Source organism: Ensifer sp. ZNC0028, from assembly GCF_000799055.1.
Lineage (GTDB): Bacteria > Pseudomonadota > Alphaproteobacteria > Rhizobiales > Rhizobiaceae > Ensifer.
Map to the genome: position 1 here is coordinate 1 of NZ_JTLA01000015.1, position 57,186 is coordinate 57,186.

Annotated in this window: 52 protein-coding genes and 1 pseudogene; 19 read left to right on the plus strand and 34 right to left on the minus strand. The window is 62.6% G+C overall.

Annotation, left to right across the window (positions count from 1 at the left end; translation table 11 throughout):
• The coding region (locus L981_RS04020; protein WP_043611948.1) for a type II toxin-antitoxin system VapB family antitoxin at positions 1–79 on the minus strand (79 nt) is incomplete at its 3' end.
• Between the two features lie 93 nt (positions 80–172).
• Between L981_RS04020 and L981_RS04025 the strand changes: the two genes are divergently transcribed.
• Both L981_RS04025 and L981_RS33605 read left to right on the plus strand, forming a co-directional pair.
• Positions 173–376 carry a hypothetical protein gene (locus L981_RS04025; protein ID WP_043611950.1) on the plus strand — a complete coding sequence of 68 codons (204 nt, stop codon included), beginning with the start codon at positions 173–175 and terminating at the stop codon, positions 374–376.
• Between the two features lie 118 nt (positions 377–494).
• Positions 495–2,417: an acyltransferase family protein gene (locus L981_RS33605; RefSeq protein WP_082005879.1), complete on the plus strand. Its 1,923-nt coding sequence runs from the start codon at positions 495–497 to the stop codon at positions 2,415–2,417.
• Between the two features lie 661 nt (positions 2,418–3,078).
• Here L981_RS33605 and L981_RS04035 read toward each other — a convergent pair.
• Positions 3,079–3,543: a hypothetical protein gene (locus tag L981_RS04035; RefSeq protein ID WP_082005880.1), complete on the minus strand. Its 465-nt coding sequence runs from the start codon at positions 3,541–3,543 to the stop codon at positions 3,079–3,081.
• Between the two features lie 343 nt (positions 3,544–3,886).
• Entirely contained in the window at positions 3,887–5,197 is a 1,311-nt protein-coding gene (locus L981_RS04040) for an aspartate aminotransferase family protein (protein WP_156133955.1), read from the minus strand.
• 98 nt (positions 5,198–5,295) lie between these two features.
• Between L981_RS04040 and L981_RS04045 the strand changes: the two genes are divergently transcribed.
• Entirely contained in the window at positions 5,296–6,150 is an 855-nt protein-coding gene (locus tag L981_RS04045; RefSeq protein ID WP_043611956.1) for a LysR family transcriptional regulator, read from the plus strand.
• A 121-nt stretch (positions 6,151–6,271) separates the two neighbouring features.
• Here L981_RS04045 and L981_RS04050 read toward each other — a convergent pair whose 3' ends face one another.
• The 4 genes from L981_RS04050 to L981_RS04065 are packed head-to-tail and all read right to left on the minus strand — an operon-like array spanning position 6,272 to position 8,604.
• Complete coding sequence (locus L981_RS04050) at positions 6,272–6,688, minus strand: DoxX family protein (RefSeq protein ID WP_043611958.1); 417 nt, start codon at positions 6,686–6,688, stop codon at positions 6,272–6,274.
• Between the two features lie 17 nt (positions 6,689–6,705).
• Positions 6,706–7,197 (minus strand): SgcJ/EcaC family oxidoreductase, encoded by a 492-nt coding sequence (locus tag L981_RS04055; protein WP_082005881.1) that lies wholly within the window; start codon positions 7,195–7,197, stop codon positions 6,706–6,708.
• 26 nt (positions 7,198–7,223) lie between these two features.
• Positions 7,224–8,210, minus strand: coding sequence for a zinc-binding dehydrogenase (locus L981_RS04060; protein WP_043611960.1), 987 nt, complete (start codon positions 8,208–8,210; stop codon positions 7,224–7,226).
• A 16-nt stretch (positions 8,211–8,226) separates the two neighbouring features.
• On the minus strand, positions 8,227–8,604 hold the full coding sequence (locus L981_RS04065; protein ID WP_043611962.1) for a nuclear transport factor 2 family protein: 378 nt from the start codon (positions 8,602–8,604) through the stop codon (positions 8,227–8,229).
• A 131-nt stretch (positions 8,605–8,735) separates the two neighbouring features.
• On the opposite strand from L981_RS04065, the gene L981_RS04070 reads away from it, so the two are divergent.
• Complete coding sequence (locus tag L981_RS04070) at positions 8,736–9,623, plus strand: LysR family transcriptional regulator (RefSeq protein WP_371258824.1); 888 nt, start codon at positions 8,736–8,738, stop codon at positions 9,621–9,623.
• 34 nt (positions 9,624–9,657) lie between these two features.
• On the opposite strand, the gene L981_RS04075 is transcribed toward L981_RS04070, so the two are convergent.
• Positions 9,658–10,752, minus strand: a complete 1,095-nt coding sequence (locus tag L981_RS04075; protein WP_043611964.1) for a LacI family DNA-binding transcriptional regulator — start codon at positions 10,750–10,752, stop codon at positions 9,658–9,660.
• 171 nt (positions 10,753–10,923) lie between these two features.
• On the opposite strand from L981_RS04075, the gene L981_RS04080 reads away from it, so the two are divergent.
• The 5 genes from L981_RS04080 (at position 10,924) to L981_RS04100 (ending at position 16,733) form a co-directional block, all read left to right on the plus strand.
• Entirely contained in the window at positions 10,924–11,904 is a 981-nt protein-coding gene (locus tag L981_RS04080; RefSeq protein ID WP_043611966.1) for an ABC transporter substrate-binding protein, read from the plus strand.
• Positions 11,905–12,052: 148 nt separating this feature from the next.
• Complete coding sequence (locus tag L981_RS04085) at positions 12,053–13,555, plus strand: sugar ABC transporter ATP-binding protein (protein ID WP_043611968.1); 1,503 nt, start codon at positions 12,053–12,055, stop codon at positions 13,553–13,555.
• Between the two features lies 1 nt (position 13,556).
• A complete protein-coding gene (locus tag L981_RS04090; RefSeq protein ID WP_043611971.1) occupies positions 13,557–14,567 on the plus strand; it encodes an ABC transporter permease in 1,011 nt (336 codons plus the stop codon).
• A gap of 11 nt (positions 14,568–14,578) precedes the next feature.
• Positions 14,579–15,562 (plus strand): ABC transporter permease, encoded by a 984-nt coding sequence (locus L981_RS04095; RefSeq protein ID WP_043611974.1) that lies wholly within the window; start codon positions 14,579–14,581, stop codon positions 15,560–15,562.
• Between the two features lie 520 nt (positions 15,563–16,082).
• Complete coding sequence (locus tag L981_RS04100; RefSeq protein WP_043611979.1) at positions 16,083–16,733, plus strand: glutathione S-transferase family protein; 651 nt, start codon at positions 16,083–16,085, stop codon at positions 16,731–16,733.
• A gap of 26 nt (positions 16,734–16,759) precedes the next feature.
• Here the strand turns inward: L981_RS04100 and L981_RS04105 are convergent, their stop codons facing one another.
• From L981_RS04105 to L981_RS04125, 5 genes are all read right to left on the minus strand, one after another.
• Positions 16,760–19,912, minus strand: a complete 3,153-nt coding sequence (locus L981_RS04105) for an efflux RND transporter permease subunit (RefSeq protein ID WP_043611982.1) — start codon at positions 19,910–19,912, stop codon at positions 16,760–16,762.
• Between the two features lie 29 nt (positions 19,913–19,941).
• Positions 19,942–21,120, minus strand: a complete 1,179-nt coding sequence (locus L981_RS04110; protein ID WP_043611984.1) for an efflux RND transporter periplasmic adaptor subunit — start codon at positions 21,118–21,120, stop codon at positions 19,942–19,944.
• A gap of 187 nt (positions 21,121–21,307) precedes the next feature.
• A complete protein-coding gene (locus tag L981_RS04115) occupies positions 21,308–21,781 on the minus strand; it encodes an SRPBCC family protein (RefSeq protein WP_043611986.1) in 474 nt (157 codons plus the stop codon).
• The gene (locus L981_RS04120; RefSeq protein WP_052201572.1) at positions 21,774–22,289 is read right to left on the minus strand and encodes an SgcJ/EcaC family oxidoreductase; all 516 of its coding nucleotides are present in this window, start codon (positions 22,287–22,289) and stop codon (positions 21,774–21,776) included. The genes L981_RS04115 and L981_RS04120 overlap by 8 nt, the downstream gene beginning before the upstream one ends.
• Positions 22,289–22,537 (minus strand): hypothetical protein, encoded by a 249-nt coding sequence (locus L981_RS04125; protein ID WP_043611989.1) that lies wholly within the window; start codon positions 22,535–22,537, stop codon positions 22,289–22,291. The genes L981_RS04120 and L981_RS04125 overlap by 1 nt, the downstream gene beginning before the upstream one ends.
• 95 nt (positions 22,538–22,632) lie before the next feature.
• Between L981_RS04125 and L981_RS04130 the strand changes: the two genes are divergently transcribed.
• Entirely contained in the window at positions 22,633–23,571 is a 939-nt protein-coding gene (locus L981_RS04130; RefSeq protein ID WP_052201573.1) for a LysR family transcriptional regulator, read from the plus strand.
• A gap of 226 nt (positions 23,572–23,797) precedes the next feature.
• Entirely contained in the window at positions 23,798–25,237 is a 1,440-nt protein-coding gene (locus L981_RS04135; protein ID WP_043611991.1) for an NAD-dependent succinate-semialdehyde dehydrogenase, read from the plus strand.
• A gap of 103 nt (positions 25,238–25,340) precedes the next feature.
• Here L981_RS04135 and L981_RS04140 read toward each other — a convergent pair.
• Both L981_RS04140 and L981_RS04145 read right to left on the minus strand, forming a co-directional pair.
• Positions 25,341–25,616 (minus strand): annotated as a pseudogene (locus L981_RS04140) (type II toxin-antitoxin system RelE/ParE family toxin); the annotation flags it as partial.
• Complete coding sequence (locus L981_RS04145) at positions 25,616–25,870, minus strand: type II toxin-antitoxin system ParD family antitoxin (protein ID WP_043612157.1); 255 nt, start codon at positions 25,868–25,870, stop codon at positions 25,616–25,618. The gene L981_RS04145 and the pseudogene L981_RS04140, both read right to left, overlap by 1 nt.
• Positions 25,871–26,121: 251 nt before the next feature.
• Between L981_RS04145 and L981_RS04150 the strand changes: the two genes are divergently transcribed.
• Positions 26,122–27,579: an MDR family MFS transporter gene (locus L981_RS04150; protein ID WP_043611993.1), complete on the plus strand. Its 1,458-nt coding sequence runs from the start codon at positions 26,122–26,124 to the stop codon at positions 27,577–27,579.
• A gap of 55 nt (positions 27,580–27,634) precedes the next feature.
• Here L981_RS04150 and L981_RS04155 read toward each other — a convergent pair whose 3' ends face one another.
• From L981_RS04155 to L981_RS04195, 9 genes are all read right to left on the minus strand, one after another.
• Complete coding sequence (locus tag L981_RS04155) at positions 27,635–30,328, minus strand: TonB-dependent receptor (protein ID WP_043611995.1); 2,694 nt, start codon at positions 30,326–30,328, stop codon at positions 27,635–27,637.
• A gap of 124 nt (positions 30,329–30,452) precedes the next feature.
• On the minus strand, positions 30,453–31,451 hold the full coding sequence (locus L981_RS04160; protein ID WP_245281565.1) for a FecR domain-containing protein: 999 nt from the start codon (positions 31,449–31,451) through the stop codon (positions 30,453–30,455).
• The gene (locus L981_RS04165; RefSeq protein WP_245281566.1) at positions 31,444–31,959 is read right to left on the minus strand and encodes a sigma-70 family RNA polymerase sigma factor; all 516 of its coding nucleotides are present in this window, start codon (positions 31,957–31,959) and stop codon (positions 31,444–31,446) included. Before L981_RS04165 ends, L981_RS04160 begins: the two co-directional genes overlap by 8 nt.
• Positions 31,960–32,262: 303 nt before the next feature.
• Positions 32,263–32,802: a papain-like cysteine protease family protein gene (locus L981_RS04170; RefSeq protein WP_043612001.1), complete on the minus strand. Its 540-nt coding sequence runs from the start codon at positions 32,800–32,802 to the stop codon at positions 32,263–32,265.
• Positions 32,803–33,044: 242 nt separating this feature from the next.
• The gene (locus L981_RS04175) at positions 33,045–33,686 is read right to left on the minus strand and encodes a hypothetical protein (RefSeq protein WP_043612003.1); all 642 of its coding nucleotides are present in this window, start codon (positions 33,684–33,686) and stop codon (positions 33,045–33,047) included.
• Between the two features lie 62 nt (positions 33,687–33,748).
• Positions 33,749–34,357 carry a hypothetical protein gene (locus L981_RS04180; RefSeq protein WP_043612005.1) on the minus strand — a complete coding sequence of 203 codons (609 nt, stop codon included), beginning with the start codon at positions 34,355–34,357 and terminating at the stop codon, positions 33,749–33,751.
• Positions 34,358–34,533: 176 nt separating this feature from the next.
• On the minus strand, positions 34,534–35,217 hold the full coding sequence (locus L981_RS04185) for a hypothetical protein (RefSeq protein WP_043612007.1): 684 nt from the start codon (positions 35,215–35,217) through the stop codon (positions 34,534–34,536).
• Between the two features lie 129 nt (positions 35,218–35,346).
• Entirely contained in the window at positions 35,347–35,880 is a 534-nt protein-coding gene (locus L981_RS34365; protein WP_197067093.1) for a helix-turn-helix domain-containing protein, read from the minus strand.
• Between the two features lie 929 nt (positions 35,881–36,809).
• A complete protein-coding gene (locus L981_RS04195) occupies positions 36,810–37,646 on the minus strand; it encodes an oxidoreductase (protein WP_043612009.1) in 837 nt (278 codons plus the stop codon).
• A 116-nt stretch (positions 37,647–37,762) separates the two neighbouring features.
• Between L981_RS04195 and L981_RS04200 the strand changes: the two genes are divergently transcribed.
• The 4 genes from L981_RS04200 to L981_RS04215 all read left to right on the plus strand — a co-directional run bounded on the left by L981_RS04200 (position 37,763) and on the right by L981_RS04215 (position 42,167).
• On the plus strand, positions 37,763–38,665 hold the full coding sequence (locus L981_RS04200; protein WP_043612012.1) for a LysR family transcriptional regulator: 903 nt from the start codon (positions 37,763–37,765) through the stop codon (positions 38,663–38,665).
• A gap of 146 nt (positions 38,666–38,811) precedes the next feature.
• Positions 38,812–40,161 (plus strand): HAMP domain-containing sensor histidine kinase, encoded by a 1,350-nt coding sequence (locus L981_RS04205; RefSeq protein WP_043612013.1) that lies wholly within the window; start codon positions 38,812–38,814, stop codon positions 40,159–40,161.
• A 298-nt stretch (positions 40,162–40,459) separates the two neighbouring features.
• Positions 40,460–41,779 (plus strand): DUF2778 domain-containing protein, encoded by a 1,320-nt coding sequence (locus tag L981_RS04210; protein ID WP_245281567.1) that lies wholly within the window; start codon positions 40,460–40,462, stop codon positions 41,777–41,779.
• A 121-nt stretch (positions 41,780–41,900) separates the two neighbouring features.
• The gene (locus tag L981_RS04215; protein WP_043612018.1) at positions 41,901–42,167 is read left to right on the plus strand and encodes a DUF2277 domain-containing protein; all 267 of its coding nucleotides are present in this window, start codon (positions 41,901–41,903) and stop codon (positions 42,165–42,167) included.
• Between the two features lie 95 nt (positions 42,168–42,262).
• Here the strand turns inward: L981_RS04215 and L981_RS04220 are convergent, their stop codons facing one another.
• The 6 genes from L981_RS04220 to L981_RS04245 all read right to left on the minus strand — a co-directional run bounded on the left by L981_RS04220 (position 42,263) and on the right by L981_RS04245 (position 46,793).
• Positions 42,263–43,282, minus strand: coding sequence for a sulfate/molybdate ABC transporter ATP-binding protein (locus L981_RS04220; protein ID WP_043612020.1), 1,020 nt, complete (start codon positions 43,280–43,282; stop codon positions 42,263–42,265).
• Complete coding sequence (gene cysW, locus L981_RS04225; protein WP_043612023.1) at positions 43,279–44,157, minus strand: sulfate ABC transporter permease subunit CysW; 879 nt, start codon at positions 44,155–44,157, stop codon at positions 43,279–43,281. Before cysW ends, L981_RS04220 begins: the two co-directional genes overlap by 4 nt.
• A gap of 2 nt (positions 44,158–44,159) precedes the next feature.
• Entirely contained in the window at positions 44,160–44,981 is an 822-nt protein-coding gene (gene cysT / locus L981_RS04230) for a sulfate ABC transporter permease subunit CysT (protein ID WP_043612026.1), read from the minus strand.
• Between the two features lie 83 nt (positions 44,982–45,064).
• Positions 45,065–46,051, minus strand: a complete 987-nt coding sequence (gene cysP, locus L981_RS04235) for a thiosulfate ABC transporter substrate-binding protein CysP (protein ID WP_043612028.1) — start codon at positions 46,049–46,051, stop codon at positions 45,065–45,067.
• 176 nt (positions 46,052–46,227) lie between these two features.
• On the minus strand, positions 46,228–46,557 hold the full coding sequence (locus tag L981_RS04240) for a type II toxin-antitoxin system RelE/ParE family toxin (RefSeq protein ID WP_043612031.1): 330 nt from the start codon (positions 46,555–46,557) through the stop codon (positions 46,228–46,230).
• Complete coding sequence (locus L981_RS04245; RefSeq protein WP_043612033.1) at positions 46,554–46,793, minus strand: type II toxin-antitoxin system ParD family antitoxin; 240 nt, start codon at positions 46,791–46,793, stop codon at positions 46,554–46,556. The genes L981_RS04240 and L981_RS04245 overlap by 4 nt, the downstream gene beginning before the upstream one ends.
• An 18-nt stretch (positions 46,794–46,811) precedes the next feature.
• Here L981_RS04245 and L981_RS35745 point away from each other — a divergent pair, with 18 nt between their 5' ends.
• From L981_RS35745 to L981_RS04255, 3 genes are read left to right on the plus strand one after another with little or no spacing between them, the layout of a single operon-like run.
• The gene (locus L981_RS35745) at positions 46,812–46,934 is read left to right on the plus strand and encodes a hypothetical protein (RefSeq protein WP_256364272.1); all 123 of its coding nucleotides are present in this window, start codon (positions 46,812–46,814) and stop codon (positions 46,932–46,934) included.
• A 34-nt stretch (positions 46,935–46,968) separates the two neighbouring features.
• Positions 46,969–47,421, plus strand: coding sequence for a hypothetical protein (locus tag L981_RS04250; RefSeq protein ID WP_043612036.1), 453 nt, complete (start codon positions 46,969–46,971; stop codon positions 47,419–47,421).
• Between the two features lie 31 nt (positions 47,422–47,452).
• Complete coding sequence (locus L981_RS04255) at positions 47,453–47,899, plus strand: MEKHLA domain-containing protein (RefSeq protein ID WP_043612039.1); 447 nt, start codon at positions 47,453–47,455, stop codon at positions 47,897–47,899.
• A gap of 43 nt (positions 47,900–47,942) precedes the next feature.
• Here the strand turns inward: L981_RS04255 and L981_RS04260 are convergent, their stop codons facing one another.
• The 4 genes from L981_RS04260 to L981_RS04275 all read right to left on the minus strand — a co-directional run bounded on the left by L981_RS04260 (position 47,943) and on the right by L981_RS04275 (position 57,141).
• Complete coding sequence (locus tag L981_RS04260) at positions 47,943–49,385, minus strand: TRAP transporter large permease (RefSeq protein ID WP_043612040.1); 1,443 nt, start codon at positions 49,383–49,385, stop codon at positions 47,943–47,945.
• On the minus strand, positions 49,382–49,921 hold the full coding sequence (locus L981_RS04265) for a TRAP transporter small permease (RefSeq protein ID WP_082005883.1): 540 nt from the start codon (positions 49,919–49,921) through the stop codon (positions 49,382–49,384). Before L981_RS04265 ends, L981_RS04260 begins: the two co-directional genes overlap by 4 nt.
• A gap of 51 nt (positions 49,922–49,972) precedes the next feature.
• On the minus strand, positions 49,973–51,028 hold the full coding sequence (locus L981_RS04270) for a TRAP transporter substrate-binding protein (RefSeq protein ID WP_043612044.1): 1,056 nt from the start codon (positions 51,026–51,028) through the stop codon (positions 49,973–49,975).
• 356 nt (positions 51,029–51,384) lie between these two features.
• Complete coding sequence (locus tag L981_RS04275) at positions 51,385–57,141, minus strand: alpha/beta fold hydrolase (protein ID WP_156133957.1); 5,757 nt, start codon at positions 57,139–57,141, stop codon at positions 51,385–51,387.
• Between the last annotated feature and the right edge of the window lie 45 nt (positions 57,142–57,186).

Here is a 57,186-nt window from a genome sequence, read left to right on the forward strand (position 1 = left end):
GTGTGATGCTTTCACCGGTCCGTTCGGCAAGCGTGCGGGCCAGCTGTTCTGTGTCATGGTCTTTGATGCTTAGCGCCATATTTTGTCATCCAAGGTGCCTGACTGTCTATATTCTACCTTTTTAACATAGTCGTTATGCAGGCGCAATGCGAGGCAGCGGCACCATTCTGGAATGGCTGCCGAGGATCTCCTCTCGATCAAGCCAGAAGATGTTCTGGCGCTTGTTGAAGATATTGACGATACGATGTGGAACTCGACATCAACCGCCGAAAGTCCTGCCTCCGAGATGATCCCATGGTGGTCCAACTCTCTCATGGGATACGATACGGCCAGCATGGACCACCTCTGGATGTTCGTGCAGGGGAATTACAAATGATCGGCAGGCCTACGCGCTTCCATTTCATCCACTCCATCTTCTCGCGGCGGTTTGAAACTAGTCAAATGCGTCGCTGAATGCTAATGCCGTTCGGATCAGAGGGGTTGTACCTATACCGATGAAGTATCGAGCAGATGTGGACGGACTGCGAGCGATTGCGGTATCGTTAGTGGTTCTTTATCACTTCCATCTTGGCCCAGTGGTGGGAGGATATATCGGTGTAGACGTATTCTTCGTGATAAGTGGTTATCTCATCACAAATGTGTTGTGGCGAGAAATCTCTGAGGGCGATTTTTCCATCGCCCGCTTTTGCGAACGTCGAGCGCGACGTATCTTTCCGCCGCTGATCCTCGTAGTCGCCGCGACGCTTCTGGCCGCATGGTTCATCCTGTTGCCATCTGACTATGTCTCCCTGAGCAAGCAATCACTCAGCGCTTTGTTCGGGGTTTCTAATTTTTATTTCTGGTCAGAAGCAGACTATTTTGCTCGAACCTCCAATCTTAGTCCGCTTCTGCATACTTGGTCACTGTCAGTCGAAGAACAGTTTTACCTGGCTTGGCCGCTGATTCTGATGGCGGCGTGGCGCGCCGGCAACTCGACATCTATTCGCGCGATCAAAATCACGGTCTCCACGATCATCGTCACAAGTCTAATGTGGTCGATCGTCAAAGTGGTCAGTTCCCCGACAACGGCCTTCTACGTTCCGATATTTAGGGCGTGGGAACTCGCCATAGGAGGCCTGTTGGTTTTTGTCTCTCCCATTCGCGGCCGCTTGCTAAGCGAGGTTGCGCCACTGGTCGGGTTAGTGGTCATCGTGACCACGGCATTACTAATCACGAGTGACAACCTCTTCCCGGGAGCGCTTGCGCTATTGCCGTGTGTTGGTGCCGCTCTGATCGTATGGCCGCGTTTAGAGGGGTCATCTACTGCTCGCCTGCTATCAAGCGCGCCTATGGTATGGGTCGGCAGGTTGTCGTACTCGATATATCTATGGCACTGGCCTTTGCTGGTTCTATATCGTCACGAAAATTATGGTAACTATCCCGACTTGGGAATGTCGCTCGTATTGATCGGAGCAACATCTCTTTTCTCGTTCCTAACTTGGTTACTTGTAGAGCGGACTGCTCGGGACAGGCTGAAAGTCTCCTGGCGACGCCTCGTGTTGATCAGCGCGCCGGCGATTTGCGCAGTTGGCATTGCTGCGATCTCCGTGATAGCTGCGGGAGGCTTCGCGGGTCGTCTCCCAAGCGACGTCGTACTCGACATGGATCAACTTCGAAGCCCAATCAGAGAGACTTGTCATCTTCGGCGACTAACAGAGTTGCCGCGCAACGAGAACTGCATACTAGGGTATCCGGCAACCGTCCCTGACACGATCGTTTGGGGCGACAGCCATGGCGTGGAATTATCAGATGCTTTGGCGGACAGGTTCAAGGGCGATAAGCGCTCGTTAATAACTCTAACGATAAGCGCGTGCCCTCCGGTCGTTGGGTATTCATTAGGTGACCGATCCGGGTGCGCTGAAGGCAATGAGCGCATCATAGACCATATTCTGCATGAACTGCCCTCGGTTCATACCGTAGTCCTCGCTTCCTATCACTTCTTTCATTACCGCCGTGCAGGAGACCAATATGGGTCGGGCTTGACCAAGACCGTCTTGCGACTCGTATCCGGCGGAAAGCGAGTTCTTGTAGTAGGTCCCATTCCCGAATTCTCAGACTCAGTCCCCCTGGTTTTAGCCCGCATGGCATGGCGAGGGATTGATCGAGGCCCCGCTATCGAGAGGGCAGATTGGGACAAACAGGTGACGTCGATATCACCGGTTCTCGATACAATTTCGAAGGTTAGTGGCGCGGAAGTTGTTAATGCCTCCTCAGTGTTCTGCGACCTGCAACTGTGCAGCTTTAGTAAGAGCGGGCGTCCGCTACTATTTGACAGCAACCATCCGTCTATGGACGCCGCTGCCTTGATAGCCGATCGAGTTTACAAGAGCATTCTTCTAGACGGTCAACCGGCCTCCACCATCGCCACTAAACGATAGAGCCATGGCACATCAATGCGCGTGAATTCCTTGCTTTTGTCCATTCGTTTGACAAGACAAGAATATCTCCTTCTAGTTGAGTAACTAGCCATGGCGCACCCTTCAAGTGGTGCACGTTCTTGCTCCAAGTACCGCATTAGCATCGTAAGCGCGTAGAGACCGCCACGTATCATTTGGCCCGCTGATCGGAGATTTTCTGCATGATTCATGCGGAGAATCCTATGAGTGACAGTGTGAATCAGCGGTGCGCGTCCGGCGAAGGCATTTTCGCTTGGTGGAGAGGCCGAGATTATAGGCCGCGTTTCGTCTCGTCTCCCAAAACGCGTTCGACCACATCCGGATCGCATTGTTCATCGACGAGGAACTGGCGATTCCACCATCCCATGTCCGTATGTCGGCGAGGAGTGTTGGCTTTCACGCGGATGGAAATTGTTGTTTGAATGAGCGATCGCGGTGAACGCAATTTAGATCAATACGTTAGAAGGTGTGATCGATCCTTTATCTCTAGTTCCATAATTCAGATTATGCGATTTCAGAGTGTAGCTGGGCGGATTCTATATCCAAGTGCGACAACTGCTCCCGTGGAACCGGTGGCGGACCTACGCGATCCGCCACCACCCAATTCACGCACGCGGCACTCGATCTGTCCCGCCCGCGATGCTCACGTCACGGAAATGAGATTGTCGAGGCCGAGCGACGCGGTCCTTTCCGTCAAGGCCCCACCATAGGCGACCTCGACAGCGCCCGTGATCTCCTCGAAGTTGATGATGTCGCCGCTGCTGTAGTCGCCGAAGACCACCCAGTAGTTGGGGTGGGGAGTAAAGACCGCCGTCACGTTGGGGGCAGCCTGGACCAGAAAGGTTGCCGCACCCGCCATGCCAATCCCGACCGACGTGCGATTGGGAACGACATTCGACAATTGCTCGATCGTCAGTGAACCGAGCGCACCGCTGTTGCTCGGGTTGACGAATGTCGTCGCGCCGTTCGCATCCTCGGTGAGTTGGATCAGGTTCTGGCCGTTGGGATCGGCCGGCTCCACTTGCGTTGCCCTGAAAGTGATGCCCGAATCCAGGGCACCTGTCTCGGACCAGACGAAGTTGAGGTCCGGACGCCAGTGAAAGGTCACACTGCTTCCTGGTGCCGTCGGACGGGTAAACCAGGCGAGCGAAAGCACGCCTTCCGGCGTCGTCTCTGGCGCCCTCTGGAAAACGGCGAAGCTGCCCGCTAGCTGTGAGTTGTTTACGCATGTCAGAGAATATGACGTCATAGGATCTGCCCCCGGCTCCTCGTTTTGCTCCTCAAGAGTGCAGAATAATTAGCAGGCTCCCCTGTAGTTGTCTTCAGGCCCCAAATCTCCAAATCTGGGGTTATCTCACCCCTCCTCCGGCGCGAGGAACGTGATGGCCGCGTCCAACTTCCTGCCAGAGTGCTGGCGGCGGTCACGAGCGCAAGCCGCCTGGCTTTCACGCTCAGCGCGCCCCGGTTGCCGCGCCGATCGAGTCCGACAGGATTTCCAGCCCTCGGTCGATCTCCTCTTCCGACACCGTCAGTGGCGGCGCGATGCGGAACACGCCCCCCATGCCGGGAAGCTTGACGATGTTCATGCTGAGGCCGCGCCGCATTGCCTCCTCCATGATCCTGGCGCCGAGCTCGAATCCGGGCGCCTTCGTTTGCCGATCGACGACCACCTCGAGCCCGAGGAGAAGCCCGCGTCCACGAACGTCGCCGACACATTCGAACCTCTGCTGAAGCCCGAGAAGACCGCTTCGTAGCCGTTCGCCGCGGGCGACCGCCTGGTTGACGAGCCCTTCGCGTTCGACCACATCGAGCACGGTGACGCCAACCGCAGCGGGCAGAGGATCCGAGACATGGGTGGTGTAGAAGAGGAAGCCCCGTTCATGGGCTTTCCGCTCGATCTCTTCGGTCGTCATGACCGCTGCAAGCGGCAGGCCGGCACCGAGCGTCTTCGACAGGGTGAGAATGTCGGGCGTTACGCCGTCGCGCTGGAAGGCGAACATATGTCCGGTGCGGCCGATGCCCGTCTGCGCCTCGTCGAGGATGAGGAGCATGCCCCGTTCCTCGCATTTGCGCTTGAGTGCTGCGAGATAACCGGGCGGTAGTTCGAGGATACCGCCGCTCGATAGGATCGGCTCGGCGATGAAGGCGGCAAGCCCGCCCGTCGACTGCCGGTCGATCAGCGAGAAAGCGTCGTCGAGCTCCGTCTGCCAGTCGTTGCTGCCGTCCTTGTGCGTGAAACGCGGGCGATAGGCGTTCGGCGCCGGTATCACGAACGAACCGGCAGCGGCCGGGCCATAACCCCTCCGGCCGGCGCTGTAGGTCGCCGAGGCCGCAGCACCCGTCATACCGTGCCAGCTCTGCGCGAAGGCGACGACCTCGTGCCCACCGGTCACCAGCTTTGCCATGCGAATGGCTGCTTCGTTCGATTCAGCCCCCGTCGTCAGAAGCTGAACCCGGTCCAGCCCGGGCGCCAGTGCGGCAAGACGGGACGCGAGATCGACGACCGGCCGAGACAGCATGCCACTGAAGAGATGAGCAACCGTCCGCATCTGCCGGTCGACGGTGGCGACAATATCAGGGTGCGTGTGGCCGAGAACGCCGCTCATCTGCCCTGAGGTGAAATCCAGGATCGCCCGACCATCCGCATCATAAACGAAACTTCCCTCGGCTCGCTCCACGATGATGGTTTCGAAGTCGGGGCCATAACGCGTCAGGTGCTTGTTGGCAGACGCCCAGAATTGAGGATCGGAATTGAGCGACATCGGCTGGCTCCTCATTTGATGATCTTCAATGGCTAGCGCCGACCGTAACTTCATGCAAATTGATAGTATTCCGATCAGATATTGGATATTTCGATATCATGCGAAATCTCGATCTTTCCCTGCTGCGCAACTTTACCGTCATTGCCCGTGCGGGTTCGATCAGCGTTGCATCCTTCCAGGTGGGACGGACCCAGTCGACGCTGAGCATGCAGATGCAGCGGCTCGAAGATTTTCTCGAGCTGGCCCTTTTCCACCGCACCGGATCGGGCGTGCGCCTGACGGCGGCCGGTGAAAAGCTGCTGGTGCATGCCGAGCACCTGCTCGCCGGCCACGATGAGATCCTCGCCGACATGGGTGGCTCGGGGCTCAAGGGCTCGGTCACGCTTGGCTGCCCGGAGGATTACTCCATCGCCTTCCTGCCCGCGGTGCTTGAGGGCTTCTTTGAGCGTCATCCGGATGTCGAATTGCGCATGGTCTGTGCGCCGACCACCGAACTGCGACCGCTCCTCCAGCGAAGGCAAATCGACATCGCACTCGTTTCGGTTCCCGACGCGGCAAGTGGCGAGGTCATTCGGAGCGAAAAATTCGTCTGGGTCGGCAAGGGCGCGGAACCTGAGATCCTGAGCCGCACCGCCCTTCCCTTGGCACTGTCCGCCCCGACGACGCTCGACTTCCGAGCCGCCTGCAGCGCCATGGAGGGTATCAGTCGTCGGTACCGCGTCGCATTCGCCAGCAACAGTCTGGCGGGTCTCATCGCGATCGCGCGTTCAGGACATGCCATCAGCGTGTTGACCGAAACCGCCGTCCCTGCCGATCTTCATGTCATCTCGGCAGGCCTTCTACCAGAACTCCCGACGATCGGCATTGCGCTCGAACTTGCGGAGCCACGCCCCTCCTCCGTGGTCACGGCACTCGCCGACCATATCCGAGCGGTCCTTCCGCAGGTTGGGTGAAGCCGGCAGGCGACCCTGGAACGCGTCAGTGCTCAGCGCCGGTTCGATTGCTTGGGCCATGCGCCGGTGGAGAACCTGCCCGGCCGCTGCAGCGCCCGGGCAGATGAAGGTCGACGGGACTTCAGGCAGCGATACGCAGACTGCGCTCGGCTTTCTCGAAGCGGGCATCGAGGCTAAAATCCCCGGCCCCCACACAGGCGAGAAGGAAGAAGCCACCTGCCATCGAGAGGTTCTTGAGGAACATGACCATTTGGATCTGGTCGGCGAAGTTGCTGTGAAACACCATTGCCGTCACGATTGAGAAGGCGGCCAGAAAAAGCGCGACAACGCGGGTTTTGTAGCCGGCCACGATCAGCAGAGCCGCGCCTACCTCAAAGAGGATCGTAGGCCATAGCAATGTTCCCGGTACGCCCATGCTTTCCATGTAGCCGCGCATGCTTTCGGCGGATCCGATCTTGGACAGGCCGGACAGGAAGAAGATCACGACCATCACGGTCCGCGCCGCAGCGATGGCATAGGTTTGCTGTTGCGATGTCATCTCGGTTCGCCTCTCCGCTATTGCTGCGGGGCTGCGTTTGTGGTCGAAAAGATGTAGCGGGCAAAGCGCCATGCCCCATCCTTCTCGCGGTGAAGCAGGAACAGTTCCTGGTTGGCCTCGGACGATGGGGCGGCCCCATTCGCGAGGATTTTCACGGTGCCTTTCGAACGGGTCCGGGCGTAGGCCCAGTCCGCCGAAAGCGCGCGGATCTCGTCGATCTCAAACCGGATATCGAGTTTGATCGCTCCGAAAACCTGTTCATAGGCCCTCTCGACGGCAACGCGACCGACGGCCGGCAGGCTGTGTTGCGGCATGAACACGGCGTCATCGGCGTAGAGCTTCATGACGGCGTCGACATCCGAGGCGTTCAGGGCGTTTTGGTAGCTCTGCAGTTGTCGGGTAATGGCGGCCCTAGCGCCTTCGTCGGACTTCGCCGAACCCGCGGCAACCAGAACCGGCAGCATCGCGAGCGCGAACCGCGCAATTTTTCTGCGAGGAAACGAGGACATGACTTTCTCCTTGAGAGTTCAACCGATCAGAGCTTCACAACAAGCTTCCCGAGCGCTCGGTCGCTTTCCATCAGGCGATGAGCCTCGGCAATGCTGTCGAAGTCGAAGGTCCGAGCCAGCAACGATGGAATGCGGCCCTCGGCGATGCCCTTCGCCAGCCACGGCAGCGGTGTGTCGGACAAAGGCAGGGAGGCCGTGCCGAAAAGCCCGCTCGGAAAGAAGCTAAGCTGCACTGCGCCGGGAAGGTCCTGTATCAGGTGGACGTTCTCAAGTACGGGTGGTCCACCCAGGAGGCCGATCACGCATACGGAGCCAAATGGCTTGAGCGCGTTGATCGTGTCGCGAACGGTGGCCGCCCCGACGATTTCCAGCGCCGCGTCGATGCCCGCCGGGACAAGGGCGCGAACCTGCTCGGCAATCTCGCCGGTGTCGATGACGACGTGATCGGCGCCCATATCGCGCAATCGTTCAGTGTTTTGGCTGGAACGTGTCGTGGCGATCACGGTAAGCCCAAGCGCCTTGGCGTAGACGATCGCCGCCAACCCGACCGAGGCAGTTGCTCCGCGGACAAGGAGGGTCTGCCCCTTCTCGATCGCTAGCGTTTTCGTGAGCGCACCCCAGACCGTCAGATAGGCTTCAGGTAAAGTCGCGAGTTCCTCCCACGGCAGGCTGACCCCGTCGAGATCGACCACGTTGCTTCGCAGGACCACAACCTCCTCGGCATAGCTGCCGGCGCGGCTGAACTGCATCCCGCCCATGGCCGTGGCGACACGCTGACCGGTCCTATAGGTTCCCGACGGATCGTGCATGATCTCGCCGACGGCCCCGATTCCAGGCACCCGTGGGGCGGTTATCGTGCCCATCTTGCCTGCCCGCAGATAGGCTTCGGCGCGATTGAGGCCGAATGCGTGCACGCGGATCCTCACCTCGTCGGCATTGACATCAGCCGGGGGAATGTCGCGCAACTCGAGCACCTCGGGGCCTCCGGCGCGTTCGATGACATAGGCTTTCATGTTGACCTCCTTGGCGTTATGCGCGTGGACGGTTGGTGGAGAACAGGTAGCGGTGGATTTTCCAGTGGCCCTGTTCGGCGCGGAACACGAAGAGTTCGTTGTTGCCCTCCTCGATCGTGACATCTGCGGCGAGAACGTGTGTCGTTCCCGAAGAACTGGTGCGCACCCAGGCCCAATCCTCGGCGATCTCGATTTCATGAATGGTGAAGCGAATATCGAGCTTGATGGCGGCAAATACCTGCCTGTAGCCTTCTCGAACGGCATCACGGCCGACCAGCGCCGGGGCATGCTGAGGCATGAAGACCGGGTTGCTTCCGTAGAGGTCGAGAATGGCGTCGATGTCGTTGCCGTTGAGCGCTGCCTCGTAGGCTTTTATGGCGGTTTCGATTGTCATGGCTAAAGCTCCTTGAGCGTTTGCGACTGGCCTCAGATGAGGATGAGAGCAAGCTAATCCGCTCAACCATGGTGTAGTAGATCGACAGATGGTAAGATGCCTCTCAATTATGAGAGGCCTTTCAGTTGGACTTGAACGCAGCGCAAATGTTTGTCGCCGTCGCGCAGGCTGGTAGCCTCTCAGCCGCCGCGACCCGTCTGGGCATACCTCTGCCGACACTCAGCCGGCGCATCCGCGAACTCGAGCGGGAACTGAAGATACAGCTCCTCGAGCGGTCGGCACGAGGGACCAGGCTCACGGATGCGGGCACGCGGCTCTTCGAGCATGCCTCGCGCGGGATCGAGGCGCTTGCAGAAGCTGAAGAGGCGGTTCGTAGCGACCAGACGCGTTTGAGAGGACGCCTGCGCCTTTCACTGCCGACGGGTTTTGAGCCGTGGTGGGAGCTGTTGGGCGCTTTCCAGCGCCAATACCCGGATGTCCAGGTCAACGTGTACACGACCGACCGTCGTGTGGATCTGGTCCAAGACGGCATCGATGTCGCGCTGCGCGTGGGCGCGATCGTTCATGAAGCGATGGTGGCGAAACGATTGCTGACCTATCGGCATGTCCTGGTTGCCGCACCGGATCTCCTGAAACGTGTCGGAAAGCCGACGACGTACGAGAACCTGCACCACTTCCCCCTGGCCGCCTGGATACGGGATGCAAACAGCCATGCCTCGTGGCGCCTCGGCGAGAACGTATTCGAGCCGCAAGCTATGCTGACGACGAACGACTACCTGCATTTGAGGGCGCGGGCTCTGGCGGCCGAGTTTGTTACCGAGTTGCCACCTTTTTTGGCGGCCGAACCGATCAGGGATGGCCGCCTGGCGGAGGTGTTTGTCGACCACCCCATGCCCGAGCAGCACGTCAGCCTGCTCTATCCGGCGCACAGGCATCCGTCGAGCATCGTGCGCGCCTATCTCGACTTCTGCCAGAAACAGATGACGCGGTTTCTTGGTACGGCCTCACGGCCAGTGTAGATCCAGCACACCTCAGTATGGCACTGGCGATGCCCTATCCAGCATTCCTGGAAGGTCTGGCTGCGGACAGGAGGGCGGTGGTATCCCTCACCACCAGCGGTCCGTCGACCTTGATCGTCATCGGCCGCATGTGCTTGCCGTGGATCGCCATGTCGATCAGGAGTTCAGCCGCCTTCTGGCCCATTTCATAGTTCGGCAGCACCAGGGTCGAGAGCGGCGGGTGGGTGTAGCGCGCCAGTTCCTGGTCGTCATAGCCCATGACCGAGAGATCGGAGGGCACTCGCAGACCCTTCTCCTGGGCTGCCTCCATCACACCAATCGCCATCAGGTCGTTGCCGCAGAAAATGGCGGTCGGTGGGTTGGGCATGGAAAGCAGGTCGAGCCCGGCCTCGTAGCCGCGAAGCGGCAGCCAGTCGCCGTCGCGCACCAGCGTCGCGTCGAAGGCGATGTCGGCGGAGGCAAGCGCCTGCTTGTAACCTTTGAGACGGTCGGCGGCAGCATCCATCCAGCTTTCGCCATTGATGAAACCGATGCGCTTGTGGCCGAGCGCCGTCAGATGCGCCGTGGCAGAAAAACCGCCGGCGACCTCGCCCGGCACGATCGCCACATGCTGGCGCGGCTCGCAGTAGCAATTGAGAAGCACGGTCGGCAGCGGCGCCAGCGCCTCGGGAACCGCAACCTTGCGGGTAAAGATCGTCGCGTAGATGACGCCGGCGATGGAGGGGTCGCGCAAGACCGACCGCAGCACCGCGGCTTCAAGTTCCGGATTGGAGCGGGTGACGTGCGCCGAGACCAGCATGCCCTGCTCGAAGGCATAGTCGCGGATGCCGTCGAGGCTGACCACCGGGTGCGGGCTGGTCGAGATCTCGTCGACGATGAAGGCAATCGTGTCCTTCTCGACCGCCGGGGCGGCTGCAACCGGGCCTCGGGTCGCCGGCAGTCTATAACCGATTTTATGAGCAGCCTCGCGCACTTTCTGCTGCGTTTCGGGCGAGATGCGCGAGCCGGACATCTCGTTCAGCACCAGGGAGACGCTCGACTGGGAGACGCCAGCGATCCTGGCGACATCCGTCATTGTCGGGCGCCCTTCGCCCTTTTTCTCCAGATTCCGCCCGTTTCGCTTGGCCATGCGTGCTCCCTACCCTCCCGCGTGCATTGCACTGCACGCAGGCTTTTGCAAGTGCTCATAATTTTTGGCCTTGACTGCTAATATTATTAGCGCAAGATTTGGAGATGTGAAGCGCAAAAACGCTCACGTCCGGTAGAGGAGCACCGGCCAATCTGGGAGGAGAACCCGATTATGACCATGATTTCCCGTCGCACCTTCATGCTTGCGGCAACGGCCGTCGGCGCGCTCGCCCTTGCGGGTGTCGCGATCGCCGAAGTGCCGAAGCTTGAGCAGAAGGACAAATACAAGGTCGGCTTCGCGCAGACCGAATCCAACAATCCCTGGCGCATCGCCCAGACGAACAGCATGAAGGCCGAAGCCGAAAAGCTCGGCTTCCAGCTCGTCTATACGGATGCCGCCGGCTCCGCCGCCAAGCAGGTTGCTGACGTCAATTCGATGATCGCTCAAGGCGTCGACGTGATCTTTCTCGCACCGCGCGAAGAAAAGCCGCTGATCCCCGCAGTCATGGCCGCGAAGAAGGCGGGCATTCCGGTGATCCTGCTCGACCGCTCGGTCGATCCGTCACTGGCCAAGGCCGGCGAAGACTATCTGACCTTCATCGGCTCGAACTTCGTCGAAGAGGGCAAGCGTGTTGCCGAGTGGCTGGCAAAGAATGCCAACGGCAAGTCGAAGATCATCGAGCTTGAAGGCACGACCGGGTCGTCGCCGGCCAACGACCGCAAGAAGGGCTTCGACGAAGCGATCAAGGCGGCCGGCGGTTTCGAGATCGTCGCCTCGCAGACCGGCGATTTCGCCCGTGACAAGGGCCGTCAGGTGGCAGAAGCCCTGCTCCAGGCCCATCCGGATGCCGACGTGATCTACGCCCACAACGACGAAATGGCGATCGGCGCGATCGCCGCGCTCGAAGCGGCCGGAAAGGTGCCGGGCAAGGACGTGCTGGTGCTGTCGATCGATGGTGGCAAGGAAGCCGTGCAGGCGGTCGTCGACGGCAAGATCGCAGCAGTCGTCGAGTGCAATCCACGCTTCGGGCCGAAGGCCTTCGAGACGATGATGCGCTACGCCAAGGGCGAGAAAATCGATGCGATGATCATCAACGACGACAAGTTCTACGACGCCTCCAACGCGGCAGCAGAACTCGCCAACGCCTATTGATCCAATCTCCCGAGCCTCCACGGCCGGGACGGCGCAACCGTCTCGGCCGTCTTTTTGACGGCAGCATGACCTTCGGCCCGTTCAAGTGTAGGCTGATGACGCCCACCCCCAGATGGGGCGGCGGATGGCGAAGATAGGGAGGAGACCCATGCTTCTGTCCATGCAGGGCATTTCCAAAGCGTTTGCCGGCGTGCCGGCCCTGAAATCGGCCTCGCTCGAGGTCGAGCCGGCGGAGGTCATGGCGCTTGTCGGCCAGAACGGTGCCGGCAAATCGACGCTCATCAAGATCCTGACCGGCGTCTACAGGCGGGACGAAGGCAGCATCGCCTTCGACGGTCGGGATGTCGATTTCTCGATGCCGGCCGAGGCGCAGGCCGCCGGGATCGCGACGATCTACCAGGAAATCAATCTCGCCCCGCAGCGCTCCGTGGCGGAGAACATCTATCTCTCCCGCGAGCCGAAACGATTCGGCATGATCGACCATTCCGCCATGCGGCGCGGTGCCGAAGCGGTGCTCAAAACCTTCAACCTGACGATCGACGTCGACCGTCCTGTTGCGCATTTCGATGCGGCGACGCGGCAGATGGTGGCGATCGCCCGCGCGGTGACGCAGAGCGCCCGCCTCGTCATCATGGACGAGCCGACCTCCTCGCTCGACGAGCGCGAGGTCGCCATCCTCTTCGAAACGATCCGCACGCTGAAACGCTCCGGCGTCGCCGTCATCTTCATCGGCCACCGGCTCGACGAACTCTACGAGATCTGCGACCGTGTGACGATCATGCGCGACGGCCAGACGGTCGCCAAAAGCCCGATGGCGGATATGCCGAAAATGGCACTAGTGCGCCATATGCTCGGCAAGGAACTTGCCGCCTTTCAGGCCATGGCACCGGAGAAGGACGCGCCAGTGCGGCCCGTTCGCCTCGAAGTCGACAAGGCCGGCGCGGGTGTGCGGGTGCGCGACGTCAGCCTTGCCGTGCGGGAGAGCGAAATCTCCGGCCTTGCCGGCCTGCTCGGCTCCGGCCGCACCGAGACGGCGCGTCTGATCTTCGGCGCCGACAGGATGGAACGCGGCACGATCCGCATGCAGGGACAAGACCGCAGCTACCGCGAACCGGCCGACGCGATCGCCGACGGCATCGGCCTCGTGTCCGAAGACCGAAAGATCGACGGCATCGTGCCCGACATGAGCATCCGCGAGAACATGACGCTCGCCTTGCTGCCGAAGCTGAAGAAGGCCGGCATCGTCGACCGCGCACGCCAGGATGAGATCGTCAGCCGCTACATCCGCGCGCTTGGCGTCAAATGCGCCTCCCCCGATCAGCCGATCAAGGAGCTTTCCGGCGGCAACCAGCAAAAGGTGCTGCTCGCCCGATGGCTTGCCACGGACCCGCGGGTGCTGATCGTCGACGAGCCGACGCGCGGCATCGACATCGGCGCCAAATCGGAAATCCTCAAACTCCTGCGCAGTCTCGCCGACGAGGGCTTGAGCGTGCTGATGATCTCGTCGGAACTCGAAGAACTGCTTGCCGCCGCCGACCGCGTGACGGTCTTGAGCGACGGCACTTCCGTCGCGACGCTGTCGCGGAAGGATTTGAGCGAGACCGCGCTGCTTGCCGCCATGGCCCACCAGGAAGCCCAGCAGGAAGAATGACATGACGACGATCGAGACCCCCGCCCCGCAGCCGTCGGGAACGCTTTCGTCCGGCAACAGGCTTTTGACGCTCGCCAGCCGCTACGGCACCTTCGTCGCCTTCCTGGCGCTGATCCTGTTCAACGTTGCCGTCACGCCGAATTTCCTGTCCTTGCAGACGCTGAACGTGAACCTCACCCAGGTTGCGACAATCGTCATCGTCGCGACCGGAATGACGCTTGTGATTGCCACCGGCGGCATCGATCTCTCGGTGGGGTCGCTAATGGCGATCGCCGGCGCACTGGCGCCGATGATCTTCATGGGGCAGTTCTGGCCGGTGGACAACATGGCGCTCGCGGTCACGCTGGCCTTTCTCCTGCCGATCGCCGTCGCGGCCCTGTTCGGTCTGTTCAACGGGTTCCTCGTCACCCGCTTTTCGATCCAGCCGATCATCGCGACACTGGTGCTTTTCATCGCCGGGCGCGGCATCGCCCAGGTGATGACCAACGGCAATCTGCAGGTTTTCAAGAACGAGGGTTTCCAGTTCATCGCACTCGGCCGCATCGCGGGCATTCCGGCCCAGGTGGTGCTAATGATGATCATCGTCGCGGCCGCGTTCGCGATGATCCGCTACACCGTCATCGGCCGGCAGATCATCGCCGTCGGCGGCAACGAAAAGGCCGCGCGCCTGACCGGCATCCCGGTCAAACGGGTCAAGCTCTTCGTCTACATGATAAGCGGCGCGCTTGCCGGGGTCGCCGGTCTCATCGTCGTTGCCCGCAACTCGGCGAGCGACGCGAACCTCGTCGGCCTCGGCATGGAACTCGATGCGATCGCTGCGGTCGCCGTCGGCGGCACGCTTCTGACCGGCGGGCGGGCCAACATCATCGGCATGGTGCTCGGCGCATTCGTCATCCAGCTGGTGCGCTACACGCTGCTCGCCAATGGCGTTCCGGATGCGGCGGCGCTCATCGTCAAGGCCGGGCTGATCGTCACCGCGGTCTTCATCCAGCAGCGCGCCAGCAAACATTAGAGGCAACCCCGATGCAATCGATCCTCCGCCTCTTCCTGGTCAAGAACTCCGGCGACCTTGCCCGCCTCGGCGTCATCCTGGCGCTGGCCGGCCTCATCCTTTTCGGGGCACTGCGCTACGACAACTTCCTGTCGCCCTACAACATCCTGAGTTTCCTGCGCTACAACTCGATGTTCGCGCTGATTGCGCTCGGCATGGCCTTCGTCATCATGACGGGCGGCATCGACCTGTCTGTCGGCGGCACGGCGGCCATGGCAAGCGTCGTGGCGGCTCTGTTCTCCCCCTATCATTGGGCGGCCGGGCTCTTTGGTGGCATGGCGGCCGGCCTTGCCGTCGGCGCGCTCAACGGCTTCATCATCACGAAGATGCGCATCCAGCCCTTCATCGCCACGCTCGCGACAATGCTCGCAGCCTACGGCACCGGCCTTTTGCTGGCCGACAACCAGTCTGTCTCCGTCTCCTATGACACCGGTTTCACGGTAATTGGACAGGACGATTTCCTGGGCTTCCCCATTCCCGCCTGGATCGCCCTTGCTGCCTATGTGCTCGGCTGGCTCGTGCTGCAAAAGCTCCCCGTCGGACGGCATATCCTGGCGATCGGTGACGGCGAGGCGACGGCCGGACTGATGGGCCTGAAGGTGGAGCGTGCGCTTGCCGGCGTCTATCTCGCCTCGGGCACCCTTGCCGGCCTTGCCGGCGTCATCCTCGCCTCGCAGTTCGGCGCCGGCCAGCCGACCGAGGGCGTCGGCTGGGAACTTTTCGCCATCGCTTCGGTCGTCGTCGGCGGTACGCTGTTGACCGGCGGCTCCGGCTCGGTCGGCGCGACGCTTGCCGGCGCGCTGCTTCTTGCCATGGTCTTCAACATCCTGAACTTCGAAAACGGCCTCGGCTGGATCTCGCTTTCCGCCTATTGGCAGTCCGTCATCCGCGGCGCCTTCCTGCTCGTCGTCGTCGTGCTTCAGGCAAAGCTGATGGCACGGCATCGCAGCACTTAAACTGAACGTGGCGAACGTGGCGCGAACATCCACAGGACGAAACGGGGAAACCTACCCCGGATTAGCCCTCGTGGAGCAGGAACAATGCGTGACCGTAACGGCCGCATACGCGCACCAATCGGCCTGCGTATCGCAGCGATTGGCAGACAGTAAAAAAGGCCGGAGCGCACTGGCCCCGGCCTTCTTTTCTTTTTCGCTCTCAAGGCTTCTGCCAGTACATCCATGGTCAAAAGTCGAAAGCGATACGTCATTGCCAGCATCAAATTGAAATGCGCTCGACAATTACGTTTATGAAATATTTATACTTCTCCGCGATCGCCGAAACAAGCTGTCCATTCGGGCTAATCTCAACGAGACGTACGCCTTCTTGCGGGGAGCCACGTGTTTCGCACCCACAGAGGAGATCCTTTATCTGCCACTGTCGCCGTGAATTCCGCCTTCCATCGTTGAAAGGCGGCAGCGCATGTCGGTATCCCCGTTGGCCAATCGTCTTCAGGACAGGCAAATTGTGGAGGACAAGATGACGATCACCATTACCGCCTTTGAAAAATCACCGGATCGCGGCCGAGGTCTCGCGCGCGACATGCGCGTTCGCTGGGCGCTCGAAGAAGTGGGGCAGCCCTATGAGGTTCGCCTCGTTACCTTCAAGACCATGAAGGAGCCGGCCCACATCGCGCTTCAGCCGTTCGGGCAAATCCCCACCTATCAGGAAGGCGACCTTTCCCTGTTCGAGACCGGTGCCATCGTGTTCCATGTGGCGGAGCGCCATACCGGCCTGCTTCCGAATGACGCCAATGCCCGCGCGCGGGCAATCACGTGGATGTTTGCCGCGCTCAACACTGTGGAGCCGCCGATCCTCGAGCGCGAAGCGACCACCTACGTGGAGCGCGACAAGGACTGGTATCAGGAGCGCCTGCTGATGCTCGAAGATCGCATCCGCGTCCGACTGGCCCAATTGTCGCGGCGGCTTGCCGAGGCCGACTGGCTCGACGGCGCCTTCAGTGCCGGCGACCTCATGATGGTGACGGTGCTCCGCAGGTTGGAAAGTTCAGGCTTGCTCGACGAGTATCCCAACCTTTCCGCCTACGTCGCGCGCGGCAAGGCGCGGCCGGCCTACAAGCGCGCCTTCGATGCGCAGCTTGCGGTCTTCACATCGGCATCATCCGCCTGAGGGTAACGTGATCCCGGAACGGGCGGCTAACCGTGCCGCGGCTGATTGTCGACTGCAGTCGGTCGTTCGCCCCGGGTGATCTGCAGCCCCTGGCGAACCAGGCGGGAAACGACCCGCATGAAATCGTCCATGTACAGATAGATGACCGGCGTCACGAAGAGGGTCACAAGCTGCGACACCAGCAAGCCGCCGACGACGGCGACGCCGAGCGGCTGGCGCAGCTCCGCGCTGGCACCGCTGCCGATCGCAATCGGCAGCGTACTCATGATCGCAGCAACCGAGGTCATCATGATCGGGCGGAAGCGCATCACGCAGGCTTTGTGGATGGCGTCAGCTGCCGGCGAACCGGCGCGCTGCAGCGTCAGCGCCACATCGATCATCATGATGGCGTTCTTCTTGACGATGCCGATCAGCATCAGCACGCCGACGATGGCGATGATCGAAAGGTCGAAGCCGCCGAAATAGATCGCAAGCAGCGCCCCGGATATGGCTGATGGCAAACCCGAAAGCACGGTCAGCGGATGGATCAGGCTTTCATAGAGAATGCCGAGCACGAGGTAGATGGTGACGATCGCCGCCAGCACCAGAAGACCCTGGTTGGCGGCAGCATCTTTAAACAGCTGGGTGGTGCCGTAATTGCGGGTTGTCACCTCGGACGGCATGCCGATTTCTGCCTTGAGCCGATCGACCTGCGCAAGGGCGTCACCGAGGGCGACTTTGGCCGGCAGGTTGAAGGAAAGCGTGACCGCCGGCAGTTGGCCGAGCTGGTTGATGGTGAGCGGTCCGGACACGGTCTCGACACGGGCAAAGGCCCCGAGCGGAACAAGGCCGCCATTGGCACTGCCCACACGCAGTTCGTCGAATTTATCGGCCGACCATTGCATCGAGGGATCGAGCTCGAGGATCACCTCGTAGCTGTCGCCCGCCGTATAGATCGTCGAGATCTGCTCGGTACCGAAACTGCCATAGAGCGTGGTGCGCAGCTCGCTCGCGTCGACCCCCAGCGTTGCCGCCTTGTCGAGGTCGACCACCAGGCGCGTTTGTGGCGCGTTGATCTGGAGGTCGCTGTTGACGTCGGTGAAGAAGGCCCGATCCGCGCTCATGGCGTCATGGAGCTTCTGTGCCCATTCGTTCATCAGCGGCTGATCAAGACTCTGGAGCACCAGCTGGTACTGGCTGGCCGACGCGCGCGATCCCACCGAGAGGTTCTGGACCGGCGACATGAAGGCCTGGATGCCGGGGATCGCCACCAACTTGCGGCGCAGATCCGCAAGCACGGTTTCAAGCGGCGGACGCTCGCTCTTCGGCTTCAGCTCGACGAAAAGCCGGCCTGAATTGAGCGCGCTCGACGCTCCACCCGAGCCGATCGTGCTTGCGACATGGGCCACGTAGGGCGAACTGGCAAAGACCGCCTCCACATTGGACTGGAGCTTCGACATGGCGACGAAGGAAATGTCCTGGCGCGCCTGGGTCGTGACCTGCAACTGGCCGATGTCTTCCTGCGGGAAGAACCCCTTCGGGATCGTGGCGATCTGGTATCCCGTGATCACGACGGTCAGCAGGAAGAGCAGAAGCACCAGCGCGCGCGCGTTGATGCAAAGCGACAGCAGCCGCTCATAGGCGCGCAACAGCCCATCGAAGCCTCGCTCGAAGGCGAGATCCAGCCGATGCAGCCAGCGCGCCTTCTCCTGTCCATCCGTCCTCGCCGGAAGCCGGGCCGCCAGCATCGGCGTCAGCGTGAGCGAAACGAAGGCGGAGGCGAGGATGGCAACGGTGACGACGATCGCGAATTCGTTGAGAATACGGCCGATCACGCCGCCCATCAGCAGCACGGGAATGAACACTGCGACGAGCGACAGCGAGATCGCGATGATCGTAAAGCCGATCTCGCGCGAACCGATGAGCGCCGCCGAGAAGGCATCGATGCCGTCCTCCTCCATGTGCCGCACGATGTTTTCCAGCATGACGATGGCGTCGTCCACCACCAGCCCGACGGAGAGCGTGAGCGCCATCAGCGAGATGTTGTCGATCGAAAAGCCGAGCGGATACATCGCCGCGAAGGTGGCGATGATCGAGATCGGAACGGCGAGCGCCGGAATAAGCGTGGCCCAGAGGCGGCGAACGAAAGCGAAGATGACGAGGATCACCAGGCCGACGGTGAGGATCAGGGTGAACTGGACGTCGTGCACCGCCCCGCGGATCGACATGGACCGGTCGCTGAGCGTCTCGATCGAGGCGGCGGCTGGAAGCGACTGGCGGAGCGACGGCAGCAGCGCCTGTACCCGGTCGACGACCTCAACGGTGTTTGCATCCGGCTGCCGCTGGATGGCCAGGATGATCGCCCGCGAACCGTCGTGCCAGCTTGCCGTCTGGTTGTTGGCAACGGAATCGATCACCGTCGCGACATTGCCGAGCCGCACAGGCTTGCCATCGACGCTCTTGACGATGACATCCGCGAAACTGGCGGCATTCATGCGCTGCGTGTCGGCAACGATGGCCGCCTGACGGTCGCTGGTTTGCGCGGTGCCGAGGGGCGAATTGTCGTTTGCCGCCGCAACCGCCGTCTTCAGCTGGTCGACGGAAATGCCGCGCGCGGCAAGCGCATCAGGATGCATCTGAATGCGTACGGCATATTGCTGGCTGCCGAAGATGGACACTTCCGCCACCCCGTCGAGCACCGAAAGGGTTGGCGAAATCACCTGTTGTGCAATGGCGTCGAGATCGGTCAGCGGCACGGTGCTGCTCTTCAGCGCCAGGAGCAGAACCGGCGCGTCCGCCGGATTGACCTTCCGGTAGCTTGGCGGTGCCGGCATGTCCTGTGGCAGCAGCCTGAGCGTCCGGGTGATGGCGGCCTGCACGTCGGCGGCGGCGGCATCGATGTTGCGCCCGAGCACGAACTCGATCGAAATCGAGGTCGAGCCGAGTGCATTCGTCGTCGAAATCGTGTCGATCCCAGCGATGGTGGCGAACTGCTTGATCAGGGGGATAGCGACCGACGTCGACATGGTCTCAGGCGAGGCGCCGGGCAACGAGGCAGAAACGTTGATAACAGGGAAATCCGTTCGCGGGAGCGCGGCGATCGGCAGGACCAGATAGCTGAAAACGCCGGCAAGGATGAGCGCGACCGACAGCAAGACCGTGGCGATCGGTCGGCGGATACTGAACTCGGACAGCGGCATTTCACGCACTCCCGAATGATGGACAAAACCTAATCCGTCGCGGCCTGAGCGGCCGCGTTGGCAGCGACAACGAGATCCCCCGGCTTCAGCCGCGCCTGCCCTTCGACGACGACCCGGTCACCGGCGGCGAGGCCGGTGCCGATCGCAGCCTCCTTGCCGTCGTCGGCCAGAACGGACACGCCGCGGGTTTCGACCGTGTTGTCGTCCTTCACCTGAAAGACGAACGGGCCATCCTGTCCCGGCTGGACCGCAACGCTCGGGACAACAGCCGCCTGATGCAGTTGTGCCTGGTCGATATCGACATCCACGAACTGGCCCGGCCAGAGCTTCTGCGCGGCATTGGGGAAGGTCGCGCGCATGGCGATGGTGCCGGAAGCGGTATCGACGGCGGAATCGATGAAATCGAGCATGCCTTGGCCGATGACCGTTTGCGTGCCGCTTGACCGCGCGCGAACAGGCGGGGGCGTGCCGCGATCAATCAGATCCTTGAACGTCTGCAGGCGCTCTTCCGGCAGGCGGAACGTAACGTCGATCGGGTCGATCGCCGTAATCGTCACGAGATTGTTCGATGTCGCGCCCGACTGGCCGACAAGATCGCCAAGCGCGACCTGCACGGCACCCAGGCGTCCACCGATCGGCGCGGTGATCTCGGTCAGGCTCAGCGCGACCTGATCGGCATCGACGGTCGCGCGGTCAGCGTCCAGGTTCCCCTGCGCCGCCTGTTGCAGCGAGAGAGCGGTGTCATAGCTTTGCTGCGTGCCGGTCTTGTCGTCACGCAAGGTCTTGGCGCGCTCGAGTTCCGTGTTGGCGTCGGCAAGCTGTGCCATATCCTTGGCGACGATCGCCTGATCGCGGGCGAGCCCGGCCTTTATCGTTCGGTCGTCGAGCGTGAACAGCAGATCGCCCGCCTTGACCATCTGCCCGTCCTTGACGTGGATGGCCGTGATCTGGCTCGCAATGCGCGCGCCCACTTCCACGGTGTCGGGCGCCTGTACGTTGCCCAGGGCATGGACGACAACCGGAACGTCTTTGAGCGTCACCGTCGCCGTCTGAACGGATACGGCGCCGCCGCGCCTGGCGCTGGCGGCCGCATTGGCCGGCAGTTTCGCCTCAGTCGGCACGGGCTTGCGCGCCACCACGAACCCGATCGCGGCGATCGAGAGAAGAACGACGGCAATACGACAGGTGAGACTTGATCGGCTGACCATCAGCGCGCCTCCGCAGACCTTGCTGTCGGCACGCGGCAATAGGTGGTGCCGACCATCGGAAGCTGGGCCCAAATGTGGCCGCTTCAATGGCGCAACACCCTGAAAAACAATTAAAAATTGTTCATCTTCGGATGCCTTTCACCTCGCTTGGCGACCAAGGCTTCAGCGGTGACGCTTGCTTCTTCCCTCAAGCGTCGAGCGGCGCGCGCTCAACTGCGGCGGCAAGCGCCTGAAACAATTCGCGAAACCCGGCCTCGCGTTCGCCCGGCTCGTCGAGACGATCGAGGAAGGCGGCCTGCTCGGTGTAGTTGAGGCGTGTTCCCTCGCCTTCAGCGGCAAATTCGAGGGTGCCGAGAGACGCCGAAATCCGCCGTCCCGCAACGGTCATCGTGTAGGAAAAGACGATGCGCTCATTCGCAACGATCTCGAGATAGATCGTGTCGTTGCGCATGAGCGGGCCGTTTCCGAAACGGAAGCGGCTGTGCTCGCGGCCGCCGACCTCGAAAGACGCGGAGAATTCTTCGACCGTCCACCCTTCCCCTTCGACGAACCAGCGTCGTTTTGTGGCGGGATCCGCAAAGGCATGGAAAACGGTCGCCGGGGTCGCGGCGTAGCTGCGGCGAATGACGAAGGTGGCGTGGCGGACGGATCTTTCATTCATGCGCTTGGGTCTCGCTGCTGGTTGCTTCATCCCCCGCCCGCTGCTGGGCGGCGATCTTTTCGCCCTGATGCGTGGTGTTCTGCGCGACGATGATCCTCCAGGCGCCATCCTGGCGTCGAAGAATGTAGAGCGGCCGTCCTTCGTCCTCGCCCGCCCGGCGGTTGCCGTCGGCATTAACCGGAATTTGCCGCACGTTCACCGCGGCGAGATCCGCATGCAGGAAGGTAATGCGCTCGACGTCGTAGAGCGCCTGAAAATCGCGAAACAGGCTCGGGAGTACGGCGGCGGTGAAAGCGTGGATTGCCGATGCGCCGACGACCCGGCGTCCGAACGCGGTCGTCCACACGGCCTCCGGCGCCAGCAACGAGGTAAAACCGTCGACGTCCCGGAGCCATTGGGTCTCTTCGACCCGGGCAACAAGTGCGAGAACGGCACTGACATCGCGGGCATCGGGAGGCGACACGCCGCCGGCTTGCTCGATCACAGGAATGGGTCGCATGCGCGCCATCACGGCGTACTCCCGAAGGTGCGGTTCCCGACCGCTAGGGCCTGGGCGACAGATCCGGAAACGTGGGTGCGAAATACCGGATCCGCGCCAGGCCCTAGCAGCAGGAAAACCTCGTCCGGCGGCCGGCCGGCGATAGAGGCTTCATCGACGTTGCACGGGACGGAAGAAGTGTCGGAACGGACGGTGATGCAATCACAGTCGTGCGCCTCCTGCGTGCCGGAGGTGTGATTGACGATCGGCCGTTTCATTCCCTGCTCCCTTGACCCGTGGGCGGAGCATTGCCCGATTTAGATGATCGATGTAATTGCTCGAATATCGATCACTTTGATCAGGATGGCCGATCATGCTGGATGCGCTGACGCTCGACCAATTGCGCATATTCGTCGCCGTCGTCGACCACGGCTCGTTCCGGGCGGCGGCGCGCGCGCTCGGGCGTGCCCAGTCCGGCCTCAGCAGCGCCATCCTGAACCTCGAAACGGAACTGCGCCTGCCGCTGTTCGACCGTTCCCAGCATCGTCCGGAATTGACGAAGGCCGGAGCGACGCTGCTTGCAGAGGCCCGGACCTTGCTGATCAAGGCCGACGCGCTGCGGGCCAAGGCGAACGGTTTCCACCAGGGCATGGAATCGGCCCTGCGCGTGGCGCTCGACCCGCTGCTTCCCCTGCCGGATATCGCCCGGGTGATCAGCGATTTTACCCGCGCCCATCCCGGCGTGCGGGTGGAACTCGTGACAGCGCCAATGACCATGGCGTTGAGCCTGGTGCTTGACGGCGACTGCGACCTTGGCCTGACGGCCGCGCAGGAAACGGACGCACATATCGCCAGCGAGGCGGTCGCCGCTTTTCCCGGCATGGTGCCGGTCTGCGCTGGCGGTCATCCCCTCGCCGGCCCCCGCGACGGATCCGTCGGCCTGACGGCGGTCGACCTTGCCGACCACCTGCAGATCGTCGTTGCCGATCCCGCAGCCGATAGGCAGGCGGTGAACTACGCGGTGTTCTCGCAGCAAACGTTGAGGGTCAGCGACCTTGCGACAAAACACGCGCTCATTCTTGCCGGTGCCGGGTGGGGACATCTGCCCCTGTGGCTGATCGCGGCAGATCTTGGCGAAGGGCGGCTCTGCGAGGTGCCGCTTGCGGCCCGCAACGGTCTGCCCGGTCCGCTCCTCCCCTTCTACACGATCCGCCGGATCGATCGGGTCTGCGGCCCCGCAATGGAAAGCCTGTGCGGGCTCATGCTTGCGCACTTTCGCGGTCAGCGGCAGGCCGCATCGGCGCTCCCCTGATCGGGACAGCAATACTCCGGCGAGAGCGAGAAGGCATCCAGGGGGTTGACGTCTGCGAGTGGAGCGTCTTCAGTTCCCCCCGAACAGAGCTGCCGCCTTGCAACGGGGCAGCCACGTCCCCATCTCCAGATCTCATGGTCGCCTGGCCGGGCGGCTTGTTCCCCATCGACCTGATCTTATAGCGTCGCGATCAAAGCGACGAACTTCATTCAGTAAAGGGTTTCCCATGGCTCACTATCCAGACATCCTGCTTCATATCGACGGCACTTGGCGGCCGGCCCGATCCGGCAAGACCATTCCCGTCATCGACCCGGCCAGCGAGGAAGCGATCGGCCACGTGGCTTGGGCCGAAGTGGAAGACCTGGATGAGGCGCTTGCGGCCGCCGAGAAGGGCTTCAAGACATGGCGGGCTACGTCCGCCTTCGACCGCGCCCAGGTGATGCGGTCGGCAGCCGCCCTCCTGCGCCAACGGGCCGGTGACATCGCCTGGCTGATGACCCGCGAGCAAGGCAAGCCGCTTGCCCAGTCGAAGGGCGAGATCCTTGGCGCCGCCGACATCATCGAGTGGTTCGCCGAGGAAGGAAAACGCGCCTACGGCCAGATCATTCCGCCGCGCGCCCCCGACGTCACCCAGATGACGGTCAAGCTGCCGGTCGGTCCGGTTGCCGCCTTTACGCCCTGGAACTTCCCGATCAACCAGGTGGTGCGCAAGCTGTCGGCGGCACTGACCACCGGCTGCTCGATCATCGTCAAGGCGCCCGAGGAGACACCGGCGTCGCCTGCCGAACTCATCCGCTGCTTCGTCGATGCCGGGCTCCCCGCAGGTGTCGTCAACCTCGTCTACGGCGTACCGGCCGTCATCTCGGAATACCTGATCTCCCATCCGGTGATCCGCAAGATGTCGTTTACCGGCTCGACGCCGGTCGGCAAGATGCTGGCGGCCCTTGCCGGCCAGCACATGAAGCGCGCGACGATGGAACTTGGCGGGCATGCGCCTGTCATCGTCACCGATGACGCCGATGTCGAGCGCGCCGTCGCCATCATGTCCGGCAGCAAGTACCGCAATGCCGGCCAGGTCTGCGTGTCGCCGACCCGCTTCCTCGTGCAGGAGCGCGTGGTGGATCAGTTCCTCGACGGCTTCGTCGCCGCCTCGAAAAAGATCAAGGTCGGCAACGGTCTCGAAGACGGCATCGACATGGGGCCGCTTGCCAACGAGCGGCGCATCCCGGCGATCGAAAGCCTGGTCGCCGACGCCGTCGAGCATGGCGCTCGTCTGGAAACCGGCGGCCATCGCATCGGCAACCGCGGCTACTTCTTCGAGCCGACGGTTCTCGCCGACGTGCCGCTTTCCGCGCGGATCATGAACGACGAGCCGTTCGGCCCGGTCTCGATCATCAATCGCTTCCATGATCTCGATGAGGCGATCAACGAGGCCAATCGCCTGCCCTTCGGTCTTGCCGCCTATGCCTTCACCGGATCGGAGCGCAGCGCCCATCGTCTGGCAAGCGAGGTCGAAAGCGGAATGATCTCGATCAACCATCTGGGCCTGGCGCTCCCCGAAGTCCCCTTCGGCGGCATCAAGGATTCCGGCTACGGCACAGAGGGCGGCTCAGAGGCGATCGAGGCCTATCTCGAAACACGCTTCGTCACGCGAAAGAGCGTCTGACGCCGCGGTCGGCGAACGATCCACTCGCCCGAGAAAACAACAAGGGACGGCGCCGATGCGCTGTCCCTTGTCCTATCATGCGTAGGCTACAACGCGTTGCCATCCAGTCTTCATGCCCGTGACGGACGCGAACGACGAGGATGTCACCATCCGCATCGATCCTGTAGACGACCAGATGGGCCTTGAACGGGTGGATGCGCATCGGCGGCGACAGTTCCGTGCGCTCGCGCGCCATGCGCGGATTGGCCGCGATGAGAGCGAAGAGGTCGAATAGCTCATCGTGATACCGCCTCGCCTGGGCGGAGCCAAAAAGGCGCACGCCATCCGCGGCAATTGCGGTGATGTCTTCTTCCGCCGCGACGGAAAGCCGAAATGCCATTACTTGCGATCGCGCGGCGCTTCAGCGCGCGCCAGCGCCGCAGAAAAAAGCGCGTCCTTAGAGCGCGATCCGACGCCACTGTTTAGGCCGTCGTCGACAAAGCGCTGCATTGCCGCAACCTTGTCGTTGCGCTCCTGGTCCCGGCGGATGAGGTCGCGCACATAGTCGCTGGCATTGGCATAACGGCCCGTGCGTGCCTGCGCTTCCACCCAGTCCTTCATCGGATCAGGCAAGGATACGTTCATCGTCGCCATGTCGGCCTCCATTGCTGCTGAAAGAATGACACAATTTGGCAAAGTTTGTCAAATCTGGGGCCTGCCCTTCGTGACGCCGCGCGGAACTCCGACACCGCGATACCGACGGCCGAACGCGGTTCTCAGGGCCCACCCGATCGTCACGACGGTTGACTATCGAGGTGGCAACCTCTCTGAATACCGTCACGACACATTAAACGACTGATTGCATCGGACTTGCGTGAATGACCGAGACGTCTCAACGAAATGGAATGGCCGCGACGGCCCCCGCCCTTTCCGAACCGGAAAAGAACATCATCATCGGCGGCGTTCTTCTCTCCATGCTTCTGGCGGCACTCGACCAGACGATCGTGGCGCCGGCGATGCCGACCATCGGCAAGGCCCTGGGACACGCCGACTACCTGCCATGGGTGGTGACCGGCTACCTGCTGACCGCGACAGCCATGGCCCCGCTTTACGGCAAGATCTCCGATATCTACGGACGGCGGCCGACGATCTTTGCGGCCATCATCATTTTCCTTGCGGGATCGCTGATAAGCGCGCTGGCGCCCAACATGCTGACGCTGATCGTCGGCCGCGCCGTTCAGGGCCTGGGTGGCGGCGGCCTGTTCGCACTGGCGCAGACCGTCATCGGCGACCTCGTACCGCCCCGCGAACGGGCGCGTTACGCCGCCTGGATATCGGGAACCTGGGCGGTCGCGAGCATCGCCGGTCCACTCCTGGGCGGCACCTTCGCCGAGCATCTGCACTGGTCGCTGATCTTCTGGATCAACATTCCGCTGGGGCTGGTGGCGATGGCGATCATCAACAAGCCGCTGAGGAAGCTTCCGACCGTCGCCCGCGCGCACCGGATCGACGGGGCCGGAGCCCTACTGCTCGTCGCTGCAACGTCGCTTTTGCTGCTTGCGCTCAACTGGGGCGGCAGCCGCTATCCATGGTTCTCCGCCGTCATACTCGGCCTGCTCGGCGCTTCCGTCGTGCTGTGGATCACGTTTGCGCTGCGGTTGCGCAGGGCAAGCGAACCGCTAATCTCGCTGGAAGTGCTTGCCAATCCCATCGTCCGCTACGGAACGCTCGCCATGTTCCTGGCGCAGGGCGCCAATGTCGGGCTCTCGGTCTATATCCCCGTCTACGCGCAGACGTTCCACGGCCTGTCGGCCAGCAGTTCGGGTGTGGTGATGCTCGGCCTGCTGCTTGGAACGGTCTGCGGAGCGACAACCAGCGGGCGGACGATACCGCGCATCGTCCACTACAAGAGGATGGCTCTGATCGGCGGCGCGCTTGCATTCCTTTGCCTGGCGGCCCTTGCTGCTCTCGCCGGCCGGACCTCGCTCATCGTCCTTGAACTCCTGACATTCGCCGCAGGTTTCGGCTCGGGCATGACTTTCCCGGTGGCGACGATTTCGGTCCAGAATTCCGTCGACCAGACGCATCTTGGCGTCGCGACCGGGGTCCTGACCTTCCTGCGATCGCTCGGCGGCGCCCTTGGCGTTGCGGCTTTCGGCGCGATCGCCCTTGGCAATGGCCTGCCGCTCGCTGGCGAAGGGGTGGAAGCGCTCGGCGCGACGGTTACCTCGGCCGTGCCCTTCACCTATATCTTCATCGCGAGCGCTGCAGCGATGGCGGCAGCGCTCGCGCTTTTTCATCTCATGCCGGAAAAGCCGTTGCGCGGTCGCGACGAGACCGCGGTGGCCGCTGCGGTCGAGTAGCAGCACCGCTGATGGCCGCGCCTGTCCCGGCGCGACCATCAATCGGATTGCGGGCTTAGAACTCCGCCTTCAGCGACGCGTAGAAGGTACGTCCCGGGCCGGGCTGCTGCACCAGGCTCAAGGGATCGACATAATAGGCGTCGGTCAGGTTCTCGATGCGGAAGCTCGCCGTCAGGCTCTCGTTGATCCGGTACTCTGCGAACGCGTCCACCAAGGTATAGGGCTTCCAGTTAATCAGCGAGATGAACTGCGAAGCGCCCTGGGCGGTCACGTCGCCATGGCCGATCGCGCGCGATCCGGTGCGCGAAATCCGCCCGCCGACTGTCAGGGCATCGTCGAGGAACGTCTGCGACAGCGTCAACGCGACCGTGTATTCCGGCGGCACCTGGTTGGTGGCGTAGTCGGCATAGAGCGACTTGTTCCCGCATGTGGTCGCCGTCCGGCAAAACTCGACATCGGTGTAGTAGTTGGCGGCAAGCTCGGCGGTAAAGCCACCGCGTTCATAGCGACCGGACAGTTCTATGCCCTGGAAATGCGCGCCGGCGATGTTGTGGATGCGCATGCCGGAGATACCGCGCGGATCGGTATACCATTCGCGCGAGATGTAGTTGTCGACATTCCAGTCGAAGAAGCCGAGCTTCATCATCGCCTGGTCGTCGGCCGAAAACACGCCGTCGCGCCTGAGATTGGTGCCCACCTCCCAGTTGCTCGACCGTTCCGGGCGCAGGTTGGAATTGACGTTCATGGTGAAGGCTGAAACACCCTCGAAGATGCTCGGCGAGCGCAGCGCGTTCGAGTAGTTCACATAAAACTGCGTGCCGTCGAAGGGCTCCAGCGTCACGCCCACCGACGGGCTGAAGCCGCCGTCGCTGAGCGCCGTGTCGTACGTGTAGCCGGGGCGGACCTGTTCGGGGGCGTTTCGATCCTCTGTCCAGTAGTGCTGGTAGCGCAGGCCACCATTGATCGTCAGCCAATCGGTGGCTTTCCAGGCGGCCTTGGCGAAGGCGGCCGCCTCCTGCCGCGTGCCGTCGCGAAGGTCGAGCCATGTCTCGAGTTCCGGCGTGAACTTGCTCGGTCGCGTATCCTCGCTCAGGAACGACAGGCCGTAGGTCAGGTCGAGCGGGCCGTAGTCGGTCGTCAAGGCCGACGTGTTTGCAACATCGGCGCCCCACATGAAGGTATCGGAGCCGGTGCGGAAATCGGCCGGCAGGCCGAAATCTCCGGGCTGCGGATAGAGCACGCCGCTCCGCCGGGGATTGCGCAGTTCCAGCCGCGTGGCCCAGAGATTGGCCTTGAGATCGATCAGGTCATTGTCGTCAGGCTTCCAGCTGTAGCGAAGCGTGCCGGCATCGACCTTCGTTCCGGCGGTCTGGCCCTGCTGTATCGCCTGGCCCCGATCCGAAGTCAGGCGCGACGCCAGGAGGTCGCCAGCCTCGCTGCGAAACCCGTTGTAGCCGAACTGCAGGCTGTGACCGTCCTCGAAACGGACAGTGCCCTTGGCGAGATAGGACTTTGTCTGGAGCTGGGTATTCAACACCTCCTCGCCGGCGCGGTAGTTGGCGATGCCGATGTTCTCGATGTAGTCCTTCCACCCCCGGGCGGGCGGCAGGCATACGCCGCTTTCATAGCAGAACGGCCGCGGCCCCATGCTCACCGGCACTGCCGAAGGTCCGTTGCTGCCGGCATGATAGTTGCCCTGGCGGCGATAGGCGTAGCCGGCAACGAGGTCGACGTTCTCCTCCTGCATCGCGCCGACGATGCTGCCCGAGCCGCTGGTCGGATCGAAGAACGAGGGGCGGTCCATTCCGTCGCTCTTTGCCGTAGCCACCGGCGGCGCCCAGGTGCCCCCCGGCCAGGCATAGCCGGCGGTGGTGCCGGCCGGCGGTGGGGTGGAGGTGTTGGTACCAAACCCGCCCTTGACCCGGAGACCGAATGTCCGCCCCTCCTTCACGATGTCGCCGGCATCCAGCGTGCGCATCGCCACCGTGCCGGCGATGCCGCTCGATGCAACGTCCGAGCCCTTGGTGATATCGACGCCGCCCAGAAAATCCGGATCGACGAAAGTCCGGTTGGAGATGCCCTGATATCCCTGGTACACCGTGGCCGAATTGCTGGCGCCGTCGACGGTGACGGCGACACGCCCCATGCCCTGCATGCCGCGGATGTTGACGTCGACGGCGCCCGCGCCGTTGCGCGCTTCGCCGGAGAGCACGCCCGGCGTACCGCGGAAAATGTCTGCCGGGCTCGAGCCGCGAAAGCGGTCGATGTTTTCTTCCGAGATGTAGGCGGTCGGCGCAGCCGTTTCATAGGGCGCATCCACCGGATTGATGATGCCGCCGCCGGCGACGATCGGCGCAAGCATCGTCTCTCCGTCGGCCGCACCGACCGCGTGCGCACCGGAAACGCGCTCGGTAATCGTGACGGTCCCGCCGTTCAGGCTATAGGAGAGGCCGCTGCCGGACAAAAGCTGCGACAGCGCCTCTGCCGGGGGGATCGAACCGCTCACGGCAGGCGCGGATTTCCCCTGGGTCAGCGATGCCGAATAGGCAAGTCTCAGCCCCGACTGCCGCGCAAATGCCGTAAGCGCCGCGGTCAGGGATTGCGCCGGAATGTCGAAAGTGATGGCACCGGAACGGGCCGACCGCTCCTGTTGTGCCAGAGCCGGCACTGCCGTTTGAAGTGAACCGACCGCCGTGGTTGCGACCACGACCGCGCCAAGAAGTTTGTTTCGCCCCGTTTGTCTGGACATCTGATCCCTATTCCCATGCTTTGAGCGAGGGACCGGTATTCCTGCTGGCAGGACACATCCCTCAAAAGCCGAGACGAGGCGGCACCCAAAAATCCGCAACGGCGTTCGAAAAAAATGAAACCGGCTAGACCGCCGAGATCAGTGTCACGAAGCGGGTCATGCGTGTGACCCGGATCGGCAGCCCGGACGCAAGCGCTGCAAGCGAGGCGTCCGGCGTTCTCAAATCCAAAACGGCGCTGACCAGCGTCGATTTCAAGCGGTCGTGACTGAAGACGATCCAGCCGCCGTGATAGCGGCTGAGGGCCGCGACGACGTCGCCGAGCCTGCGGTTTTCGGCGACATACATGCCGGACTGCCATGCGAGCGCGATGGCCGAATCCTGCACGACCGGGCTGCCGATGGCGCCGTCACCACCGACCGACACACGCTCCCGTTCGGCGAGCGTAACGCCCATGAGGTCGCCGCCAGCCATTGGCGATACGCGAACGGAATGACGGGTCACGGCAATACCGAGCGAACCATCGGCAGCATTGGCGTCCACGTCGAAAGCGGTTCCAAGGGCCGTGACGATGGTTTCACCTGAGGCAACCTGAAACGGCCGCGCGTCCGCCACCACGTCGAAAAATGCCTGGCCTTCCTTCAGAACCACCCGGCGGGCCCGTTCGTCGAAATCCACGTCCATCGCAGTGCGCGCGTTGAGGATCACCCGTGACCCGTCGGGCAGGTCGATCGAACGCGTCTCTGCCGTGGCTGTCGCGTAATCGGAGCCGAGGATGCGCAACCAGGGGCGCGAAGCGGCAAGCCCGCCGCCCAGAACAGCGATGCCGACCGCGCCGGTCAGAAGGCGACGGCGCGAAAGGAGCGCGGTGTCCCGGCCGGGATAGATGAGGCCGGTCCGGCGATCGCGGCGCAGATGTGCCGCATCGTCCCACAAGGCTTCCGCTTCCACCGCTGCCGCCTCGTGCTCTGCGCTTTGTCCACGCCACGCCTCATAGGCGCGCTGGTCGTCTACGGTCGCCTCACCGGAATGGAGCCGGACGACCCAGCCGAGCGCCGCGTCGGAGATGTCTTTCGCAGGACAATGCGTTGCCGCCGATGCGGGTTTCATCGCCCTTTCAGACATGGTCCATCTCGCGCCGCACGTCGCGGCAATGGCACAGCGCACGCAGCATGTGCTTTTCGACCATGCTGACCGAGATGCCAAGTGTTTCGGCTATTTCCCGGTGCGAATGGCCCTCGACCTTGTTCATGATAAAAGCCGTCCGGCAGGCGATCGGCAGTTCGTTCAAGAGAACGGATAGGGCTGCGACCTTGTCGCGAAATTCCAGCCGCAGCGCAAAGTCGTCCGACGACGACAGCCGGTCTGCCTGGTCCAGTTCGACCCGGCGCGACCACTCCCGCTCCAGCTTGATGCGAAAGTCGATCGCCGCATTTCGGGCTGCCTTGAACAGGTAGGAACGCGGATGCTCGACACTGCGGCGGTCGACCCTCACCATGCGCAGATAGGCGTTCTGAACCACTTCCTCGCCGTCGTCCCGGTTACCGATCAGGCGCGAGGCGTAGCGCACCACCTCCTTGTGGTGGCGCCTGAAGAGCAGGCCGAGCCAGTGATTGAGAGAACTTGCCACCATGCTGCCCTTCCTAGCGAAGCGCGACGCGGCGGTCTTGGGAGTGGATTTCGACGGGCATGGCGCAAACTTCGCGGGGGATCCTGCGGCTTGATTGATGCCGCAGGCTAATACTTGTCTCTTATACTCATGTTTAGTCGCCCAGCAAGCGCCTTGGGTAGAATGGCTGCAGATTTTGCAGATCAAGCCGGCTCAAGGCACGGCCCGAACCCGGACCGTCCGCGAATAAGAAGCACGGTCGCCTTCATGACCGCCGGCACCGGATGCCCGGAGAAACCGGGCAATCCGACGCCGGCGCTCAAGCGCTTATCCGAACAGGATCGCGACACGTCCGGGGAGTTGCAGGAAGTTTGCGAGCGACATTTGCGGTGTCAAGCCGCCCACCCCTTCCGGCCAGGGATCGCGCAGCAGCAGTGTGTTGCCGTCGTTCTCGTAGCCGTAGACGACATAATAGTGGTAGGCGTTGCCAATCACGAAGATGCGGTTGTTATCGATCTCGGTTTTGACGGCCTGAGCGGTCAGGGGCACATTGAGGAAATGACCGCCGGTCGTCGCGTTGTCAAAAGCGTTCCATTGGGTCCTGACCAATTGCACGACCTGGCTATTCCGATTGGCTCCGTCATTTTCCAGTTGGTCTGTGGAAAGGTCGAGCGCCTGAGCGATTTGCAGGCGTTCCTGGACCGCGGGGTCGAGCGAAGCCAGCGCGAAGGTGCTCCGCCGGGCAATGTCATATTGTGACACGGCGGGCAGGTTGCGAAAACTGCGAACCATCGCCTCCGCAGCGGCAAAGCACCATGCAGCCGAACCTTGCGGGACGAGTGGCGGCGGATGGAGAACTGTGGTCATTTCGAACTCCTTCTAGAAAACATTGGCGATGAAGATGCGGCCTCGACCTGACATGGGCGGAGAATTCCGCAACCGCTGGGTCGAGCAGTGCATTGACAGACGGCTCACGGCATTTGCGGCGGTGGGCGCCCTCGGCATGCGGCAAGCATGCGGGTGCGGCGGCCCATGGTTGGTCTGGTCGTTTCCATGCTGGCTTCCTTTCGTCAGGAAGGGGAACAGGCATGCGAGGCTTGAGCGTGCGGTCAGCCGAAAGGCGCATCGGCGCTTGGCGCAGACGTGCATCGCAGAATGTTTTCCGGGCTCAACTCGACGCGTTGCGCCGGCGAAGACGGGTTGAAGTCGACAACCTGAACATTGGTCTGCGCCTCGGCATCGATCGCCTCTCCGGCGGTATAGCTGCCGAACACGACCCAGCAGCGGTTTCGGTGAGGGATGAAGGCACCGAGGACATTGACGTTGAAATCCACGGTGTAGATGGGCGACTTTCCAAGCGCGATGCCGAGGTGGATCGGAAAGTCGAAAGTCGCATTGAGCTGACGGATCGTGAGTGCGCCTTGCGCACCCCCCGTTCTCAGGTTCTGAAAGGTCGGAGCACCAAAACTGTCGGAACCGAAGTCGATGAGGTTTTCGCGCTCGGGGTCCGCAGCGACATACTGGTAGGCGGTAAAGGTCGTGCGTCCGCCAAAGGTGCCGCGTTCGCCCCAGATGAAGCCGACTTCGGTCGACCACGAGAAGCGCACCTGGGTGCCGGGTGCCGCCGGACGCGCAAGCCACGCCAGGCATGCCGGCCCCGTCGGACCGGGGGCTGACGGCGGAACCTGGTAGAGCGCGAAGCTGCCATGCAAACTCGAATTGTTGACGCAGGTAAGCCTATACTCGGACATATCGGGTCTCCCTGAGCGGTGAGAGGAAGAGGCGGCGGCTGTTTCAGCCGCCGCCCGCGGCGTCACGAAACCGAGATCAGGTTGTCGAGACCGAGCAGCGCCGTGCGCGACGTCAGTGCACCGCCATAGGTGACTTCGACCGCGCCGGTGACGTCTTCGATGTCGATGACATCGCCGGTCTCATAGTTGCCGAAGATCACCCAGTAGTTGGGATGCGGGGAGAAGACCGCCGTCATGTTGGGCGCCGCCTGGACCGCGAAGGTGCCGGAACCGGCCATGCCGATACCGACGGAGGTGCGGTTGGGCGCGACGTTCGAAAGCTGCTGGATCGTCAGCGAGCCGAGAGCGCCGTTGACGCTCGGATTGACGAAGGTCGTCGCACCGGCCGAGTCCTGGGTCAGCTGGATCAGGTTCTGGCCGTTGGGATCTGCCGAGCGCACCTGTGTTGCCGAGAAGTTGATGCCCGGCTGTAGCACGCCGGTCTCCGACCAGACGAAGCTGTAGTCGAGACCCCAGGTAAAGGTCACGCGGCTTCCCGGCGCGGTCGGACGAGCGAACCAGGCGAGTGAGAACACGTTGCCGGGGGTCGTCGTCGGCGGCGCTTTTTGAAAGACGGCGAAGCTACCGGTCAGCTGCGAGTTGTTCACGCATGTCAAAGAGTATGACGTCATCGGTGTTACCTTTCGTTTCTGGATTAGCGCCCGGGATCACATGGTGGCCGGCACCGCCTCCGGGGCTGAAGCGGCGCCGACCAGCCCCTCGCTGCCCGCTCAAGGGGAAGGGACAAAAGGGCAGCGAGGGGGATTGCCCGACGAGGGAGGTGTCGCCGGGCAAGTTCGTGGAAACGTCAGCCCGTCTGGACGATCAGGTTGTCCGGTCCGACTTTGATCTGCGCGCTGGCGGCGCTGGCGCCACTCGATGCGAACATGACCGTCGATCCCTGATCGACATCGGAAATTGCAGGTGGCGGATAGGTGCAGGCCGTACCGAAGACCACGGTGACCGTCCGCGACAGGTCCGGCTCGAGGATCAACGGGCCCATCCCGGCCGGCGGTGCAAGTAGGATTGCAGCGGGACCGACGACAAGGCCGACCAGGCTGGCCGGCGGGACGCTGAGATCGAAATCGACCTCGACCGAATTCGCCGGCCCTCCAGTAGAAACCGCTATGGCATAGGTGCCATTCGCAAAGGTGACGGTGGCCTTGCCTCCGAGTGTCACCGGGGTCTTTTCAGCCGTTGCGGGGTCGCCTTTGCCGTTGCCGGCAATCGCCAGGAGGGCCAGGGCGCCGCTCCCGCCGTTCCAGGTGAGCGTCGTCTCCTCTTGACCTGACCTCGTCACGTTGGAGATTAGGGCAGTCAGCACCTGCACGCTGACTGCGGGGCTCTTGAGCGGCGGCGGAAAGACGCTGAAATATGAAACGCCCGCGACGCTCGATCCATTCGTTGCGCTCAGCGTGAACGTGGTCGGAGTTGCTGAAGGCGGGGTATCACCCGGCGCGGTGGAGGCTTGATCTGCGATCTGCTTCGACATGCCAGAGATCCCTTTTCACGAGCCATCCGGCTCTGCATTCACTCTCTATGGGTGCAGAAAAATAGCAACATCCCCTTTGGTTGTCTTTGGGTGAGCATCCCAAAAACTTGGACGACCGTCCCAGCGGGCTCATATGCTCCTCAGTTCCGTTATCCATTCGGAGAAAGAGGTTCCGAGCGTAAACGGCAGCAGAATGCCCCCTAGAGTTGCGCCTTCTCTATTCCGCGCCTGGTCACGGGCCGCGCGTGGAGAAAGGCCGAAGGCCTGCCGGAACAGGCGGCTGAAATGCGCCTCGTCGGCAAACCCCATGTCGAAGGCGATGTCGCCGATGCGACGGTCGGCGTGGCGGGGATCGCACAATGCAAACAGGGATCGGCGCAGCCGGCGCCTGCGGATGTAGGTTTCAACGCCGCCCGTCATCTCGAATTGCCGGAACAACTGGCTGCGGGAAACGCCGAGCTCGCGCGCGAGCCGGGCGGTGGTCAGGTCGCGATGATGCAGGTTGTCTTCGATGTGGCGGCGCAGGCGGCGACCAAGATCACCTGTGCGGCCGCCCGGCTTGCCGCCATCTGCGGGACCAAGGCAGGACGCCAGAAGATCCGGGATGATCGACCCGAGCGACGTGAGTTCGTTGGCACCGAAGCGGAGTGCCGCGTCGGCCAAGGCCTGGACGACGCCTGAAACGAAGACGGCGATCGCGCTGCCATGGGACAGAATGCGCCCAGAGATCGGCTGTGGGGGCGCGACAGCGACAGGCAGCAGTGCCCGCGGCACGATCAGGTGAACGGCTTCTGCCGCCCTCATGGAAAAGGCCACGGGCGTTGACAGATCGGAGACGGCCACATCGCCCGGTCGAAGGCGCCTCAGCCGTGGCGCGGTCAATCCAATGCGCCCGCCGATCACGCACGAAATGACGATGTGGTCGAGATCATCGCGGGCGAGACGCAAATCGGTGCGCCGATATCGCCCACCGTCAGCATTGCTGCGGCAAAGCAGAAAGGTCCCGAAATGATGAACGACGAGGTTCGCCCGAAATGCCGCCGGTGGCAGATGTTTCGCAGGCGCGCTTTCGAACAGGATGTCGAGAACGGATCGCCAGGCTTCGAAGGGAGCATCCCTGCCGGAGGTTGCAAAACGGAAACTGGGGTACGGGTCTGGTCTACCCGTCTGGCGCGGCAACTCTGTGGTTGTCTCGCTCACTCCGCTCCCTTTGGTTGCATGACGTGAAAGAGATGCGACTTTTACTCTAGTTCGCGAAGAGGAGAAGAGCGGCTTCCGTTCGACAGCGCTAATGCATTCTAAAGTCGGATCGACGCGGATTTCTAAGCGCTGGCCCAGCTTGGGTCAGATGGTCTCTTGGAACATCGGCAGAGCCGGTCACCCTGCCCAGCACAGACCATGCGGAACGGCCAGCCGCCGCGCCGTTTTCCTCAAACGGTGCGGCGGCTGGCCTGGCGGTAGTGGTCGTGTTGGTCGAGGTATTTACTGCATGCCCCGGGGAGGTCGACCTCGGATGGTAAGCCCGGAACCGCCTCTGGGTGTCCCGATTGCGGACATCGACGTTGCGAAGGAGCTCAGTGTCCGCTCTTCGTTCAAACCGCCGGTTCGAAGTCCGTTGAAACGGAAACCGTGCGCCACCGGGCAAGAAGGTCGCGATCCGAAGCGTGCTTGGCCTCAATCGCAGCCACCGTGTCGCTGCCAAGCGGAAGCCGGACCGGCGGCTGCTCCGTATCGACGAACGAGATCAGCACGTCGGCAAGCCTGTCGGGGTTGCCCGGCTGGTTATGGCTGATCTCCTTCGCCTTGCTGCGAACCGCACCTGCAGTTTCCGCATAATCGCTGATCTCGATCGGGCTGACGCTCAGCGACGTCGAGTCGAGAAAATCCGTGCGGAAGTAGCCGGGCTCGATCGCCGTCGCATAAATCCCGAGCGGCGCGAGTTCCGCCGCCAGGGCCTCGGTCAGTCCTTCGACGGCAAACTTCGTCGAGCAGTAGACGCCGAAACCAGGGCCGCTGCGGTAGCCGCCGACGGATGAGAAGTTGAGGATCCGCCCATCGCGCTGGCGGCGCATATGCGGCAGGACCGCGCGGGTGACCGCCAGAAGTCCGAAGACGTTCGTCTTGTAGAGCGCTTCGATCTCGGAGCCGGTTGCTTCCTCGACTGCGCCCAGCAGACCGTAGCCGGCATTGTTGACCAGGACATCGATGCGCCCGAAGCGCGCGATCGCCTGGCCGACAGCTTGATGCGCCTGATCCTCGTCGGTGACGTCCAGCGCAACGGCCAAGAGATTGGGATGGTCCCCGAAGCGGTCCGCAATTGCCTTCGGATTGCGCGCCGTCGCGACCACCTGATCGCCCTTGGCCAGGGCCTTTTCAACGATAAGAGCACCAAATCCACGGGATGCGCCAGTGATGAACCACGTATGCATGTGAACCTCCGGTTTGTTTCGCCGCTCCATCGTCGGCGGCTGAAGAGGTTGTACAGCGAGGCATCTACTGAGATAATCGACTGGATTCTCGTTGAGCTGATGAGAGATTTTCATCAATGCGAACCATATCGCCGTCCGACCTGTCACCTTTCCTTGCGCTTGCCCGCCACCAGAGCTTCCGCCGTGCGGCAGACGAGATCGGCTGCACGCCGTCCGCGCTCAGCCATGCCTTGAAGGCACTGGAGGAGCGCCTGGACGTTCGGCTCTTCAACCGGACCACCCGCAGCGTCGCACTGACCGAAGCCGGGGAACTTCTGCTCGCCCGTGTCGCGCCCGCCTTCCGCGACATCGAGGACGCACTTGACGACCTCAACAATTTTCGAGGGGCGCCGATCGGGCGGCTGAGGTTCAACACGGCACGCGCTTCGGCAAAAATGGTGCTACTGCCCCTCGTCGCGCGATTTCTCGAAAGTCATCCGAAGGTCAACATCGAGATCGTGGTCGACAACGACCTGGTCGACATGGTGTCGGAGGGTTTCGACGCCGGCGTTCGCTTCGGCGAGATCGTCGCGCAGGACATGATCGCCGTGCCGATCGGTCCGCGCCAGCGTACCGCGATCGTGGCAACACCGTCCTTCTTTGAGCGCCACACAAGGCCGACCACGCCCGAGCATCTGAAGGCGCTGCCTTGCATCGGGTTGCGCTTTGGCAGCGGACGCCTCTACGCCTGGGAGTTCGAGCGCGGCGGTGTCGAAGTTCAGGTCGAGGTGACCGGTTCCCTGATCGTCGACGACCAGGACATGATGGTCGACGCTGCCCTTCTCGGCGCGGGGATAGGCTTTGCCTTCGAGGACCAGGTGCGCGCGCTGATCGACGAAGGCAAGCTGGTTCGCGTGCTTGAAGACTGGTGCCCCTACTATAGCGGTTTCTATCTCTATTATCCGAACCGGCGGCAAATGCCGGCAGCGCTCAGGGCATTCGTCGATTTCGCCAGGGTCCGGGACAGGTCAACGCGCTGAGGTAGAGGTCGTCCAAGCTGTCCGCGTAATGTCCGTGCAACCTCCTGTTTACAATCGTCTCCGCACGGTTTTACTGGCATCGGTTTTTGCCGCGTCAAAACAAGCGTCAGCCGAACGGCGTAGCCGGTCCAACAAACATGGTGCGGATGGTGTGGAAGCTCTGGCCCCGGTCTCTCAAGCAGCGTCTCATCGCGCACCTGCTGGTCCTGCAGCTGGCGGTGCTTCTCGCGTTCGGCCTGTCCTTCGTCACGCTGCTCGTCGTCGCTGACGAAGGCGGCGCGCTCGTCAGTCCTGCCCCGGTCGAGACAGCATTCCGCGCGATCAAGCGGGGCGCTGGCGGCAAGCTCGAACTTGCTGACACCGCGGACCTGGCGCGCGTTCATCGCGAACAACCGCATTTCTGGTTCATCGCGCGCAGCGACAGGGGTGAAATCGTCCAGTCCGGCGACGTGCCGGAGATCTACCGCGGCATGACGGTGGCGCTCGACCGGATGACCTATTCGGACATCCGCGACGACGGCCCGCCATCGGATTATCTTGCCGTCATCCGGCGCATGACAAACGAGGAAGGCAGCTTCACCGTATTCGGGCAGGGAACGCTTCTGAGCCAACCTTCGCTCATTTTTTCCTTCTCGCGCCTGTTCGTCGCGCCGATGCTGGTGCTGCTCGCGCTCGTCACGATCTTCTCGGTGCCCCGCATCGTCAACCGGGCGATCCGGGGCATCTCCGATCTCGCGCGCGAAACGGACGAGATCGACATTACGCTCCGAAGCCACCGGCTGGCCGAAACGGCGGTGCCGAGCGAGGTCCGTCCGCTTGTGCGCAGCATCAACAGCGCGCTCCACCGGCTCGATCAATCCTACGGCCAACACCAGCGCTTCATCCTCGACGCCGCCCACGAGCTGCGAACGCCCGTGGCCATTCTTCAGGCGCGTCTCGACCTGCTCGCCTCCGGGCCGGAGCGCGACCGGCTGATCTCCGACTGCGAGAGGATATCGGCGCTCGCCGAACAGCTGCTCGACCTGCAGCGGCTGGAAGCCAGTGCCAGGCCGTTCACGTCCGTCGACCTCGTCGCGCTCTGCCGCAACGTCGCCGCGGACCTCGCTCCGCTCGCCATCGACGAGGGCTACGATCTGTCGTTCGAGCAGAACACGGAGCAGTCGATGATGCAGGGTGACGCGGTCTCGCTCGAGCGCGCGGTTACCAATCTCGTCCAGAACGCGATCGAGCATGCGGGAAACCAGGGCGTGATCGTCGTGCGGGTCGAGCCGGACGGCGTGATCGAAGTCAGCGACGACGGGCCTGGCATTCCGGAGGCGGAACGCGAGCGCGTCTTTGAAGCCTTCTACCGCCTCAAGCCACGGGAACGCGGCGCTGGTCTTGGCCTCAATCTCGTTCTGCAGATCACCGAGCGACACAATGGCCGTGTGAGCATCCTGACCGCACCGAGCGGTGGCGCATGCTTCCGGCTGGCGTTCCAAGGCGCGCGCATCTGAGCTGCAATCCACGGTATTTCAACTGATGGGCTTGAACGCCGTGCGCGCAAAAACAGACCGGAAAGCGGCCAAAATCGGCCTTTTCGACGAAAGAAAATCGATCTGGGGTCTATTTCGGCGGTTGGAAAGCAAAATTTAACCATACTTCTCCATCTTTTGTCCATCAGTCGTCAAGAAGGGGACAATCCAGAAATCGCGCAGCGGCGTTCGCTCGCCGGGGTGAGAGCCTTTGTGAGATTTTCTGGCTTGATTTGCGTTGTTGAGTAAGATCATTCGCCCACAGTCTTTGCACCGTCTGTTGCGCCCATTGCTGATCACTTGCTGCGGCACCGCCCTCGTCGGCGCGGCTGCGTGGTCGCTTGTCGGCATGGCCGCGATCGGCAATTCCTACGCGCATGGTTCCGGCCGCCTGCTGCCGAAGCCGCAGCTGCATTTGGCTGAGAAGACCAAAGAGCGCGTCTGGGACAAGCACGCCAGAACCAACCAGGCGACGCGGCTCGTGGCCGCGGCCGCGGCGCAGCCGGTTATGGTCGCAAGCCTCGCTCCCAGCGAGGCGAGGTTCGCGTCCGATCCCCTGTTCCCGATGGACGCGGAAACGATCGGCAAAAGTGCCCGGATCGCAGCTGCGGTGAAAAAGGCTGTTCTCTCGTCCGAGAAAGTCGCAAGCAACCCCGTTCCCGCGACCCAGCCTCACCGTCAGATCGCCACGGTAAGCCTCCCGGCGCCGGAACGCTTCGCGCCGATCGCCAGCGTTGCCGCGGCCAAAAATCCGGTCCAACTCGCCTACGCCACGCCCTCCCAGAGCCACGTGGAAGGCAGCGCCTTTTCCGCTTTGTTGACGGCGCCGTCCGAGGACGATCTCGCCGAACAGCCGGACCAGGACCAAGACGAGACTGAAGACACGGCCGCCCTGCCGAGCCATGAGGACACGCCCTCGGTTGGTCCCATGCCGCAATTCCGCCCCCGCACCGCGCAGGCGGAAAAGCCGCCTGTCGAAGACGAAAAACCTGCGACCAAGCAGGCGGAAGCCGCGGCGGTGAAAAAGGAAGAAGAGACCGCCAAGGCAGACGCGGACGAAGCGCCGAAGAAGCAGAAGCTTGCCTATGCGCGGCCGGAAGATCCGACCGAAAACAGTGCCGGCACCGGCTTCGGCCAGGCGCTGCGCAACATGTTTGGCGGCGGAGCGAAAGCCGGCAACGGCGTCGCCGTCTACGACGTCACCGCTGCCAAGGTCTATATGCCTGACGGCAGCGTGCTCGAGGCCCATTCCGGTATCGGCAAGATGGCCGACAACCCACGCTACGTCGACGTCAAGATGACCGGACCGACGCCGCCGCACACCTATAATCTCAGGATGCGCGAAACCCGTTTCCACGGGGTCGAGGCGATCCGCATGCTGCCGGTCGACGGAAGGAACAAGCACGGCCGCGACGGCTTCCTGACGCATAGCTACCTGCTGCGCGGCAAGCGCGCGGAATCCCATGGCTGCGTCGCCTTCGCCGACTATCCGCGGTTCCTCACCGCCTTCAAGCAGGGCAAGGTCAAGCAGATCGTCGTGGTGCCGAGCGGCGGACGCGCGGCCGGCATACGCCTGGCACAGAACGGCCGGAACTCCTGAGCGGAGCCGGCCAACGGTCAGATTGCGGGCAGCCGGCGGTAAAGGTCTTTCGCTGACGAGGAACGGGCACTAAGATCCGGGCCTCGACAGGAGCGAGAACGAAGAGGACCGGGAGCCCGCCATGTGCCGAAACATCAAACCCCTGTTCAATTTCGAGCCGCCGGCGACGAACGCCGAGGTGCATGACGCTGCACTGCAGTTCGTGCGCAAGCTGAGCGGAACCAACAAGCCGTCCAAGCGGAACGAAGCCGCGTTCGAGCATGCAGTCAATTCGATTGCCGCATGCGCACAGGAACTGCTCGACGCACTCGAGACGTCGCAGCCCCCACGCAACCGCGAGGAAGAAGCAGCCAAGGCGCGCGCACGGAACGCCCTCCGCTTCGCCTGACGGCGGCCGGAGCCCGCTGCGGCTTCCTGCCTGTGAATCCTGGCCGCCGCCCGCGTCGCAAGCTGCGGAAACCCTCGGCGGCTTCCACGCTCAACCTATATCGCAAACACCGTTGCGCGACGCAGCGTCACGTAGCCGGTGTCGCCGGCCTTCACGACCCGCTCCGGCTCAAGGTCCAGTTCCAACGGCACGCCGCGCTCGGTCGTCGCGACCACTCGGCGGCCGCCCGGGCGATCCATCACCCGGCTGATATTGGCAGCGATGCCGGGACCTCCGATCGCCCAATCGAGATCGACCGGCCGGGCGTAAAGCTCGGCCTTGCCGTCAGCGATCCCTGCAGCATCGATGACCGCGCCATCGGCATAGGCCCGACCGCCACGCACTTCGGCGAGCAGCATGTTGGCATCGCCGAGGAACTTCATGACGAAGGCCGACTTCGGCTCGCGGCAGACCTCCTCCGGCGTCCCCTGCTGGACGATGTGGCCGTCCTTCAGGATAACCACGCGGTCGGCGAGGTCGAGCGCCTCTTCCTGGTCGTGAGTGACGAAGAGCGTGGTGATGCCGAGCTCACTATGGATTTCGCGCAGCCAGCGCCGCAGCTCGCGCCGGACATTGGCGTCGAGCGCGCCGAAGGGCTCGTCGAGCAAGAGCACCTTGGGATCGACGGCGAGCGCACGGGCCAGTGCGACGCGCTGGCGCTGTCCGCCGGAGATCTGCGCCGGAAACCGTTCGCCGAGCCCTTCGAGACGGACCAGCCGCAACAGTTCAGCGACCCGCGCCTGGATGGCCGCCTTGTCGCGCTTGACCTTCGAGACCTCCATGCCGAAGGCGATGTTCTGCGCCACGGTCATATGCGGGAAAAGCGCGTAGTGCTGGAACACGAAGCCGACGCCGCGATCGCGCACCGGGATGTCTGTCGCATCCTGGTCGCCGAAATAGATGTGGCCGCCATCGGCGAATTCGAGGCCGGCAACCATGCGCAATATCGTCGTCTTGCCGGAACCGGAGGGCCCGAGCAGCGCGACGAGCTCGCCACTTTCGATCTCGAGCGACACGTCCTTGACGGCACGGAAGGTTTGGAAAGTCTTGACGACGTGGTCAAGGCGGATCTTCATGATGCATTCTCCGCGGAATTGGCAACTGGGCGGACGCGGCCCGCCCCTTGGCGCTCCAGAGCGACCTTGGCGATGAGGGTGAAGACGGCAATGAGCGCCAGAATAGACGCCGAGGCAAAAGCGCCCGCCGCCTGATAATCGTGATAGAGCAGCTCGATATGGAGCGGCAGGGTGTTGGTCTGGCCACGGATGTTGCCCGACACGACCGAAACCGCGCCGAACTCGCCCATCACGCGCGCATTGCAAAGGACGACGCCGTAGAGCAGCGCCCATTTGATGTTGGGCAACGTCACCGAGAAGAAAGTGCGAAAGCCGGAAGCGCCGAGGGAAACGGCCGCCTCTTCGAGGTCCCTCCCCTGTGCCTGCATCAGCGGAATGAGTTCGCGGGCGACAAACGGCGCGGTGACGAACATCGAGGCGAGCACGATGCCGGGAATAGCAAACAGGATCTTGATGCCATAGGCATCGAGCGTCGGGCCAAACAGGCCCTGCAGCCCGTAGACGAAGAGATAGGCAACGCCCGCGACGATCGGCGAAACCGAGAACGGGATCTCAATCACCACCAGCAGGAAACCCTTGCCGCGGAAGTCGAATTTGGTGATCGCCCAGGCGGCGGCCACGCCGAAGGCGGTGTTGACCGGTACGGCGATCAGCGCCGCAAGCACCGTGAGCATGATCGCGTGGCGCGTGTCGGGATGCAGGATCGTGTCGCGATAGACCTGCCAGCCCTTGGCAAAGGCCTCGACGCCGATGATCAGCAGAGGCGCGAGGATCAGGAACGCGCCGATGATCAGCACGATGCCGATCAGGGCGCGGCGGAACAAGGGGCCGTCGCCGACCCGCGGCAGCGTGCGTGCGGTCTTTTTTAAACGCATGGTCAGGACCTCCGCGTGTAGCGCAGCGCCCGCGCCTGCAGCCAGTTGGTCACGGCGAGCATGAGGAAGGCCGTCAGCAGCAGCACGGACGCGATCGCCGCCGCCGCCTGATAATCGTATTCCTCCAACCGAATGAAGATCAGCAGCGCGGTGATCTCGGTCGACATCGGCTGATTGCCGGCGATGAAGATGATCGCACCAAACTCGCCGAGCGAGCGGGCGAAGGACAGGGAGACGCCGGCGAGAAGTGCTGGTGTCAAGAGCGGTAGGATAACCTTGCGGAAGATAGCGATATCCGAGCCGCCAAGCGACTGGGCCGCCTCCTCCAGCGCCGGATCGAGATCCTCCAGCACCGGCTGCACCGTGCGCACGATGAAGGGCAGCGAGGTGAAGCACATGGCGATCATGATGCCGATAGGGGTATAGGCGACCTTGATGCCGTAGTCCTCGAGGATCGAGCCGAACACGCCGTTGGTCGTGAACAGTGCGGTCAGCGAAATACCGGCAACGGCCGTCGGCAAAGCGAACGGTAGGTCGACCATGGCATCGACGATGCGGCGCCCCGGGAAGCGGTAGCGCACCAGGACCCAGGCGAGCGCCAAGCCGAAGAAGAGATTGAAGAGCGTCGCGCCAAGCGCGGCCGTCACGGTGACGCGATAGCTTGCGAGCGCCCGCGGCGACGAGACGATCTGCCAGTAATCGAGAGGGCCGAGGCTCGCCGCCTTGAACACGAGGGCTGCCAGCGGCAGAACGACGATCAGGCTCACATAGAGCAGCGTCACCCCCAGCGACAGGCGTAACCCGGGCAGGACATTGCGTCTCAAGCGTTCATTTCCTTGTCATGTCATGGTGAAACCCGGCAGACGGTTCGTCTGCCGGGCTGATTGATTGCGAGGTCAAAAAACGATCAGCGGCTGCCGTAGAGCTTGTCCAGGATGCCGTCGGACGCGAAGTGCTCGGACTGGATCTTGCTCCATCCGCCAAAGACGTCGTCGACATTGACGAGGCGAATGTCCGGGAACTGCGCCTTGAATTCGCCGGCAACCTTCTCGTTGCGAACGCGATGGCCGAATTCAGCAGCGATGCGCTGGCCTTCCTCGGTATAGAGGAAGTTGAGATAGGTCTTGGCGAGCGCTTGCGTGCCGTGTTTCTCGGCAACCTTGTCGACGACTGCGACCGGGAATTCAGCAAGCAGGCTGACCGACGGGATCACGGCTTCAACCTTGTCGGCACCATACTGCTTGGCGATGCTGCGGGTCTCGGCCTCGAAGGTGATCAGGACGTCGCCGGTTTCGCGCTCGACGAAGGTCGTGGTCGAGGCGCGGCCGCCGGTGTCGAACACCGGAACGTTGTCGAAGATCTTGGTGATGTAGGCCTCGATCTTCGCCTCGTCGCCCTCATAGGCCTCCTTGGCCCAGGCATAGGCCGCCAGATAGGTGTAGCGCGCATTGCCCGAGGTCTTCGGATTGGGGAAGACGGCGTGAACGTCGTCACGGGCAAGGTCGGACCAGTCCTTGATGTTCTTCGGGTTGCCCTTGCGCACCAGGAAGGACGGGAAGGAATAGAAAGGCGAGGCATTGTTCGGGAACGCCTTCGCCCAGTCCTTGGAGACAAAGCCGTTCTTGGCCAGGAACTCGATATCGGTGGTCTGGTTGAAGGTGACGACGTCGGCTTCCAGGCCTTCAAGGATCGAGCGGGCCTGCTTCGACGTACCGGCATGCGACTGGTCGATCGTCACGCCCGGATGCTGCTTGATGAAGGCCTCGTTCTCGGCCACGAAGAGTTCGCGCGAAACGTCGTAGGAGGCGTTGAGAAGCTTCGTCGGCTCCTGTGCCAGCGCAGGGGTCACAAAATGCGCGACAAGGGTGGCGCCGAGAATGAGGAGGCGTTTCATGCGGTTCTCCGGTGTTGATGCTGACCGAGAACGTATCGGCAGGCGTGTGGAAGCGCGAGGGAACGCGGACCCTGGTTGTGCCAAGCCTTAGAAATTTCGTCTCGTTTCCGCTCAGTTTCGCGGAGTTTTTGCCTCAGCTTTCCCAAGGCAACCAATAGCTTACAGTCGGTGAGCCGTCAGGAACCGTCCGGCCCTTGCATCCATTGCGGGATGTCCCGCTTGGCATGCAGCACGCGCCACACGTCGACATGGTCGGCCTGTTGACGGTAAAAGACGATGTAGGGATATGTCCTCAACCCGATGCTGCGCAGATCGGGGAGTGTCAATTCGTAGGCATATCGCAACGATCCGGCCTCCGGATGGGTGCCGATCAGGTCGTACGCGGCCTGAAGCGCGTCGATAAACCCGAGAGCGACGTCCGGCCCCGCCTCGGTTGCGTAAAAATCGATGGCCGCGTCGACATCGTTGCGGGCCAGTTCGCGTGAAATGACCGGCTTGCCGCTCACTTCTGCCGTCGGCCGCCAACCCGGTCACGCAAGCCGGCAAAATAGTCGGCGTCGGCAGGCTCGGCCTGCGCGGAGGCGGCGCCGTCGAGCAACAGCCGGCGCAGATTGAGCCGATCCTGATCCCGGCGGATCAACTCCCGGATATACTCGCTGCTCGTCCCATAGCCTCGCCCGGCGACCTGCTCATCGACGAAGCTTTTCAGATGGTGCGGAAGGGATATGTTCATCGTGCTCATGGGGGAAGATTAGCGACCATGGCAAAATTTGGCAAGGATGACGGCTTTGTGGTCCTTCTCAAGCTCGCGCTCGCGACGGAAAGTCATTCCGGCGCCACCGATCTGGCATTCTGGGGACTAGATACACCCCTGGCGCTTTGACTAGATAGGCGTTCACGGCAGGGTTGGCGATTCGATGACGATATACTTCAAGGCAGGAATTTCCGATGAAACGGCGCTCGGGATGATCGAGCGGTGTTTCTCCGATGCGAACGACTATGACGGCTATCTCGACATTTTTGCCGACTACACCGAAAAGACCGTCTCGTGGAGCAAGGGCAGATCCGTCGAGGAGTTCAAGGACCAGATCACCGAGGCGCTGCGCGCGGCCTGGGAAGCTTCGCCCTTCTGGCAGGTCTATGAGCGCCGCGAAGAGCGGGACGACGCTGGCACCAACGAAATTCGAAGGGCAGCGATCGCGCTGACCCGCACCTATGGCGGCGTGGTCGTGATCACCCTCAGCCTGCTTGGAAGGCGTAGCAGCGCGAATGACCTCGAACTGGTGTTCGTCTGTTTCCAGGAAGATGCGCAACGCCGGAATTTCCGGGTGCGTTATGACGGGAAGTTCATTCCGTCCCTGAATGCCTGACGCCCACCCCCGGGCATGGAGACGAAGGGCGATGACAACCGACTATGATGCCGATGACGCCTTCGCCCTGATCGTTGCAAGCTTTCGCCAGGTGACCGGCAAGGCGCTGGTCGACCATCCGTTCGACGGCCGCTGGCTCTACGAGAGCGCACCCTTCGCGCTTTTGGCGCACGACCGGTCGGAGGACCCGCGCTTCTTCTACGCCAACAAAACCGCCCAGGCCTGCTTCGGCTACACCTGGCAGGAGTTCATCGGCATGCCGTCGCGCCTCTCGGCCGAGGCGCCGAACCGCGAGGAACGGCAGCGTCTTTTAGACAGCGTCTCCACCAAGGGCTTCATCGATAACTATCGCGGCCTTCGGATTGCCAAATCCGGACGCCGCTTCTGGATCGAGAACGCCATCGTCTGGCAGTTGGTGCGCGCCAACGGCGAACATGCCGGCCAGGCCGCCATGTTCCACAGCTGGAAGGATCTGTAAGCGCGCCGCCCAAGGCGGAGGGTGCACCCCCGTCTGCTTCCTCTCAATTCAAAAGCCGGACCAGTGCCAAAGCGACGCCCGGCGACAGCGTGATGATCGCCAATCGGATGAGGTCGGCAATGACGAAGGGCATGACGCCGCGGTAAGTCTGCACGATCGGGACATCCGTCGCCAGCTTGTTGATGATGAAGACGTTGAGGCCGATCGGCGGAGCGGAAAGGCCGATGCCGACGACGATGAGGACGAGAATGCCGAACCAGATGGCGACATCCTCGGTCGGCATGCCCAGATCCAGCGTCAGGATGATCGGAATGAAGACCGGCAGCGTCAGCAGGATCATCGCCAATTCATCCATGACGGCGCCAAGCACGAGGTAGGTGACGAGCATTCCGCAAATGACGACATAGGGCGGCAGGCCCGACTGTCCGACCATTGCGGCAAGCGTCGCCGGCATCTGCGTCAGCGCCAGAAACGCGCCGAAGACTTCCGCGCCGAGCAGGATCAGGAAGATCATTCCGCTGGTTTCGGCCGTTTGCAGCAGGGCGTTTTTCAGGGCGCCGAGGCTTAAGGTCCTTTGCAGCAGGCCGACCAGCAGTGTTACGGCAGCCCCCACCGCGGCACCTTCCGTCGGCGTGAACACCTCGCCATAGATGCCGCCGACCACCGTGACGGCGACGGCCGCCGCCGGCACGATCGCAAAGTCCGCAGCCAGCAGCAGCAGGCCGAATATCGCCAGCAAGATCCCGCCGACCGTCCCGAGCGAGCCGACCAGCCAACCGATGACGCCACCGGCCAGAATGACCAGCCCCAGCGGCCTCGCCCAGAACGGACGAGGCGTTCGAACCGTCTCGGTCGCCGTCACCGGCGGCGCGAGATCGGGCCTGCGCCGAACGACGATCGCAATCGCGATCAGGTAGAAGGCGGCCGCCAATAGCCCCGGCACCAGGGCTGCCTGAAACAGCTTGGCGATGTTCTGCTCGGCGGTGATCGCATAGACCACCAGGATGACGGATGGCGGAATGAGGATGCCGAGGGTGCCTCCGGCGGCAATCGTCCCGGTGCCAAGCCCGACATCGACCCGGGCTCGGCGCAATTCCGGCAGCGCCGCGCGTCCGAAGGTCGCCGTGGTCGCGACCGACGAGCCACAGATCGCGCCGAACCCGGTGCAGGCGGCGATGACGGCCATCGGCATTCCGCCCTTGAATCGTCCGAAGCCCCGCTCGGCGACACGAAACAACGTTGCGGCAATGCCCGACTGCTCGGCGAGCGCGCCCATCAGGATGAAGAGCGGGATGACCGAAAGCGTGTAGCTGGCAAACTGGCTATAGGTGTTGGTCTGCAGATAGTAGACCAGCGCATGCGGGCCGGAGAGATAGGCATAGCCAACAGCACCGACCGCAAGCATGGCAAGAGCGATCGGCATCCGGATGGCGATCAAGAGCAGCATGGCCGCAAAGCCGACGAAGGCAATGGCAAAACCGCTCATCGGCCGCCTCCAATTTTCAAGAGGGAAACGGAAAGTCCGATGACGGCCGCGAGCGCCGCCAGCGCGGCACAGGTCAGATAGACCGGCCAGATCGGCCAGGGCAGCTGGATGAGGGTGGTCCCATATCCCCTCGCCTCCAGGCCACCGGTAAAAAGACCCCAGGCAAAAAACGCCAGGCAGCCGGCCAAAAGCAGGTCCCACAGGCCGTCGATGACCCGGGTGACGCGTGCAGGAAGAGCCAGCGTGAAGGTATCGACGGCAATGTGGCCATTGCGGGCTTGCGTGTATGCGAGAAAGGAGAAGGCGGCGACACCGACCGCCACCTCCACCAGTTCGTAATCGGCCGGCACCGGCCGATTGAACAGCCAGCGGCCGAGCACGCTGACGGTGACCAGTCCCGCCGCAAGGCAAAGAAGCGTGCCGCCGATGAGTGCCAAACCGGCCGCGAGGCGTTCGACTTCCCTGCGGCGCGGCACCCTCACCGCGTCCTCGTATCCTACGTCTTCCATTGTTGAGGCCTCGAGCTGTTGGTTCATGCAGCGGCGCGTTCAGGCGCCACGTTCAGGCGAGTGCGGCCGGCAGCGCGCTCAGGCGCCCGAATATTTCTGGACAAGCGCCTGTGCTGCGGCGATCAGCGCCTTGCCGTCGAGGTCCTTGGCCTTCATGTCCTCGATCCACTTGTCGTGGACGGGCCTGGTCGCCTCCACCCACTTCGCTTTTTCGTCCTCGCTGATCGTGCTGATTGTGCCTTCTCCGGATGCCTCGATCGCGGCGCGCACTTCTGCGCCGACACTGTCCCACATCTCGCCGGCCTTCTTGGCGAAGGCCATGCCGCTGTTGGCGTCCAGCACGGCCTTGAGGTCGGCCGGCAATGCCTCGTACTTGCTCTTGTTCATCGCCAGGAAGAAGGTCGCGGTATAGAGTGTCGGCGAGCCCGGGATCTCGGTGTGGAACTTGGTGAGCTCGTTCACCTTGATCGAGGGAACCACTTCCCACGGGAGTACGCAGCCGTCGATCGACCGTTGGGCCAGTGCTTCCGGCACCTGCGGAATGGGCATGCCGACCGGCGTCGCACCCAGTGCCGCCAGTGCCTCACCGGCAAGGCGTGTGGGATTGCGAAGCTTGAGCCCGGCAAGGTCCGCACTGGACTTCACTTCCTTGTTGGTGTGGATCAGGCCCTGGTCGTGCGCCCAGAAGCACAGGAGCTGGGTGTCGCCGGTTTCCTTCAGCACATGCGTCTGGCCATATTCCTGGCAGGCCTGTGCGTTGACGGTCGCCTCCTTGGCGGCGACGAACGGCAGTTCGAACACTTCGGTGGATGGGAAGCGTCCAGGCGTGTTGCCGGGCAAGGTCCAGACGATGTCGACGACGCCGTTCGACGCCTGATCGTAGAGCTGCGGCGGCTTTCCGCCGAGCTGCATGGCCGGGAAGATGTCGACCTTCAGCGCGCCACCGCTTTGGTCTGCCAGCGATTTCGCCCACGGCGTCAACAGCCGCTGATGAACGTTGGATGCCGGCGGCAGGAAATGGTGCAGTTTCAGCGTGATAGTTTCCTGGGCGCGCGCCACACCCAGTCTCAGAACGAAGGGCGCGGCAAGCATAGCGCCGCCGGACTTCATCAAATTCCGTCTGTTCAGTTTCATAGGTTCCTCCCTGTCGACCCCATATTCACGCGCGGCGAACATCGCATGCCTGCGCCTGATCCTTCACGTCACATGAAGGTTATCCGGCGGGCAGATCTCCCCGGTCGCTTGAAACTTCCCTTTGCTCCTCATCGGAAAGCATCAATCCATTAACATGTTAAGTTTATTTTGAACCGACTGTCAAGCGGCGGCGTCTGGTGACAAGGCCGCATGAAGTGACCGCCCGGACACGTCCTCGTGAACGTGCCGGATCGAGCTTTCGTTCAAGGATTCAAGCCTGAAGCACGCAAGCACACGGGGCCCGCGAAAAGGCGCGTAAAGGTGCCGATCGCGAGCCCTTGCGCCTGGAGATGATATCAGAGCGTGAGCGTCTGCACGGTCCCCGCATATTCGCAGTCGAGCTCCCAATCGGCGCCGACCTGGCGGACTTGGAGGAAGGTCGCGCCGTCACCGGCAGCCGGCCGGGTCGCATCGACGATGCAGCGATAGCGCTTGGCCTTGTAGTCGAACTCGAACGTCTCCTGCTCGACGATATCCTGGTCTATTCCGTTTGCGAAAGGATAGGGCGCGTACATCGCGGCCGTATGGATCGAATGCACGGTCGTGATCGGCGTGCCGTCCATTTCCGTCAGTCGGGCCGTTGCGATGCAGCCCCGGTGTTCGTCACCGGAGAGGAGCACGACATGCTTGATCTTTCCGGCGGCGATGACGCCGAGCACATCGCGCAGACTGTTCGGATAGCCGTCCCAGCCATCGGAACGCAGCGCACTCAGATTGTCCGGACTGAGGCTGGCATCGCGCTGGATCGCCCGGCGATGACGCGGCAGGAACATCGATGGCGACGCGATGAATTTCGGGCCTGCGGCTGCAAGCCACGCCACAAGCTTGCCCATCGTCTGGCCGGCGGCCAGCCCCGGATCGAACAGGGTCGCGTTGGCAAGCCCGGCGCCGACCTTGCGGTGCGTTCTTTCTGTCCGGGTGTCGAGCAGGAAAAAGTGAAAGCCGTCGTAGTCGAAGGTGTTGTGCTGAACGTTCAGCTTGGTGTCCAGTCCACGCTGGTACTTCTCGAAAGCCGCAAAACCATCCTTCTTCAGCTTTGCATTCGAATCGATGTCTTTCGGAGACGCCAGCGGCTCCCAATTGTCGTCAATCTCGTGGTCGTCCAGAAGCATGAACGACGGGATGCGGCGCAACACCTCGCGCACGTTGCGTTCGCGCAGCCACGCCTCGTAAGGCAGGCGATACCGGTCGTCGTTTGTCGCCGGATCATAGAGCCCGGCGGTCGGATCGACATAGACCTGGTCGCCGACGAAGAGAGCGAACTTCGGCTGGATCCCCGCCCCTGCCCTTATTCTGGCGGCAACGCGCCCGTAGGAGCGATAGGCAACCTTGCCGTCGATGAAACCGGCCGGGTACTGGCACGAGCCCAGAACGAAGCTGGTACCGGCGGGCGAAGGGAGCGCCGCAGGAACGAGCGGAGAATCATAAGGGATCACGCCGTCCATCAGCCCCCGATCCTGCTCGATGAGGTTTTCCAGCGCCGCATCGCCCATCAGGAAGTTGAGCGTCATCGACGTACTGGCAGACGCCGTTGACTGCGGAACCGCGTCAACCGTCAAATTCGTCGTCGGTGTCATGCCCTTGTAGACAAGGCGGTTCGGCGAGAATTTTGTCACCTTGCCCGGATTGATGTCGGGCAATGGCGCCTTCATCGCATCCGATATTGCGCTCGATATCTGTTCGAAGCGCTCGTAGCGCAAATCTTGCAGCTTCTCTTCCGGGTTCGCGTTCGAATGCCGAAGGTCTGCTCGGTAGACGACACCGTCCTTGGCTAGTGCATAGTATTGGGCTTTTACCGCCCCGGGAGGCGCCAGAGTATCTTCCTCCGCGTAGGCGAGCAGGACGAGCAACGCGTTTCCCGGATAGTTCGGATCATACCCCGGCATTGACGTTGGAAGCGGCGCCTTGAATGCGTCCCAGCGATTGTCACGCAACTCCGGCGACCAGTAGACCATCATGTGGCTGGTGACATAGGGCAGATCCCAGGGCAGGCCATCGGGGCGAAGAATATCGTCCCCACTTAGCTGGACACGCAGCATGATCACGCCCTCGGTCTGGCGGAGCGCTGGCAGCGAACCGAGGCGAATGACAAGGTCGCCGAGTTCCTCCGTGATGATCGGCCCGATCCAGGGCGGGTAGGCCGTCATCGTGGTGGCCGCGGCGACCGGCTGCTGCGTTATGTTCTTGTCGAGAAATGCTTCGATCTTCTGCAAGGTCGCGTATCGCGTCGTTCCGATAAGCGCGTCCTGGTGGCCGGCACCCGGGTTGAGATAGGGTTCCAGGTAGACACGCCCCGCATCGTCGAAGACGCGGCGCATGCGGTCGACGGTCGCGGGATCCGTCAGACCGTTGCCCGATCCGTGGACGCTGAAGGTGGGGAATTTCCAATTATCCCGCAGGAGTTCCCGCGACACCAGCCGGTTTTGCCCCCTGTAGTCGGTGAGCATTGCGTTGCGCACGAAATGCACTGTCGTGGAAACCGTATTGAGGCTGAGCGCGCCGAAATGCTCGTTGATGAAGCGCAGCATCTCCGGCTCCATGTTGGCCACGTTGAAGTCGCGTCCATAGAGCGCGTCCATCCGGTGCCGCGTCCTTGTCCACGGCGTCCGCTTCCAGGGCCAAACCGGGTTTTCAACGTCGAATTCCTCGACCGGGTAAGGAAGCGTCGACAGCACGCGGTCCCAGAGGTCGTCGGCGAGCGTCGGTTTATCCGGATTGAAGCTGTAGCTGTCGGGCAGGAAGCCGAGAAGGTAGCGCACCGCATAGGCGCGGAAGATGTTGGCGGGCGTAAAGACCACCAGCGGTCCGACCTGTGTGAAGGCCACCCGATCGACGAGATCGGTAATCTTGCCCTCCAGCGTGGCGATGCTGAAAACCATCGTGCCCATGCAATGGGCGATGACGTCGAGCTTCGGCGCGCCGGTCTGCGTGGCGATCGTCCGCAAGACCAAGGGCACGTCTTCCTTGCCAATTTCGTCGAAGCTCCAGGCAGCACTTGCGGTCGGGTGCGCCGGGCTGGTTCTGAGGTCGGCGATCCAGACCTCACGCCCCGTCTTCCAGAAATGGCTGGCGAAGTTGGGATTGACGGCGTGGTGGGCAAAGGTTGTCCCGCCGGCGCTGTATCCGTGGATCATCACCAGCGGCCGCTTCGTCGTGCCGGGATGGGGATAGCGGGTCAGCAGGACTTTCCCGAGAACCGGCGGGCCGCCGAGTTGAGGCTTGGTCGTTCCGACGACGAGCGTCTGTCGCTGCGCTGCGACCGTACCGCCTCCCTTGATCTTCAACTGCGCCGGCGGGCGGAAATCCACCACGTCGTTCGCCGGGTCCTTGTCCTTGTCGGGTGCACGGAAACTCCAGATATGCATGCCCAACAGCAGCCGGAGAAAATACCCGAGGAAAGTCAGAAGCGCTCCGATCGCGGCGACGCCGTCGCGCTGTTCCGTGATGCGCACGAGCGGCACGCCGATGCGGGCGAGATAGTCGAGGTCGAGCGTCAGCACGCGGCCGCCGGACGCGGCCTCCAACCCCGGAAATTGCTCCAGCGCGACCTCCATGAGCTGACGCCAGGGATTGGAGCGCCGATCATAGGTGAAGCGCTTGGTGCCGACGATCCGGTCGCCGGCAAGGGAGATGCCGCCGGTGATCGGGTCCGGCGTGCCGATCTTCAGATCATAGACGAAGGCGCGGATTTCGCCGGACCGGCTGGCGATGGCAAGACCCGAGCGGACGCGCTCAAGGAAACCGGGCCCACCGTCGCCATCGACGATCGCCTGATAGCTGTCGCGCAGGCCGCGATTGAGCACCCAGGCCTTGCCGGCACGCCAGATCCTGCCGCCGACCCACGTCGACTGGCGTTCAAGGACCCGCAGGCTGCCGGTCAGGGGCGCGGTAAAGGTGGCGATCGCCTCGAGCTTCTGCTCCTTCAGGCCGGCAGGCGCCCATGTCTGGTGGAGATTGTCCCACTGATCCGCAGGAAAGATGCGGATCATGCTTCGGGCCAGCGGCGCAGTGGCATCGGTCGCGACCTCAAGAGTTCCATCGCCGCCATTGCTTGGCGCCAGATCGGCCAGCGCCTTCGGTTTGAAACGCAGCGTAAGCTCGACAACTCGCGTTTCAGCGGCTGCACCGGCCGCTGAAAACCTGACCCGGCCGGCAAGGCGCTCGATGATCTCGGCATCGGCATCAGGGGCCGATGCGGCGGCATCGGTTTCACGAAACACCGGGCGAACCAAGGCAAGGCCAGGCGCAGCAGGAGCCGGGGCGACATAACCCCAGGCTGCTGCGAGCATTTCGGAGGCGCGCAGGGCCACTGCCGCAATGGTGAGCGCCGGATTGGTGCCAAGCGCCGTCGGAATGATCGAGCCGTCGAGAACCACAAGACCATTGTGGAAGTCGTTCGGGAACTCCGATTTGAAGACGCGCCCCAGATGATCGACGACGCCCGTCGCGCCGGTGTTGCCCATTACGCAGCCGCCGAGCGGGTGCACGGTCGTGAGCGGACCGCGCTTGTTCTGCAGCAGCCAGTTCAGGCTGGCTGGAAGAAGCTTCCAGACGGGATTGGCGATGATGCGACCGCCCGTATTCTTCGCCAGCCGCGCCAGCGCCTCGATCTCGCTGTCGAAGACCGGCTGGGACGGCAGGTCGTCCCAGCGCATCCGCGCGGTGCCGTCGTCGTCGTCGGAAGCCGAACCATCCAGTTCCATACGCCCGGCGGCGCCGTCATCGGCCATGACGGCATAGACGGCGGAATGTTCTATCCTGCCGGTCGGCGCCACATAGGCGTCATCGTCCGGGAAGCCCCGCGTATGCGTCGACCAGTCGATCCGGTCGAGGCCGTGAAGCGTGTTGAGCGTCGCAAAGATCTCGGTAAAGGCGAGGCGCAGGCCGGCTGGAACAGAGAGCTCCTCGATCAGAACACCGGCCGTTTTTCGAAGATCGAGCACGCCGGTGATCGTGGGGCCGATCGCACGCTTGGAGGGCTGCACGGCCTCGTCCGAAACGGTATTGACCGGATTTGATGTGGCATAATCGGTCACCAGCATGTCGCCATTGGTCGAGCAGTTATTGCCGAAATGCACGGAGAGGCTGAGGCCCTTGGCCTGTGAGCGCTTCAGGATTTCGAACGAGCCGAGCGTGCCCGCCGCCAGCACGACCTTGCCTGCGCGCACCTGCAGCACCTCGCGGTCGCGTGCGCGTAGCGCCGCGTCGGTGTAGACGCAATCGACGATCCAGTTGCCGCCGTCCGGCTTGACGCTGAGCACGGTCGCGCCGCTGAAGATCTCCGCCTCGTTGCTTAGCGCCGTGACGAGCAGATTGACGTCGAGCGAGTTCTTAGCGCCGAAATTGCAGCCTGTCGCACAGTCGCCGCAGCGCACGCATTTATTGAGCCTGACATTTCCTGAGCTCACCGTGTCGGTCATCGCGACCGTAATCGCCGCCTCGCGAAAACCTGTCGTTGCGATGTTGCGGAAGGATTTGTGTTTCTGGGGTATGCCGTCGGGATGTTTCGAGATGGAGTTCGGGACGCCGTTTGCGGTGCCACCCAGAAGCTCGCTTGCACGATCATAATACTGCCGCCAGGTCGTCAGGTCCTTGAGGTCATCGGGCCAGCGCGTGTGAAACACGTTCTCGTCGGGAACTTCCATGACGCCGGCATTGATCAGCGAACCGCCACCGACGCCGTTTGCGACCACCGTGACGACCTCCGGGCCGATCCGTACGTCAACCAGCCCCTCCTTGTTGCGATCGCGACGGATATGGCGGGGCAGCTCGGCAAGGCCCGTCGGAAACGAGCCCGGCAGATACTCCTTGCCACGCTCGAGCACCCCGACCTTGACCGGGGCGCCCCCCTTCGTGCGGCCGGCCATGGTGGCGGCAGCGATCGCGCCGCCATAGCCACTGCCGACGATGAGGACGTCGAAGTGGAGTGCGGCCGGCGCCTTTCGAACCCGGTCGACCAGCCTTTCGAAACCCTGGGAAATCCAGGCTGTGTGCGAGGTGTTGTCGAAATCAGCGCCGGCCATGGTCGCCTCCCGGACGTTGGTCTCGGGCACGAGGCGGGTATCCGTAGTTCCAATCGGACATAACGCTCTCCATAA

Excerpts from the sequence above, each read along its gene's own strand:
- L981_RS04135 (WP_043611991.1), top strand. The coding sequence starts at position 23,798 with ATGGCTCACTATCCAGACATCCTGCTTCATATCGACGGCACTTGGCGG.
- L981_RS04060 (WP_043611960.1), bottom strand. The coding sequence starts at position 8,210 with ATGAAAGCCTATGTCATCGAACGCGCCGGAGGCCCCGAGGTGCTCGAG.
- L981_RS04245 (WP_043612033.1), bottom strand. The coding sequence starts at position 46,793 with ATGAGCACGATGAACATATCCCTTCCGCACCATCTGAAAAGCTTCGTC.
- L981_RS04045 (WP_043611956.1), top strand. The coding sequence starts at position 5,296 with ATGCGAAATCTCGATCTTTCCCTGCTGCGCAACTTTACCGTCATTGCC.
- L981_RS04260 (WP_043612040.1), bottom strand. The coding sequence starts at position 49,385 with ATGAGCGGTTTTGCCATTGCCTTCGTCGGCTTTGCGGCCATGCTGCTC.
- L981_RS04085 (WP_043611968.1), top strand. The coding sequence starts at position 12,053 with ATGCTTCTGTCCATGCAGGGCATTTCCAAAGCGTTTGCCGGCGTGCCG.
- L981_RS04120 (WP_052201572.1), bottom strand. The coding sequence starts at position 22,289 with ATGGCGCGCATGCGACCCATTCCTGTGATCGAGCAAGCCGGCGGCGTG.
- L981_RS04250 (WP_043612036.1), top strand. The coding sequence starts at position 46,969 with ATGACGATATACTTCAAGGCAGGAATTTCCGATGAAACGGCGCTCGGG.
- cysW (WP_043612023.1), bottom strand. The coding sequence starts at position 44,157 with ATGCGTTTAAAAAAGACCGCACGCACGCTGCCGCGGGTCGGCGACGGC.
- L981_RS04050 (WP_043611958.1), bottom strand. The coding sequence starts at position 6,688 with ATGACATCGCAACAGCAAACCTATGCCATCGCTGCGGCGCGGACCGTG.
- L981_RS04175 (WP_043612003.1), bottom strand. The coding sequence starts at position 33,686 with ATGTCCGAGTATAGGCTTACCTGCGTCAACAATTCGAGTTTGCATGGC.
- L981_RS04145 (WP_043612157.1), bottom strand. The coding sequence starts at position 25,870 with ATGGCGACGATGAACGTATCCTTGCCTGATCCGATGAAGGACTGGGTG.
- L981_RS04220 (WP_043612020.1), bottom strand. The coding sequence starts at position 43,282 with ATGAAGATCCGCCTTGACCACGTCGTCAAGACTTTCCAAACCTTCCGT.
- L981_RS04110 (WP_043611984.1), bottom strand. The coding sequence starts at position 21,120 with ATGGTCAGCCGATCAAGTCTCACCTGTCGTATTGCCGTCGTTCTTCTC.
- L981_RS04195 (WP_043612009.1), bottom strand. The coding sequence starts at position 37,646 with ATGCATACGTGGTTCATCACTGGCGCATCCCGTGGATTTGGTGCTCTT.
- L981_RS04095 (WP_043611974.1), top strand. The coding sequence starts at position 14,579 with ATGCAATCGATCCTCCGCCTCTTCCTGGTCAAGAACTCCGGCGACCTT.
- L981_RS04200 (WP_043612012.1), top strand. The coding sequence starts at position 37,763 with ATGCGAACCATATCGCCGTCCGACCTGTCACCTTTCCTTGCGCTTGCC.
- L981_RS04090 (WP_043611971.1), top strand. The coding sequence starts at position 13,557 with ATGACGACGATCGAGACCCCCGCCCCGCAGCCGTCGGGAACGCTTTCG.
- L981_RS04125 (WP_043611989.1), bottom strand. The coding sequence starts at position 22,537 with ATGAAACGGCCGATCGTCAATCACACCTCCGGCACGCAGGAGGCGCAC.
- L981_RS35745 (WP_256364272.1), top strand. The coding sequence starts at position 46,812 with ATGGCAAAATTTGGCAAGGATGACGGCTTTGTGGTCCTTCTCAAGCTC.
- L981_RS04215 (WP_043612018.1), top strand. The coding sequence starts at position 41,901 with ATGTGCCGAAACATCAAACCCCTGTTCAATTTCGAGCCGCCGGCGACG.
- cysP (WP_043612028.1), bottom strand. The coding sequence starts at position 46,051 with ATGAAACGCCTCCTCATTCTCGGCGCCACCCTTGTCGCGCATTTTGTG.
- L981_RS04100 (WP_043611979.1), top strand. The coding sequence starts at position 16,083 with ATGACGATCACCATTACCGCCTTTGAAAAATCACCGGATCGCGGCCGA.
- L981_RS04165 (WP_245281566.1), bottom strand. The coding sequence starts at position 31,959 with ATGGTGGCAAGTTCTCTCAATCACTGGCTCGGCCTGCTCTTCAGGCGC.
- L981_RS04075 (WP_043611964.1), bottom strand. The coding sequence starts at position 10,752 with ATGGCCAAGCGAAACGGGCGGAATCTGGAGAAAAAGGGCGAAGGGCGC.
- L981_RS04130 (WP_052201573.1), top strand. The coding sequence starts at position 22,633 with ATGCTGGATGCGCTGACGCTCGACCAATTGCGCATATTCGTCGCCGTC.
- L981_RS04105 (WP_043611982.1), bottom strand. The coding sequence starts at position 19,912 with ATGCCGCTGTCCGAGTTCAGTATCCGCCGACCGATCGCCACGGTCTTG.
- L981_RS04160 (WP_245281565.1), bottom strand. The coding sequence starts at position 31,451 with ATGTCTGAAAGGGCGATGAAACCCGCATCGGCGGCAACGCATTGTCCT.
- L981_RS04040 (WP_156133955.1), bottom strand. The coding sequence starts at position 5,197 with ATGTCGCTCAATTCCGATCCTCAATTCTGGGCGTCTGCCAACAAGCAC.
- L981_RS04065 (WP_043611962.1), bottom strand. The coding sequence starts at position 8,604 with ATGACAATCGAAACCGCCATAAAAGCCTACGAGGCAGCGCTCAACGGC.
- L981_RS04265 (WP_082005883.1), bottom strand. The coding sequence starts at position 49,921 with ATGAACCAACAGCTCGAGGCCTCAACAATGGAAGACGTAGGATACGAG.
- L981_RS04185 (WP_043612007.1), bottom strand. The coding sequence starts at position 35,217 with ATGTCGAAGCAGATCGCAGATCAAGCCTCCACCGCGCCGGGTGATACC.
- L981_RS04055 (WP_082005881.1), bottom strand. The coding sequence starts at position 7,197 with ATGTCCTCGTTTCCTCGCAGAAAAATTGCGCGGTTCGCGCTCGCGATG.
- L981_RS04150 (WP_043611993.1), top strand. The coding sequence starts at position 26,122 with ATGGCCGCGACGGCCCCCGCCCTTTCCGAACCGGAAAAGAACATCATC.
- L981_RS33605 (WP_082005879.1), top strand. The coding sequence starts at position 495 with ATGAAGTATCGAGCAGATGTGGACGGACTGCGAGCGATTGCGGTATCG.
- L981_RS04170 (WP_043612001.1), bottom strand. The coding sequence starts at position 32,802 with ATGACCACAGTTCTCCATCCGCCGCCACTCGTCCCGCAAGGTTCGGCT.
- L981_RS04080 (WP_043611966.1), top strand. The coding sequence starts at position 10,924 with ATGACCATGATTTCCCGTCGCACCTTCATGCTTGCGGCAACGGCCGTC.
- L981_RS04270 (WP_043612044.1), bottom strand. The coding sequence starts at position 51,028 with ATGAAACTGAACAGACGGAATTTGATGAAGTCCGGCGGCGCTATGCTT.
- L981_RS04180 (WP_043612005.1), bottom strand. The coding sequence starts at position 34,357 with ATGACGTCATACTCTTTGACATGCGTGAACAACTCGCAGCTGACCGGT.
- L981_RS04205 (WP_043612013.1), top strand. The coding sequence starts at position 38,812 with ATGGTGTGGAAGCTCTGGCCCCGGTCTCTCAAGCAGCGTCTCATCGCG.
- L981_RS04115 (WP_043611986.1), bottom strand. The coding sequence starts at position 21,781 with ATGAATGAAAGATCCGTCCGCCACGCCACCTTCGTCATTCGCCGCAGC.
- L981_RS04025 (WP_043611950.1), top strand. The coding sequence starts at position 173 with ATGGCTGCCGAGGATCTCCTCTCGATCAAGCCAGAAGATGTTCTGGCG.
- L981_RS04255 (WP_043612039.1), top strand. The coding sequence starts at position 47,453 with ATGACAACCGACTATGATGCCGATGACGCCTTCGCCCTGATCGTTGCA.
- L981_RS04155 (WP_043611995.1), bottom strand. The coding sequence starts at position 30,328 with ATGTCCAGACAAACGGGGCGAAACAAACTTCTTGGCGCGGTCGTGGTC.